53 protein-coding genes and 1 riboswitch (2 of these 54 running past the window's edge) are annotated in these 55502 nt (G+C 64.4%); of the genes, 22 read left to right on the top strand and 31 right to left on the bottom strand.

The genetic code is table 11. The annotated features are described in order from the left end of the window. Positions 1–1017: the 5' portion of a LacI family DNA-binding transcriptional regulator gene (locus tag ISS97_RS07985; RefSeq protein ID WP_379985370.1), read on the bottom strand. Its footprint begins 18 nt before the window's first position; the window shows 1017 of its 1035 coding nt (coding positions 1–1017); it begins with the start codon at positions 1015–1017; its stop codon lies beyond the left edge, outside the window. Positions 1018–1624: 607 nt separating this feature from the next. Beyond that, a complete protein-coding gene (gene polA, locus ISS97_RS07980) occupies positions 1625–4390 on the bottom strand; it encodes a DNA polymerase I (RefSeq protein WP_379985371.1) in 2766 nt (921 codons plus the stop codon). A gap of 168 nt (positions 4391–4558) precedes the next feature. On the opposite strand from polA, the gene ISS97_RS07975 reads away from it, so the two are divergent. Both ISS97_RS07975 and ISS97_RS07970 read left to right on the top strand, forming a co-directional pair. Further along, positions 4559–5041: a DUF2782 domain-containing protein gene (locus ISS97_RS07975; RefSeq protein ID WP_379985372.1), complete on the top strand. Its 483-nt coding sequence runs from the start codon at positions 4559–4561 to the stop codon at positions 5039–5041. Positions 5042–5074: 33 nt separating this feature from the next. Next, on the top strand, positions 5075–5506 hold the full coding sequence (locus ISS97_RS07970; protein ID WP_379985373.1) for an EamA family transporter: 432 nt from the start codon (positions 5075–5077) through the stop codon (positions 5504–5506). Between the two features lie 368 nt (positions 5507–5874). On the opposite strand, the gene ISS97_RS07965 is transcribed toward ISS97_RS07970, so the two are convergent. Both ISS97_RS07965 and ISS97_RS07960 read right to left on the bottom strand, forming a co-directional pair. After that, entirely contained in the window at positions 5875–6585 is a 711-nt protein-coding gene (locus tag ISS97_RS07965) for a glutathione S-transferase (RefSeq protein ID WP_379985374.1), read from the bottom strand. A gap of 63 nt (positions 6586–6648) precedes the next feature. Beyond that, positions 6649–7563: a LysR family transcriptional regulator gene (locus ISS97_RS07960; RefSeq protein ID WP_379985375.1), complete on the bottom strand. Its 915-nt coding sequence runs from the start codon at positions 7561–7563 to the stop codon at positions 6649–6651. Between the two features lie 97 nt (positions 7564–7660). Between ISS97_RS07960 and ISS97_RS07955 the strand changes: the two genes are divergently transcribed. Then, positions 7661–8653, top strand: coding sequence for a bile acid:sodium symporter family protein (locus tag ISS97_RS07955; protein WP_379985376.1), 993 nt, complete (start codon positions 7661–7663; stop codon positions 8651–8653). A 121-nt stretch (positions 8654–8774) separates the two neighbouring features. Here ISS97_RS07955 and purH read toward each other — a convergent pair whose 3' ends face one another. From purH to ISS97_RS07885, 14 genes are all read right to left on the bottom strand, one after another. Then, entirely contained in the window at positions 8775–10385 is a 1611-nt protein-coding gene (purH, locus tag ISS97_RS07950) for a bifunctional phosphoribosylaminoimidazolecarboxamide formyltransferase/IMP cyclohydrolase (protein WP_379985377.1), read from the bottom strand. Positions 10386–10442: 57 nt separating this feature from the next. Then, the gene (locus ISS97_RS07945; RefSeq protein ID WP_379985378.1) at positions 10443–10901 is read right to left on the bottom strand and encodes a GNAT family N-acetyltransferase; all 459 of its coding nucleotides are present in this window, start codon (positions 10899–10901) and stop codon (positions 10443–10445) included. Between the two features lie 70 nt (positions 10902–10971). Beyond that, positions 10972–11259, bottom strand: coding sequence for a helix-turn-helix domain-containing protein (locus tag ISS97_RS07940; protein ID WP_090453289.1), 288 nt, complete (start codon positions 11257–11259; stop codon positions 10972–10974). Between the two features lie 170 nt (positions 11260–11429). Beyond that, positions 11430–12227 carry a zinc-ribbon and DUF3426 domain-containing protein gene (locus ISS97_RS07935; protein ID WP_379985379.1) on the bottom strand — a complete coding sequence of 266 codons (798 nt, stop codon included), beginning with the start codon at positions 12225–12227 and terminating at the stop codon, positions 11430–11432. Positions 12228–12330: 103 nt separating this feature from the next. Beyond that, positions 12331–13227, bottom strand: coding sequence for a 50S ribosomal protein L11 methyltransferase (gene prmA, locus ISS97_RS07930; protein ID WP_379985381.1), 897 nt, complete (start codon positions 13225–13227; stop codon positions 12331–12333). Between the two features lie 48 nt (positions 13228–13275). Beyond that, entirely contained in the window at positions 13276–13638 is a 363-nt protein-coding gene (locus ISS97_RS07925) for a DUF7716 domain-containing protein (protein WP_379985382.1), read from the bottom strand. Between the two features lie 49 nt (positions 13639–13687). After that, positions 13688–15052, bottom strand: a complete 1365-nt coding sequence (accC, locus tag ISS97_RS07920; RefSeq protein WP_379985383.1) for an acetyl-CoA carboxylase biotin carboxylase subunit — start codon at positions 15050–15052, stop codon at positions 13688–13690. A 19-nt stretch (positions 15053–15071) separates the two neighbouring features. Next, positions 15072–15527, bottom strand: coding sequence for an acetyl-CoA carboxylase biotin carboxyl carrier protein (accB, locus tag ISS97_RS07915; protein ID WP_379985384.1), 456 nt, complete (start codon positions 15525–15527; stop codon positions 15072–15074). Positions 15528–15596: 69 nt separating this feature from the next. Further along, complete coding sequence (aroQ, locus tag ISS97_RS07910) at positions 15597–16058, bottom strand: type II 3-dehydroquinate dehydratase (protein ID WP_090453299.1); 462 nt, start codon at positions 16056–16058, stop codon at positions 15597–15599. 152 nt (positions 16059–16210) lie between these two features. Beyond that, a complete protein-coding gene (locus ISS97_RS07905) occupies positions 16211–16756 on the bottom strand; it encodes a TlpA family protein disulfide reductase (RefSeq protein ID WP_379985385.1) in 546 nt (181 codons plus the stop codon). A 157-nt stretch (positions 16757–16913) separates the two neighbouring features. Next, on the bottom strand, positions 16914–19118 hold the full coding sequence (locus ISS97_RS07900) for a protein-disulfide reductase DsbD family protein (RefSeq protein ID WP_379985386.1): 2205 nt from the start codon (positions 19116–19118) through the stop codon (positions 16914–16916). A gap of 90 nt (positions 19119–19208) precedes the next feature. Continuing rightward, positions 19209–20135, bottom strand: a complete 927-nt coding sequence (locus tag ISS97_RS07895) for a DMT family transporter (RefSeq protein ID WP_379985387.1) — start codon at positions 20133–20135, stop codon at positions 19209–19211. Positions 20136–20214: 79 nt separating this feature from the next. Then, the gene (locus ISS97_RS07890; RefSeq protein WP_379985388.1) at positions 20215–20916 is read right to left on the bottom strand and encodes a glutathione S-transferase N-terminal domain-containing protein; all 702 of its coding nucleotides are present in this window, start codon (positions 20914–20916) and stop codon (positions 20215–20217) included. Further along, the gene (locus tag ISS97_RS07885) at positions 20916–21833 is read right to left on the bottom strand and encodes a haloalkane dehalogenase (protein ID WP_379985390.1); all 918 of its coding nucleotides are present in this window, start codon (positions 21831–21833) and stop codon (positions 20916–20918) included. Before ISS97_RS07885 ends, ISS97_RS07890 begins: the two co-directional genes overlap by 1 nt. Before the next feature lie 114 nt (positions 21834–21947). On the opposite strand from ISS97_RS07885, the gene pdxR reads away from it, so the two are divergent. The 3 genes from pdxR to ISS97_RS07870 all read left to right on the top strand — a co-directional run bounded on the left by pdxR (position 21948) and on the right by ISS97_RS07870 (position 24946). Beyond that, positions 21948–23399, top strand: coding sequence for a MocR-like pyridoxine biosynthesis transcription factor PdxR (pdxR, locus tag ISS97_RS07880; protein ID WP_379985392.1), 1452 nt, complete (start codon positions 21948–21950; stop codon positions 23397–23399). A gap of 93 nt (positions 23400–23492) precedes the next feature. Next, on the top strand, positions 23493–24509 hold the full coding sequence (locus ISS97_RS07875) for a TlpA family protein disulfide reductase (protein ID WP_379985394.1): 1017 nt from the start codon (positions 23493–23495) through the stop codon (positions 24507–24509). Positions 24510–24526: 17 nt separating this feature from the next. Further along, entirely contained in the window at positions 24527–24946 is a 420-nt protein-coding gene (locus ISS97_RS07870; protein WP_379985396.1) for a cupin domain-containing protein, read from the top strand. On the opposite strand, the gene cutA is transcribed toward ISS97_RS07870, so the two are convergent. Continuing rightward, positions 24910–25233 (bottom strand): divalent-cation tolerance protein CutA, encoded by a 324-nt coding sequence (gene cutA / locus ISS97_RS07865; RefSeq protein ID WP_379985398.1) that lies wholly within the window; start codon positions 25231–25233, stop codon positions 24910–24912. The genes ISS97_RS07870 and cutA overlap by 37 nt on opposite strands. Positions 25234–25340: 107 nt before the next feature. Here cutA and ISS97_RS07860 point away from each other — a divergent pair, with 107 nt between their 5' ends. The 3 genes from ISS97_RS07860 (at position 25341) to groL (ending at position 28735) form a co-directional block, all read left to right on the top strand. Beyond that, on the top strand, positions 25341–26423 hold the full coding sequence (locus tag ISS97_RS07860) for a serine hydrolase domain-containing protein (RefSeq protein WP_379985400.1): 1083 nt from the start codon (positions 25341–25343) through the stop codon (positions 26421–26423). Positions 26424–26695: 272 nt separating this feature from the next. Then, the gene (gene groES / locus ISS97_RS07855; protein WP_090453316.1) at positions 26696–26989 is read left to right on the top strand and encodes a co-chaperone GroES; all 294 of its coding nucleotides are present in this window, start codon (positions 26696–26698) and stop codon (positions 26987–26989) included. Positions 26990–27088: 99 nt separating this feature from the next. Then, the gene (groL, locus tag ISS97_RS07850; protein WP_379985402.1) at positions 27089–28735 is read left to right on the top strand and encodes a chaperonin GroEL; all 1647 of its coding nucleotides are present in this window, start codon (positions 27089–27091) and stop codon (positions 28733–28735) included. A gap of 137 nt (positions 28736–28872) precedes the next feature. On the opposite strand, the gene ISS97_RS07845 is transcribed toward groL, so the two are convergent. The 3 genes from ISS97_RS07845 to ISS97_RS07835 all read right to left on the bottom strand — a co-directional run bounded on the left by ISS97_RS07845 (position 28873) and on the right by ISS97_RS07835 (position 31858). Beyond that, a complete protein-coding gene (locus ISS97_RS07845; protein ID WP_379985404.1) occupies positions 28873–29154 on the bottom strand; it encodes a hypothetical protein in 282 nt (93 codons plus the stop codon). Positions 29155–29357: 203 nt separating this feature from the next. After that, complete coding sequence (locus ISS97_RS07840) at positions 29358–29759, bottom strand: hypothetical protein (RefSeq protein WP_379985406.1); 402 nt, start codon at positions 29757–29759, stop codon at positions 29358–29360. Positions 29760–29956: 197 nt separating this feature from the next. Further along, positions 29957–31858: an LTA synthase family protein gene (locus ISS97_RS07835; RefSeq protein ID WP_379985408.1), complete on the bottom strand. Its 1902-nt coding sequence runs from the start codon at positions 31856–31858 to the stop codon at positions 29957–29959. A gap of 215 nt (positions 31859–32073) precedes the next feature. Between ISS97_RS07835 and glnE the strand changes: the two genes are divergently transcribed. Next, on the top strand, positions 32074–34935 hold the full coding sequence (glnE, locus tag ISS97_RS07830; protein ID WP_379985410.1) for a bifunctional [glutamate--ammonia ligase]-adenylyl-L-tyrosine phosphorylase/[glutamate--ammonia-ligase] adenylyltransferase: 2862 nt from the start codon (positions 32074–32076) through the stop codon (positions 34933–34935). Here glnE and ISS97_RS07825 read toward each other — a convergent pair. Continuing rightward, entirely contained in the window at positions 34932–35927 is a 996-nt protein-coding gene (locus tag ISS97_RS07825; RefSeq protein ID WP_379985412.1) for a mitochondrial fission ELM1 family protein, read from the bottom strand. The genes glnE and ISS97_RS07825 overlap by 4 nt on opposite strands. Before the next feature lie 125 nt (positions 35928–36052). On the opposite strand from ISS97_RS07825, the gene ISS97_RS07820 reads away from it, so the two are divergent. Further along, positions 36053–36646, top strand: coding sequence for a malonic semialdehyde reductase (locus tag ISS97_RS07820; protein ID WP_379985414.1), 594 nt, complete (start codon positions 36053–36055; stop codon positions 36644–36646). A 57-nt stretch (positions 36647–36703) separates the two neighbouring features. Further along, positions 36704–37297, top strand: coding sequence for a YceI family protein (locus ISS97_RS07815; RefSeq protein WP_379985416.1), 594 nt, complete (start codon positions 36704–36706; stop codon positions 37295–37297). A 75-nt stretch (positions 37298–37372) separates the two neighbouring features. Here the strand turns inward: ISS97_RS07815 and ISS97_RS07810 are convergent, their stop codons facing one another. Continuing rightward, the gene (locus ISS97_RS07810) at positions 37373–38638 is read right to left on the bottom strand and encodes a Yip1 family protein (protein ID WP_379985418.1); all 1266 of its coding nucleotides are present in this window, start codon (positions 38636–38638) and stop codon (positions 37373–37375) included. A gap of 173 nt (positions 38639–38811) precedes the next feature. Here ISS97_RS07810 and ISS97_RS07805 point away from each other — a divergent pair, with 173 nt between their 5' ends. The 4 genes from ISS97_RS07805 (at position 38812) to ISS97_RS07790 (ending at position 42429) form a co-directional block, all read left to right on the top strand. Further along, positions 38812–39018 carry a zinc-finger domain-containing protein gene (locus ISS97_RS07805; protein ID WP_379985420.1) on the top strand — a complete coding sequence of 69 codons (207 nt, stop codon included), beginning with the start codon at positions 38812–38814 and terminating at the stop codon, positions 39016–39018. A 97-nt stretch (positions 39019–39115) separates the two neighbouring features. Further along, complete coding sequence (locus tag ISS97_RS07800) at positions 39116–40243, top strand: glycosyltransferase (protein ID WP_379985422.1); 1128 nt, start codon at positions 39116–39118, stop codon at positions 40241–40243. Between the two features lie 133 nt (positions 40244–40376). After that, positions 40377–41654, top strand: coding sequence for an O-antigen ligase family protein (locus ISS97_RS07795; protein WP_379985424.1), 1278 nt, complete (start codon positions 40377–40379; stop codon positions 41652–41654). After that, a complete protein-coding gene (locus tag ISS97_RS07790) occupies positions 41644–42429 on the top strand; it encodes a glycosyltransferase family 2 protein (RefSeq protein WP_379985426.1) in 786 nt (261 codons plus the stop codon). Before ISS97_RS07795 ends, ISS97_RS07790 begins: the two co-directional genes overlap by 11 nt. Here the strand turns inward: ISS97_RS07790 and ISS97_RS07785 are convergent. Together ISS97_RS07785 and lpxL are read right to left on the bottom strand one after the other, a co-directional pair. Continuing rightward, entirely contained in the window at positions 42426–43340 is a 915-nt protein-coding gene (locus ISS97_RS07785) for a VirK/YbjX family protein (protein WP_379985428.1), read from the bottom strand. The genes ISS97_RS07790 and ISS97_RS07785 overlap by 4 nt on opposite strands. Positions 43341–43409: 69 nt before the next feature. Further along, positions 43410–44336, bottom strand: coding sequence for an LpxL/LpxP family Kdo(2)-lipid IV(A) lauroyl/palmitoleoyl acyltransferase (lpxL, locus tag ISS97_RS07780; protein WP_379985430.1), 927 nt, complete (start codon positions 44334–44336; stop codon positions 43410–43412). Positions 44337–44447: 111 nt separating this feature from the next. Between lpxL and waaA the strand changes: the two genes are divergently transcribed. Continuing rightward, the gene (gene waaA, locus ISS97_RS07775; protein ID WP_379985432.1) at positions 44448–45719 is read left to right on the top strand and encodes a lipid IV(A) 3-deoxy-D-manno-octulosonic acid transferase; all 1272 of its coding nucleotides are present in this window, start codon (positions 44448–44450) and stop codon (positions 45717–45719) included. Positions 45720–45774: 55 nt separating this feature from the next. Here the strand turns inward: waaA and ISS97_RS07770 are convergent, their stop codons facing one another. From ISS97_RS07770 to ISS97_RS07760, 3 genes are all read right to left on the bottom strand, one after another. Continuing rightward, the gene (locus ISS97_RS07770) at positions 45775–47100 is read right to left on the bottom strand and encodes a TolC family outer membrane protein (protein ID WP_379985434.1); all 1326 of its coding nucleotides are present in this window, start codon (positions 47098–47100) and stop codon (positions 45775–45777) included. Positions 47101–47129: 29 nt separating this feature from the next. Then, entirely contained in the window at positions 47130–47789 is a 660-nt protein-coding gene (locus ISS97_RS07765) for a protein-L-isoaspartate O-methyltransferase family protein (protein ID WP_379985436.1), read from the bottom strand. 163 nt (positions 47790–47952) lie between these two features. Further along, positions 47953–48288, bottom strand: a complete 336-nt coding sequence (locus tag ISS97_RS07760; protein WP_379985438.1) for a hypothetical protein — start codon at positions 48286–48288, stop codon at positions 47953–47955. Positions 48289–48372: 84 nt separating this feature from the next. Between ISS97_RS07760 and ISS97_RS07755 the strand changes: the two genes are divergently transcribed. The 3 genes from ISS97_RS07755 (at position 48373) to ISS97_RS07745 (ending at position 52342) form a co-directional block, all read left to right on the top strand. Continuing rightward, positions 48373–49023: a TetR/AcrR family transcriptional regulator gene (locus tag ISS97_RS07755; RefSeq protein ID WP_379985440.1), complete on the top strand. Its 651-nt coding sequence runs from the start codon at positions 48373–48375 to the stop codon at positions 49021–49023. Between the two features lie 59 nt (positions 49024–49082). After that, positions 49083–49177: riboswitch (TPP riboswitch) on the top strand. 61 nt (positions 49178–49238) lie between these two features. Next, positions 49239–51119: a phosphomethylpyrimidine synthase ThiC gene (gene thiC, locus ISS97_RS07750; protein WP_379985442.1), complete on the top strand. Its 1881-nt coding sequence runs from the start codon at positions 49239–49241 to the stop codon at positions 51117–51119. 215 nt (positions 51120–51334) lie between these two features. After that, complete coding sequence (locus tag ISS97_RS07745; RefSeq protein WP_379985444.1) at positions 51335–52342, top strand: DUF2333 family protein; 1008 nt, start codon at positions 51335–51337, stop codon at positions 52340–52342. An 18-nt stretch (positions 52343–52360) separates the two neighbouring features. On the opposite strand, the gene ISS97_RS07740 is transcribed toward ISS97_RS07745, so the two are convergent. Then, entirely contained in the window at positions 52361–53257 is an 897-nt protein-coding gene (locus tag ISS97_RS07740; protein WP_379985446.1) for an SDR family oxidoreductase, read from the bottom strand. A gap of 36 nt (positions 53258–53293) precedes the next feature. Beyond that, on the bottom strand, positions 53294–54031 hold the full coding sequence (locus ISS97_RS07735) for an SDR family oxidoreductase (protein ID WP_379985448.1): 738 nt from the start codon (positions 54029–54031) through the stop codon (positions 53294–53296). A gap of 134 nt (positions 54032–54165) precedes the next feature. Here ISS97_RS07735 and ISS97_RS07730 point away from each other — a divergent pair, with 134 nt between their 5' ends. Then, a complete protein-coding gene (locus tag ISS97_RS07730) occupies positions 54166–55077 on the top strand; it encodes a LysR family transcriptional regulator (RefSeq protein WP_379985450.1) in 912 nt (303 codons plus the stop codon). A gap of 76 nt (positions 55078–55153) precedes the next feature. Beyond that, positions 55154–55502, top strand: partial view of an aldo/keto reductase gene (locus tag ISS97_RS07725; RefSeq protein ID WP_379985452.1) — the start only. It continues 545 nt past the right edge of the window; the window shows 349 of its 894 coding nt (coding positions 1–349); it begins with the start codon at positions 55154–55156; its stop codon lies off the right edge, out of view.

The raw sequence follows: 55502 nt of genomic DNA, 5'->3' as shown, positions 1-55502 counted from the left end.
GGAGCGGCGAACCACCAGTTTCACCGGCAACATGCCGCTTTCCGCTGGCTCCTGACGGATCAGGCGCAACAGATTGTCGACCAGCGCTTCGCCGGCCTGGCGGGTGTCCTGGCGTACCGTGGTCAACGGCGGGTTGACGAAGCTTGCGGTGGGAATGTCGTCGAAGCCGGCGACGGCGATGTCATTGGGAACGGTCATGCCGTGGTCGGCGAGGGCGCGCATGGCGCCGATGGCAATGAGATCGCTGGCGGCGAAGATGGCGTCGAAAGGAGCCTTGCGTTCCAGCAGGGCTTCCAGGGCGGTGTAGCCGGATTGCTCGGTGCTTTCGGCGTTGACCTGCAAAGCGGGGTCGACGCTGAGGCCGGCTTGTTCCAGCACGTCGGCATAGCCGCGGTAGCGTTCGAAGAATTCGGGGTAGTGGCTGGAGGCGTCGCCGAGGAAGGCGATGCGGCGGAAGCCCTGTTCCAGCAGATGAGCGGTGACATCCTGGCCGCCGCGGAAGTTGTCGCAGCCGATGGAGATGTCTGGCTGATCGGGCAGCACCGCGCCCCAGCGCACGCAGTGCGTGCCCTGGCCGACCAGCTTTTCCAGCTTGTCGCGGTAGGCGAGGTAGTCGCCGTAGCCGAGCAGGATGATGCCGTCGGCCTTGCGGGTATCGGCGTAGTCGGCGTGCCAGTCGTGCGAGAGCTGCTGGAAAGAGACCAGCAGGTCGTAGCCGCGCTGGGCGCAGGCACGGGTGATCGAGCCCAGCATGGAAAGGAAGAACGGGTTGATGTGCGAGTCGTCGGCCGTCGGGTCTTCGAACAGCAGCAGCGCCAGGGTGCCCGAGTGGCGGGTGCGCAGGTTGGAGGCGTTCTTGTCGACCTTGTACTTGAGCTCGGCGGCGGCGGCCTGGATGCGCTGACGTGTTTCCTCGCTCACCAAGGGGCTGCCGCGCAGTGCGCGCGATACTGTGGACTGGGAGACCCCTGCCAGATGGGCAATGTCGAACGAGGTGGCTTTGCCTTTCTTCTGCACCGTGATCGCAACCTTTCGCGAATAGCCGGCCGGGCCGGCGCGACCGGAGTGGGCAGCATGCTAGCCGCTTTGACCGTCAGCCGTCTCAGAGCCTGTTCCCTACCTTTTCGTAGCCCGCGCCGGGAGCTGTTTGCGTGCCAGCCAAGGAAGAGTGAGGGAGTGTACGTCCGTACACGACCGAGCGATGACGCCGGCTGGGGCGCAAACAGACCCGGCCCTTCGGGTTGAGTGTCGGCGGGCGCCATGCGGCGGCGCGCGGCTTGGCCTGGCAGCCAGCCAGGCGCTGCGCCACGCTCCACCACCTGGCGCCCGCCGACACTCAACGCGGGCTACGAAAAGGTAGGGAACAGGCTCTTACCCGAAACGTGGGCAAAAAAATGCCCCGAGGGTTAGGGGGGAACCCTCGGGGCGGGGTGGAAGCGGGACCCAGGGGAAGGCCCGCTTACCGGATGGCTCATCCAGGGAGGTGGTGAGCCGCGGACGCCGTTGCGTACGTCCGATCACTTAGAACGTGCTAATTGGGAAAAGTTGCACAAAGCTTGCGAGAAAAATTTAGCGGCGATTCATTTGACGAAAAACGAACGAAAAGGGCGGCCGGGATGGGCGGTCAGTGCGCCTCGTCCCAGTTAGCGCCGACCCCGGCTTCGACCAGCAGGGGCACGCGTAGTTCGGCGGCGCCGGACATGCGAGCGACGACGGCGGCACGAACCTCCTCCACGGCGTCCTTGCGGACCTCGAAGACCAGTTCGTCATGCACCTGCATCAGCATGTGCGCGTCGTCGCGTTCCTTCAGCCAGGCGGCCACGGAAATCATGGCGCGCTTGATGATGTCGGCAGCGCTGCCCTGCATCGGAGCGTTCACCGCGGCGCGCTCGGCGCCGGCGCGCAGTGCCTGGTTGCGTGCCTTGAGGTTCTCCAGATAGAGGCGGCGGCCGAAGATGGTTTCCACGTAGCCGTCGCGATGCGCCTGTTCGCGCGTGGCTTCCATGAAAGCGTGCACGCCTGGATAGCGGGCGAAATAACGCGCCATGTAGTCGCTGGCTTCACCGCGATCCACGCCGAGCTGGCGCGCCAGGCCGAACGCGCTCATGCCGTACATCAGGCCGAAGTTGATCGCCTTGGCGGCGCGGCGCTGGTTGGTGCTGACTTCCTCGGGTTTGAGCCCGAACACTTCCGCGGCGGTGGCACGATGCACGTCGCCACCTTCCCTGAAAGCGCGCATCAGGCCTTCGTCGCCCGAGAGGTGAGCCATGATGCGCAGCTCGATCTGCGAATAGTCGGCGGCCATTACTACCCAGCCTTCCGGCGCGATGAACGCCTGGCGGATACGGCGGCCTTCTTCGGTACGCACCGGGATGTTCTGCAGGTTGGGATCGGACGACGACACGCGCCCGGTCGCGACCGCGCCCTGGTGATAGCTGGTATGTACGCGGCCGGTGCGTGGGTTAACGATCTCGGCCAGTTTCTCGGTATAGGTCGAGCGCAACTTCGCCAGGCCGCGGTAGTCGAGGATCAAGCGCGGCAGCGGATGGTCATCGGCGATCGCTTCCAGCGCTTCCTCGTTGGTGGATGGCTGGCCAGTGGGTGTCTTCAACTTTGCCGGCAGGCCGAGTTCGTCGAACAGTACGGCCTGCAACTGCTTGGGTGAGTCGAGATTGAAATCGTGGCCGGCGGCTTTCCATGCCTGCTGCTGCAATTCCAGCATGCGTTTGCCCAACTGCTGGCTTTGCAGGCGCAGGATGTTGACGTCGATCAGCACGCCGCGCTGTTCCATGCCGGCGAGCACTGGCACCAGCGGGATCTCGATGTTCTCGTACACGCTGCGCAACGTTGGCTCGGTTTGTAGCAGCGGCCACAGCGCATAGTGCAGGCGCAGGGTGATGTCCGCGTCTTCCGCGGCGTAGCGGCAGGCGGTATCCAGATCCACCTGCGAGAAGGAAATCTGCTTGGCACCCTTGCCGGCGACTTCTTCGTATTTGACGGTCTCGTAGCCAAGGTATTTCCTGGCCAGTGAATCCATGTCGTGACGTGTTGCGGTGGCGTTCCACACGTACGACTCCAGCATGGAGTCGTGCTTCAGCCCCTGCAGCGCGATGCCATAGTGCGACAGGATGTTGATGTCGTACTTGGCATGCTGGCCGAGCTTGGCCTTGTTCGGGTCTTCGAAGATCGGCTTGAGTGCGGCGAGCACGTGGTCGCGCGCGAGTTGTGCAGGCACGCCCGGATAGTCGTGTGTCAGCGGGATGTAGCAGGCTTTGCCCGGCTCCACCGACAGGCTGAGGCCAACGATGTCGGCCATCATCGAATCGATGCTGGTGGTTTCGGTATCGAAGGCGATCAGTTCGGCGTTCGAGAGGCGCTGCAGCCAGTCGTCGAGCTGCGCCTGGGTGGTGACCAGTTCGTAGCTGCCTGGTGCGCTGAGATCGAAGCCTTGATGTAGGAGCGCACCCTGTGCGCGATCGGGCGCCGGTATGGCGGCGTGTTCCGCCGGCGTCTGGTCGCGCACAGGGTGCGCTCCTACGGGGGCGTCGTTGGCCTCGAGGTCTTTCAGCGCTGCTTTGAATTCGTAGCGAGTGAACAGTTCGCGCAGCTGCTCGACGTGCTTGTCGCGCAGGGTCAGGTCGGTAACGGTTTGTTCCAGCGGCACGTCCAGCTTGATCGTCACCAGCTGGCGTGACAGCGGCAGTTGCGGAAGCGCGTCGCGCAGACTCTCGCCGATCTTGCCGCCGACCTTGTCCGCGTTGGCGATCACGCCGTCCAGTGAGCCGTATTCGGCCAGCCATTTGGCGGCGGTCTTGGGGCCGCATTTGGGCACGCCTGGCACGTTGTCCACGGTGTCGCCGACCAGGGTGAGGTAGTCGATGATCTGGTCCGGCCGCACGCCGAACTTTTCCATGACGCCGGCGCTGTCCATGGTGGTGTTGGTCATGGTGTTGACCAGGCTCACGCCGGGGCGCACCAGCTGGGCCAGATCCTTGTCGCCGGTGGAGATCACCACCTCGATGCCTTGCGCATGCGCCTGCTCGGCCAGGGTGCCGATCACATCGTCGGCCTCCACCCCCGAAACACGCAGGATGGGAAAGCCCAGCGCGCCGACAATGGCCAGCATCGGATCGACCTGCGCGCGCAGATCGTCGGGCATCGGCGGGCGCTGCGCCTTGTACTTGTCGTAGAGCTCGTCGCGGAACGTGGGGCCGGGTGCGTCGCTGACGAAGGCCAGGTATTCCGGCTTCGCCTTCAGCGTTGCGCGCAGCATGTTGACCACGCCGAACAGCGCCCCGGTAGGCTCGCCCTGCGCATTGCTCAGCGGTGGCAGTGCGTGGAAGGCGCGGTACAGGTACGAGGAGCCGTCGATCAGGATGAGCTTGGACATGGGGGACCGTGGGTCTGTGTGTGGCGGGGACGCCAGCAGGCGCATCCGCGGGCATGGAGAGTGGGGAGTTTATGCCGATACGCCTCATGGCGTGGCGTCATCGTGTCGCGCTTCACGGAGCGTCGCCGGGGCGCTGCTATGCTCGGGTCTTCTGAGGAGGTTGTGATCATGAAACCTATCGCCTTGCTCGCCGCTCTTGGTGCCTTCGTTGCCTTGCCGGCTTTTGCGCAATCCCAATCGCTGCCGCCGGCGCCGCCACCGCCGGGCATGAACGATCCGGGCGTGAAGGCGGTGGAGCCGCCCGCGACCAAGAAGCCGGCCAGCACCCAGGCCATCAACAGCAAGGCGCCGGCCCTGCCGGCCATGCAGGACAAGAGCGGCCCCCGCGATGCGCGCGGCGAGCCACCGCCGCAGGTCACCGTGCGCAAGCAGGGTGACGAGACCATCCAGGAATTTCGCCGCAGCGGCGCGTTGTACATGGTGGTGGTGACGCCGAAGACCGGCATTCCGCAGACCTACATGGTTGACGCCAACGGCAACTATCACGCGCAAAGCGGCCCGCAGGAGCCGGTGAAGCCGGTGATGTACAAGGTGATGGAGTGGGGCAAGAGCAAGCCCGCGGAAGCCGAGTCAACCAGCGACGGCAAGTAAGCCGATCCCTATGCCGATGCTGCGGGCTGTCCGGTGAATCTGCGCGAGAGCTGGCTGCTGTTCGCTCTGGGCTCGGCGTTCTTCGCCGCGCTTACGGCATTGTTCGGCAAGATCGGTGTGGCGGGGATCAATTCCAACCTCGCCACGTTTATTCGCACCATCGTGATTCTGATGGTGACGGCCGGGATTCTCAGTTTGCGCGGCGAGTGGGCCAAGCCTTCCGGGCTGTCGTGGCATAGCTGGGTGTTTCTGGTGTTGTCGGGTGTGGCGACCGGGCTCTCGTGGCTTTGTTATTACCGCGCGTTGCAGTTGGGACCGGTGAGCAAGGTGGCGCCTATCGACAAGCTCAGTGTGGCGTTTGTGATTGTGCTGAGCCTGGTGTTTCTTGGGGAGCAGGCTAGTTGGCCGGTGTTGGTTGGGGGTGGGTTGATTTTGGCGGGGGCGCTGGTTATCGCGATGTTTTAGGTTTTTCTGCCTCTTCCTTCGAGAGAGGATTTGGCTCTTGTGACATCCCCTCCTGCTTCGTCATCCCTGCGCAGGCAGGGATCCAGTAGTGAAGCGCTTCGACCGTCGCGTCTGCGTGCCCTGGCTCGCCTGCCGCGGGCTTCCGACTCGCTGCCGCGAGCCGGGTCACTTTCTCTTTGCTGGCCCACGCACCCGCAGGAGCGGGTGCGAACAGCGCAGCTGGCCCGAAGGGCGGAGGGCATGGATGCCCGGAGTCAAGAGAAAGTAATCAAAGAGAAATGGCCTCAGAGCAGGCGGCGTGCTTTGTAGCTGCGCCTTTTCCAGTGTCAGGCGTCGGGATGTTTCTTTCCTGGCCTGATCGTCTTGTATCAGCGTGCCGCATCCAGCTCGGGGTAGTGGCGGAAGATGCCTTCTTCGTTGAAGGGAATGCGCCGTGGAGATGCCAGGTACGCGGCGAGTCGCGGGCGGGATGCAACGCGCTCGGTGAGGGCGTTGAGGTGGGGGAGTTTGCGGCGCAGGCGGCGCATGGTGTTGGGGAAGGCGTAGTTGAGGCCGCTCATGACCTGGAACAGGGAGAGGTCGATGTAGGAGTGGCGTGTGAGGGGGTGTTTGCCGTTGCTGTGTTCGAGGATGTCTTCGAAGTAGCCGAGGTACTTGGGGATGCGGTATTGGCGAAAGTCGGTGGCGCGTTCTTTGGCGGCGCGGCGCTGGTCTTCGTAGTAGAGGCGGCTGGCGATGGGGTGGTGGGTGTCGTGGATTTCGACGACGAAATCGGAAAGGGTCAGTTGCAGTTGATGCGCGTAGAGCCGCGCGGTTTCGCTCTTCGGTACAAGGTTTAGTCGGGGGCCGAGGTAGAACAGGATCGCGGCGGTTTGCGCGATGACGGCGCGGCCCGCTTTGAGGAAGGGTGGGGCGAAGGGACGCGCACCGGGTTCGCTACCTTGCAGGAAGGGCATGATGGCCTGGTCGCCGGCTTCGCGTGCCACGTCAACGTAGTCGGCGCCGGCGTCTTCCAACGCCAGCCGCACGAATTCGCCGCGGCCCTGGATGCCGGTCCAGTAGTAGAGCTCGTAGCGCATGGCGGTCTCCGGTGTCGAAGTACCGACCGTAGACGCTGAAGGTTCAAGGTAGTGTGGAGGGACTCAGCGCGTCTTGCGCTTGGGTGGCGCCAGGGTGAGCTGCACCGCTGTTTCGCGAATGCGTGTCCACACCAGTTCCGCAACGGGCGACAGCGAGCGGTGCCGGCGCCGGATCAGCGTGATGGCGCGATGGGCGACGGGTGTCAGCGGCCGTACGACCAACGCCTCGGGAACGGGTAGCGAGAGTTGCGGCGTGATGGTGACACCCAGGCCGGCTTCGACCATGCGGAAGGCGGTCAAGGTATGCCCGGTCTGTTGCACGACCGGCGCCTGGATGCGTTGCGCGACGAGTTGGAGATCGATCAGGCGGCGGCTGCCGGAGGCATGATCGAGCAGCACCAGTGGCTGGCCTTTCAGTTTCTTCCACGGCACGTCGGGCAGCGAAGCGAACGCATGGTCGCGCCGGCAGACCAGCATGAAAGGGTCATGCAGGATGGTTTCGCTGTCGAAGGATTCGCGGTCGGCAGGTTCGATCGCGAGGCCGAAATCCACTTCGCCACCGCGCACGCTGTCGAGCACCAGGGTCTGCACCTGATCGTGCAGTTGTACGGTGAGTTCGGGATAGTCGCGGGCGCAGGAGGCGATGCATGTGGGCATCAAGCCGGCAGAGAGTGTCGGCACGGCGGCGACGCGCACCTTGCCGCGCTGGCGTTCGCTTTCCGAATGTACGTGGGCGAGCACGCCTTCCAGTTCATCCAGTACACGTTCCACCGCGCCTTGCAGATAGCGGCCCGCCTCGGTGGGGACCACTTCGCGGGTGTTGCGGTCGAACAGGCGTACTTCGAGCTCGGCTTCCAGTTCGGCGATATGCCGGCTCACCGCGGGCTGGGTCAGGTGCAGGCTTTCGGCCGCGCGCCGGAAATGTCGCAACCGGGCGACAGCCAGGAAGGCGCGAAGCTGGCGCAGGCTGATATTCATGCGCTTATCCTATCAATGAATAAGATAAAACGATTTGATTTATCAATGCCGGCGCGCTGGAATGGCGGCTTCTTCTTGAGTCGCCCGATATCAGGCCATGTCACTGCGCCGCTTTCTGCCCGACCGCTTCACCTGCGCGCTGATCGTCACGGTGGTGACGGCCAGCCTGTTGCCTTGTCGCGGCACGGCGGCTTCGGTGTTCAACGTGCTGACCGATGCGGCGATCGCGCTGCTGTTCTTTCTGCATGGCGCCAAGCTTTCGCGTGAGGCGGTGCTGGCAGGCATGACGCATTGGCGGCTGCACCTGACGGTGCTGGCCAGCACCTTTGTATTGTTCCCGTTGCTGGGCGTGCTGTTGCGACCGTTGCTGGCGCCGCTGGTGACGCCGGACTTGTATCTGGGCGTGCTGTTTCTGTGCGCGCTGCCTTCCACGGTGCAATCGTCGATCGCGTTCACTTCGATGGCGCGCGGCAATATTCCGGCGGCGATCTGCGCGGCCTCGGCGTCCAGCATGCTGGGCATTTTCATTACGCCGCTGCTGGTGGGATTGATGATGGAATCGCACGGGCAGGGCGGGATGTCCTGGGATGCGCTGGGCACCATCGTGTTGCAGTTGCTGGTGCCGTTCGTTGCCGGGCAGGTGGCGCAGCGCTGGATCGGCGGCTGGGTAAACCGTCATCGCGGCATGCTGGCTTATGTGGATCAGGGCTCGATCCTGTTGGTGGTGTACACCGCTTTCAGCGCCGCTGTGCTGCAGGGGCTATGGAAGCAGACGCCGCTGCCGGTGCTAGGCGGTCTGCTGGTGGTGAACGTCGTCTTGCTGGCGCTCGCGCTGCTGGCGACGCGTTATGGATCGCGCGCGCTGGGCTTCCATCGCGAGGATGAGATCACCATCGTGTTCTGCGGCTCGAAGAAGAGCCTCGCCAGTGGTGTGCCGATGGCCAAAGTGCTGTTCGCCGGCCATCCGCTCGGCATGATCGTGTTGCCGATCATGCTGTTTCACCAGATCCAGTTGATGACCTGCGCGGTGCTGGCGCGTCGCTATGCGCGGCCCATCGAGTGGAAGGCCGCGCCCGCCACGACGGACTGACGTAGGAGCGCACCCTGTGCGCGAAAGCCCTGCGCAGCAGGGCTGCTCTGTTCTCATCATGTGGCAAAGGCGGCCCTGCTGCGCAGGGCTTTCGCGCACAGGGTGCGCTCCTACACGAACATCAGTGACGGAAGTGGCGCATGCCGGTGAAGACCATCGCCATGTCGTGCTCGTCAGCGGCCGCGATCACCTCGGCGTCGCGCATCGAGCCGCCAGGCTGGATGACCGCACGGATGCCGGCAGCGGCAGCGGCATCGATGCCGTCGCGGAACGGGAAGAACGCATCGGAAGCCATCACCGATCCGCGCACTTCCAGCTTCTCGTCCGCCGCCTTGATGCCGGCGATACGCGCGCTGTAGACGCGGCTCATCTGGCCGGCGCCAATGCCGATGGTCTGGCGGTCGCGGGCATAGACGATGGCATTGCTCTTGACGTATTTCGCCACTTTCCACGCAAAGATCAGGTCGTGGACTTCCGCTTCGGTCGGCGCACGGCGGGTGACGATCTTCAGATCCTCGGCGGTGACCATGCCGCGGTCGGCGGTCTGGATCAGCAGGCCGGAACCCACGCGGCGCACGTCATTGCCCGGATGCGCGTCGACAAGTGAGCCTTCAGCCGGCAGCGGGATCTCCAGCACACGCACATTGCCCTTCTTGGCGAAAGCCTTGAGGGCGTCTGCCGCATAAGCCGGAGCCAGCACCACTTCCACAAACTGGCGCTCGACGATGGCGCGCGCCGTGGCCGCGTCGACCTCGCGGTTGAACGCGATGATGCCGCCGAAGGCCGAGGTGGGGTCGGTCTGGTAAGCGAGATCATACGCACGGCCGATGCCTTCGAGGCTCACGGCCACACCGCAGGGATTGGCGTGCTTGACGATGACGCAGGCCGGCTTGGTGAAGCTGCGCACGCATTCCCACGCAGCATCGGAGTCGGCGATGTTGTTGAACGACAGCTCCTTGCCCTGCAACTGGCGGAAGGTGGCGAGTGTGCCGGGCGCCGGATACAGGTCGCGATAAAACGCAGCGTGCTGGTGCGGGTTCTCGCCGTAGCGCAGATCCATCAGTTTCACGAAACGGCCGTTGGCCTGACCAGGGAAGCGTTCGTGGCCGGCGATGGCGTCCTGCGTATCGTTGAGCTGCAGACCGGAGAGATAGTCGCTGATGGCGCCGTCGTAGTTCGACACGCGATTGAACGCAGCTACCGCCAGCTTGAAACGCGTGGCACGTGTCAGGCCGCCTTGTTGCTCGATTTCGGCGATGGCCTCTTCGTACTGGTCGGGCGAGGTGAGCACACCCACGTCGTTCCAGTTCTTCGCCGCGGAACGCAGCATGGCCGGGCCGCCGATATCGATGTTCTCGATGGCCTGCTCCAGCGTGCAGTCCGCGCGTGCCACGGTGGCTTCGAACGGATACAGGTTGAGTACCAGCAGGTCGATCGGCGCGATGCCGAGTTCGCCCATCACGGCGTCGTCGGTGCCGCGGCGGCCAAGCAGTCCGCCGTGCACTTTCGGATGCAGCGTCTTGACGCGGCCGTCCATGATTTCCGGAAAGCCGGTGACGTCGCTCACGTCCTTTACCGGAATGCCGGCGTCGCGTAGCGCCTTGGCACTGCCGCCGGTGGAAAGCAGCTCCACGCCCTTGGCGGCCAGCCGGCGGGCCAGGTCGATCAGGCCGGTTTTATCGGAGACGCTGAGCAAGGCACGGCGGACGGGTGCCGGAGTAGCTGCGGACATGACGCGGGTTCCTGCGGGAAAGCTCGCGATTATAAGCCCTGCGCGGGCCGCGGGCGGTCAGCGGCGCAGAACCATATGCAGCAAAGGAAAGGGGCGGCCGCTGGGATCCAGCTCGGAACGCCCGGTCTGCACAAAGCCGTAGTGCTGGTAAAAGCGCGTGGCTTCAGGGTTTTGCTCGTTCACGTCGACCCTCCAGGCAACGCCGGGCGCGGTGGCGATGACGTGGTCGAGCAGGCGTCGGCCAACGCCGCGCCGATGTTGCTCGGGTGCGATGAACAGGGCTTCGATGTGGTGTCCCGAGACGCCGATGAAGCCGACGATGCGTCCGTCATCCTCGGCGACCCAGACGTTTAGCAGTCCAAACGCCGAAGGCAGGCAGCCGCGGAAGAACAGAATGTCTTCTTCGGCGAGAAAATGATGGGTGGCGCGTACGGCGGCTTCCCAGACCCGGATCAGATCGGCATGGTCGGAAGCGGTGGCGAGGCGGAGCGAGACGGAAGGTGCGAGGGCGTTCATGGGGACACATCCTTGTTGTACGGTGCAGATGCCGGACGCCCCTCCGGCGTTGCGGTGATGTCCTTGGCTCTCAGAGCAGGCCGTGTGCGGCCAGCTTCTTGCGCAAGGTGGCGCGGTTGATGCCGAGCACGGCCGCGGCGCGGCTCTGGTTGCCGTCGTGCCAAGCCAGCACTTCGCGCAGCAGCGGGCCTTCGACTTCGCGAATGACCAGCGCGTGCAAGCCTTCGTCGCACTCGGTATCGCCGATGTCGGCGAGATAGCGGCGGACAGTGCGGCTGACACATTCGCTCAACGCGCTCTGCGACGAGGTCTCTTTCGCGGCCTCGGAAGCAGGCAGTCTGACGGCGTTCACAGGCATTTCCCTCACGTTCTACGCAGCGGCTGCATGGGTCGCTGCATGTTGCTTTGGCTGATACCGCGGGCGGCGGCTCGCATGGAACGCCGGGTGCAGCAGGACGAAGGGGCGAGTTTACCCTTGCGTAGGAAGAATTTTAAGTACTGCGTTTCCTAGCCGACTAGGACGGTGTGCTATTCGAAGCTGAACTCGAAGGCCACCGCCTTGTTGCCCGGGTCTTCTACCTCCAGTACCAGTGCGGTGCTGGTGCCGGAGGGCAGGCCGCGTTGCAGGGCGAAGCCGTCACCGAGGTATTCGCTGGGACGCAGGCGGCGCATGGCCACGTGCTTGCCATCGACATCGGAAAGGGTCACCACCACCACCGGCCAGGGCTGGTCGAAGTCGGCATCGTTGCGCACGGTGGCGCTGATCAGCAGCGCGCCAGGAACCGATGGGTGTGCCTGCACATCGCGCGCCAGCAGGCGCAGATGCTGCACGTCCTGCACTAACGGCAAACGGCAGCCAAGACTGTTACAGGCCTGGCGCAACAGCGTGCCAGCGGTCGGGTCGACGACCAGTGCATCGCGTTTGGCCCAGGCGAGCTGTGCGCACAGCAAGAGCAGGAGGACCAGACAGGCCAGCACCCACGGCCAGCGCCGCATCCTGTTCTGGTGCGCAGGCCGTGCGAAGCGCGGCGAAAACACCAGGTGTGAAAAATCTTCGCTTTCAGCCGCGGGCGTGGTCCCAGAATCCGCTGCAAGCGCACTTTCTTGCCGTGGCCGATACACCGCCGATTCCACCTGCGGCGGCCGGCCCGACGACTTATGTTCCGGCAGTTGCTGGAACGGCTCGGGCGGCAGCTGGCTGCTCAGGCTGGCGAGCGCGTCGAATTCAGTCTCGCAATGTCCGCACACGACGTGGCCGCGCGCCTGCGCAAGCGTCTCCGCGTCCATCGAGAACACGGTCAGGCAGTCGGGGCATTGGGCGTACATGCGGCAAGTAGAGTCGGTCGCGGTGCGACCTGTAAAGAGTAAAGGACGAAAGGCGCGCGGATGCGGAACGGCGTCTTGCTTTTTTTCTCTCGCGTTTCGTCGCTCAGCGCCGCTTGCCGCTAATGCGGACCCAGTCCTCGCGTGTGTCGACGCGCAAATCCTCGAACCACTCCGCATAGCGCTGCAGCAATTCGTCTTCCTGGCCCTTGAGGATGCCGGAGATGGCGAAAGGCGCGCCGGGTTTCGCGGCAGCAGCGAAAATGGGCGCCAGTTCACCCAGTGGGCCCGCGAGGATATTGGCAATGAAGACTTCGGCGGGCTCGGCCTCGAGGTCATCGGGCAAGAACAGGGCCAGCCGGTCGGCGACTTCGTTGCGCTCGGCATTGTCGGCGGAGGCAGTGAGTGCCTGCGGGTCGTTGTCCACGCCGACGGCGCTGGAGACGCCCAGCTTCAACGCGGCAATGGCAAGGATGCCGGAGCCGCAGCCGTAGTCGATCAGCGTCTTGCCCGCGAGATCCTGGCCATCCAGCCATTCCAGGCATAGCGCGGTGGTGGGATGTGTGCCGCTGCCGAAAGCCAGGCCCGGATCGAGGCGCACGACGACGCTGTCATCGTCTTGCGGCGGCTCGATGTTCCACGGATAGATCCACAGCCGCCGGCCAAAGGCCATCGGCTTGAACTGGTCCATCCAGGCGCGCTCCCAATCCTCATCGGCCACGTCGTGATAGAGCATCTGATCGGGCTCCAGCCACGGCAGCAGCTCACCCAATGCCTCGCTAAGGCCGCGACGATCTGTCCCGGCATCGAATAGCGCGTTGAGCGTGATGGTGGGCCACAGTGGCAGCTCGCCCACGCCCGGCTCGAAGATCGCCTGCTCGTCGGGCGTTTCCGCATCCGCATCCTGCAGGGTGACCGACAGCGCGCCGAGATCGTCCAGCGCTTCTTCCACGCGTGGCTGCTGCTCGGAGCGGATGGTGAGGGAGAGTTCGAGCCAGGGCATCGGTGTTCCGCGGGAAAGTAGTGATAGTCGTTGATCGTCGGGATGCGATCAGCCGATCGGCGTCGTGCCTAAAAAGACATCGTGCCGATCGTAATGATCGAGCGCGATGGCGAAATCGGCCACATCGGAAAGCGGCTGTTGCTGTCTCTGCGCGCGCAGCACGTCGGCGAAAGCAGTGGCTTCGAGGTAGTGATGCAGCCGATGCTCGGCGGCGAACGGCGGCAGTGCTTCGCCATCCTGGTCGACCAGCAGATCTTCCTCGTCGGCTGCGCTGGAGAGGTAGAGCCGGCACGACGGCTGGGTGATCACGCCGCGGATATAGACCCAGCTGTAGCGATCCCAGCCGTCGCCTTCATCGCAAGCGGCGGTGATGGCCTCGATGGTTTCGTGCAGGGTCAGCAGTTCGGACATAGGGCGATGCCGCGTCGGCGAGCCGTCGAAACGGCTCGCCGATGATGGCTCAGTGCGCGGGCGGGTGCTCTTTCTGCTCAGCCATGCGCTTCTCCAGGTAGTGGATGTTCTGTCCACCGTGCTGGAAGCCGACGTCGGCCATGATGCGCTGCTGCAGCGGGATGTTGCACTTCACACCTTCGATCACCGTTTCGGCGAGTGCCAGGCGCATGCGCGCGATGGCTGTTTCGCGATCCGGGCCGTGCACGATCAGCTTGCCGATCATCGAATCGTAGTTCGGCGGGATCTTGTAGCCGTCGTATAGATGCGTATCCACGCGCACGCCGGGACCACCCGGGGCCTCGAAGCGCTTCACCGTGCCGGGGCTGGGCAGGAAGCTGTCCGGATCCTCGGCGTTGATGCGGCATTCGATGGCGTGGCCGCGCAGCACGATGTCTTCCTGCTTGATCGAGAGCTTCTCGCCGCCGGCGATCAGTAGCTGCTCGCGCACCAGATCGATGCCGGTGATCAGCTCGGTGACCGGATGCTCCACCTGGATGCGGGTGTTCATTTCGATGAAGTAGAAGCGGCCGTTCTCGAACAGGAATTCGAAGGTGCCGGCGCCGCGATAGCCGATGCGCAAGCAGGCGTCGACGCAGACCTTGCCGATTTCCGCGCGCAGTTCGGGCGTGATGCCCGGCGCCGGAGCTTCTTCCACCACCTTCTGATGACGGCGCTGCATGGAGCAGTCGCGCTCGCCCAGATGGATGGCATTGCCCTGGCCGTCGGCCAGCACCTGGATTTCCACGTGGCGCGGGTTCTCCAGGAATTTCTCCATGTACACCTGATCATTGCCGAAGGCCGCCTTGGCCTCCTGCTTGGTCATGGTGATGGCATTGCCCAGATGCGCTTCGGTGCGCACCACGCGCATGCCGCGGCCACCGCCGCCGCCAGCGGCCTTAATGATCACCGGGTAGCCGATCTCGCGGGCGATGCGGATGTTTTCATCCACGTTGTCGCCCAGCGGGCCGCCGGAACCGGGCACACAGGGCACGCCTGCGGCCTTCATGGCGCGGATGGCCTCTACTTTGTCGCCCATCAGGCGGATCACATCCGCGGTCGGGCCGATGAAGATGAAGCCGCTCTGCTCGACTTGTTCGGCGAAGTCGGCGCGCTCGGAGAGAAACCCGTAGCCCGGATGGATCGCCTGGGCGTCGGTGATCTCCGCCGCGGCGATGATGCGCGGGATGTTGAGGTAGCTATCGGCCGACGGCGCCGGGCCGATGCAGATCGCTTCGTCGGCCAGGCCGACATGTTTGAGGTTGCGGTCCGCGGTGGAGTGCACCGCCACCGTCTTGATGCCAAGACTGTGGCAGGCGCGCAACACGCGCAGGGCGATTTCGCCACGGTTGGCGATGACTATTTTTTCGAGCATGGGCATGGTCGCGGGTCGCTCAGGCGATCACGAACATCGGCTGGTCAAATTCCACCGGCTGGCCGTTCTCGATCAGGATGGCCTGCACCGTACCGGCGACGTCGGCCTCGATCTGGTTGAACATCTTCATTGCTTCGATGATGCCCAGCGTTTCGCCGGCCTTGACCTGCTGGCCGACCTTGACGAAAGCCGGGGCGCCCGGGCTGGCCGAGGCGTAATAGGTGCCGACCATCGGCGCCTTGACCACGTGGCCGGCCGGCAGCGCGTTGGCGGCGGGAGCGGCTTCTGCGGCGACGGGGGCGGCGACGGGCGCTGCTACCGGAGCGGGCGCAACGACAGGCGCGGCGGCGACGGTCACGCCGCCCTTCGGTACGCGCGACAGGCGCACGACTTCTTCGCCTTCCTTGATCTCGAGTTCCGCGAGGTTGGATTCCTCAAGCAGGTCGATCAGCTTTTTGATCTTGCGCAGGTCCATCGTTCAAACCTTTTTCGTTGATGCCGCGGTGGCGGCAGGAATGGAAAGTCAGTGGCCGCAGGGCCGGAATCAGGGGGCGATGCCCGGGGCGGGGCGGTCCAGGCGGCTGATCGCCGCCTCCAGCGCCAGCCGGTAACTGTCCGCGCCGAAGCCACAGATCACGCCCACGGCGATGTCCGCCAGATAGGAGTGGCGGCGGAATGGCTCGCGCGCATGCACGTTGGACAGGTGCACCTCGACGAAGGGGATCGCCACCGCCGCCAGGGCGTCGCGCAGGGCGATGCTGGTATGGGTGAAGGCGCCGGGGTTGAACAGGATCAGCGCGGTCTGTTCGTCGCGTGCCTGGTGGATGCGGCCGATCAGTTCGTGCTCGGCATTCGACTGGAACCAGACCAGTTCGTGGCCGGCGGCCTGGGCGCGCGCGGCGAGGGCAGTGTTGATGTCGGCGAGCGTGGTGCGGCCGTAGATGTCCGGTTCGCGCACGCCCAGCAGATTGAGGTTGGGTCCGTGCAGGACCAGGATCTTCGCCACGCCGATACCTTCATCGCGGCCGGGGTGCCCCCGGCGACGGGCGGCAGTGTGCGCGCTGTCGGGAATGTTGTCCAGTTCGGCGCAGTTCGGCGATGTTTGAAGGAGAAGTGCGTGTTAAACCGTGCGGGGGCGTATGTCGAGGCTAGCCCGCATCAGTGCGCGCCCGGCGGCGCCAGCCATTGTTCCAGCGTGGCCGCGTCGAGCGCACCGCGCCGGGTCGCCAGCACGCGGCCCTGCTCATCCAGCAGCACGCTATAGGGCAGCACTTCGCCGGCGTTGCCCAGTCGCAGGGAGGTGCTGGGGCTGTCGAGGCGGCCGATCAAAATGGGGTAGCTCACCGGATGGGCGGCCAGGAAGGGGCGCACGTGTTCGGGATCTTCCATGGCGATACCGACGACGATCGCCTCCTTTTCGCCGAATTTGCCTTGCGCGCGGGCCAGGGCTGGCATCTCGTCCAGGCAGGGGCCGCACCAGCTCGCCCAGAAGTTCAGCAACACGCGCCGGCTGCGGTACTCGGATAGACGGTGTTCCTTGCCATCGAGATCGGGCAGGGCGAGGTCGGGGCGAAGATCGCCGACGTTCGCGACATGGACGCCTTCGGGGACTTTGGCCAGCCGGCTCTGGTGCTGCAGCCAGCCGCCGACGCCTGCAACCAGGATGGCGACGGCGAGGATGGTCCAGTTGCTGCGACTTAGCATGGCGTTTTGCTCCTCCCCCTGCTTGCAGGGGGAGGTTGGGAGGGGATGAGCTCTTGCGACAAGCGTTGCGAGAGGTGAGAGGCTTGACCCCACCCCAGCCCTCCCCTGCTGCATGCAGGGGAGGGAGTTGGCTGTTGCGGGCTAGTGTAGGGATTCGTCACTTCGCTGCCTCTGTGAGTGCCTGCTCCACCAGCGACGAAGTCAGCACCGTGGGCAGCTGGTGGCCTTCGCCGCCGTTCTTCGGGAACACCACATAAAGCGGCACGCCGGGCGTGTGGTACTGCTGCAGGAAGGCCGTGATCGCGGGGTCTTCGTTGGTCCAGTCGCCTTTCATGTACACGGCGCCGGTTTGCTTGAGCAGGGTGCGGAAAGCGTCGGTGCTAAGCACGGTGTGCTCATTGGCCTTACAGGTGATGCACCAGTCGGCCGTCATGTCGACGAACACCGGCGTGCCGGCCTTGCGCAGTTCGGCCAGCTTCTCCGGGGTGAACGCCACCACGCCTTCGGTCGAAGCAGTGGCGTTGGCAACCGCGGCCGGCATCTTGGCGAGGTAATACAGCGGCGCAAGCGCCAGCAAAGCCAAGATCAGCACCATGCCGCGTGCGAAACCGCCGCGCGAACGGCTGCGCTCGAACCACCACAGCGTCATCGCCACCATCACCGCGGCCACCAGCAGCAGACCCACAGCATCGGCGCCGCGCTGGTTCGCCAGCACCCAGGCCAGCCATGCCGCCGCCAGATACATCGGGAAAGCCAGCACCTGCTTGAGCGTTTCCATCCAGCTTCCGGGGCGTGGCAATAGGCGCGCCAGCGCCGGGACGAAGCCGACGGCGAGGAAGGGCAGCGCGAGGCCGAGGCCCAGCGCGACGAAGACCAGCAGTGCGTGCAGGGTCGGTGCGGCAAAGGCATAAGCCAGTGCCGTACCCATGAACGGGGCAGTGCAGGGGCTGGCCACCACCACGGCGAGCACGCCAGTGAAGAAGTCGCCGGCGAGACCCGAACGATTGGCCAGTGCGTTGCCGGTATTGCCCAGTGAGGCGCCGAACTGCACCACACCCGACATCGAGAGGGCGACGGCCAGCATGATCAACGACAGCACCGCCACGACCATCGGTTTCTGCAGCTGCGCACCCCACGCCGCCTTCAACGAGATGATCATCAGGCCCAGCGCGATAAAGCTCAGCAATACACCCGCGGTATAGGCCAGCGCGTGGTTGCGGCGGCGCGTGGGATTCTCGCCACTCTCGATCAGCCCGACCGCCTTGATCGACAGCACCGGCAGCACGCAGGGCATCAGGTTGAGCACGAGGCCGCCGCCCAGCGCGAGCAGCAGTGCGGACCACAGTGTGGCGCCGAGTGCGTTCTTTGCATTGGCCGGAGGCATTTCAGGTGCCGGACCCGCCACAGCTTCGCCGGTCGTAGTGCCGCCACCGACAAGGTCGATGTTCACCGCGCGGGTCATCAGCGGATAGCACACGCCACCGTCCTGACAACCCTGATAGCTCGCTTCTAGTTCGATCTGCTTGCGCTGCCCGACATCACCTTCGATGGCAACCGGCAACTCGACCTGGTCGAAATAAACGATGACGTTGCCGAAATGCGGATCCTGCTTGGCCACGCCTTCCGGCCATTGCGGCTTGCCGAGGGTCAGCCCCTCGGCGTTCTTCAGATGCAGCGCCGTCTGGTCGCGATAGAGGTAGTAACCCTTGGGCATGGTCCAGCGCAGCAGCAGCTGATTCGGCGAACGGGCCAGCGCTTCGAAGCGGAAGGCCTGTTCGGCGGGCAGCGGTGCTGCATCCATGCCGGCACTGGAGGTGCTGGGCGATGACTGTCCGCTCAGCTGGTTGAGCGCGGCGCCCAGGGTCTGTGGTGCTTCGGCGGCCGCCGTAGGCGCGCCAGCCGGCAAAGGCAGGTCGAGCTGCTCGGTATGCGGCGGATAGCAGATCTTCGGCTCTACCTCATGGCAGCCCTGATAACGCACCGCCAGTTTCAGTCGCTGCGTGCCTGGCGCCACGGTATAGGGCACGGTGGCGTCGACGCCGTGGTGATAGGTCTCCACGTCGCCGAGATATTCGTCGTGATGCTTTTCGCCGTCGGGCAGCTTCGCTTCGCCCAGCGTCACGCCTTCGCCGGCCTTGAAGTTCATGCGGCCGCGATAGAGGTAGTAGTCGGGCGCGATAGTCCAGTGCAGCTTCAGCACGCCGGGCGTGGAGGTGTCGGTGCTGAGCTTGTACGCCTCGGTGACTGGCAACAGGCCATCTTCGCCATCGGCGTTCTGAGCGAACGCGGTGGCGCTGCCCAACAGCAGACCGAGCAGGGTCAGCAGCAACACAGCCCAACGGGCAGGTGAGTTCAAACGCATGACAACTCCAGCGTGGGGGCTCACGCCGCGGCGCGAGCATCATCAAGGGATTATGGCGCAGCTTGGGTAGGCGTCCGCGCCGATGCGGCCTTAAGTCTGTTCGCAGGCCACGGCTTTGGCGTTACCTGTGGGTTTGCGCGGGCGGACCAGTCCGGTGGTCAGCGCCACACCGAGCAGGATCACCACGCAGCCACCGGCCATGGCGAGCGTCACCGGCTCGTGCAGGAAGAGCAGCCCCCACAACACGCCGAACACCGGGATCAGGTACAGCACGGCCAAGGTTTGCGTCGAACCGATGCGCGCCATCAGCCGGTAGAACAGCACATAGGCCAGCGATGTGCAGGCCGCCGCAAGGCCGAACATGGCCAGCCACGCCGGCACGCCCGGCATCTTTGCCGGCCACAGCCACACCGTGAAAGGCAGCAGTGCCACGGCGGCCACGATCTGGCTGCCGACCGCCACCGTCAGCGGCGACACGGTGCGCACGCGCCGCTGGCTGTAATGCGCGCCGAAGGTGTAGCAGACATTCGCGCCCACGCAGGCCGCCAGCGCCCAGCCCGTCCCGCCGCCACCGCCGAAACCGGCGCTGCCGGCGATCAGCCACACCACACCGGTCAGGCCGATCAGCAATCCGCTGGCGCGTGTGGCATCGAGTTTCTCGCCCAGCCACATCCAGCCGGAGGCCGCCACCAGCAGGGGCGCGATGGCGTCCGAGATCGCCGAGACACCGGCCGGCAGGCTTTGCGCCGCATACGAGAACAGCGCGAACGGCAGCGCCGAATTGGCAAGGCCGACGACAGTGATCGAGCGCCAGTGTGTGCGCATCTCCGCGAGGCGTTCGCGCGAAGCCAGTAACGGCAGGAAGCAGATCGCCGCGCCGATCGCACGCATACCGGCCAGCGCCATGCTGCCGAACTGGTCCGCGCCCATGCGCATGAACAGGAACGACGCACCCCACAAGGCGCCCAGCAACAGCAGCGAGGCGATGTCGGCGGTCTTCATGGATGAAGGATTCATGGCGATGGACTCATGGGGGATGGCGGTCACGCTAGAACAACCCGGTGACGGAACCTGTCAGCAGTGGCGTCGTCGCCACTCAGGAGGTGGCGGGACTCGTGCCCTGACCGAACAGCACGCGCCGTTCTTCTTCGGACAGGCTCTGCTTGGGCGCATAGGCATTCTCGACGCCTTCATAAGTACGTTGCGTGGCGGGGCGCGCCGCCATCGCCATGAACCAGCGCTCCAGATGCGGGAAATCGGACAGCGTCTGGCCGTGCGCCTGATGCGGCACGATCCACGGGTAACAGGCGATATCGGCAATCGAGAATTCGCCCGCGATGAACTCGCGATCCGCCAGCCGCCGGTCGAGCACGCCGTACAGGCGACTGGTTTCGCGGGTGTAGCGATCGATCGCGTAGGGCACCTTCTCCGGCGCGTAGACGTTGAAGTGACCGATCTGGCCGGCCATCGGTCCCAGCCCGGACATCTGCCAGAACAGCCATTGCAGCACTTCGGTGCGGCCGTGGATTTCCTTCGGGATGAGGCGGCCAATCTTCTCCGCCAGATACAGCAGAATCGCGCCGGACTCGAACATGATCACCGGCTCACCACCGCCAGTCGGCGCATGGTCGACGATGGCCGGGATCTTGTTGTTCGGCGAGATGGCGAGAAATTCAGGCTTGAACTGTTCGCCCTTGCTCAGGCTTACCGGTATCGCGCGGTATGGCAGCTGCGCTTCCTCCAGAAAGAGTTTGGCCTTCAGGCCATTCGGGGTAGTGGAGAAATACAGGTCGATCATCACGCGACTCCCATCATGGTGGTGTGCTCGGCGGTGCGAACCTCGGCGACGAACTGCCGCAGGGCCCGACCGATTTCGAAGGGCGCATCTTCCTGGATGTAATGGATACCGGGAACCGTGACTTCGCGCTGATTCGGCCAAGTGCGACAGAACGCACGGGCGCGGCCGGTAAGGACGGCACCCGGCTCCGCTGAGACAAACAGTTTGGGCAGCGGTGACTGCGCCATCCATTGGCCGTACTGCTCGACGGCCGTCACTACGTCGGCCGGCTCGTCCTCGATCGGCAACTCGCGCGGCCACACCAGCGTAGGCAGGCGCGACTCGGGCGTGGCGAACGGCGCGCGATAAGCGGCCATGTCCTCGTCGTGCATCGGGCGCAGGATGCTTTTGGGCAATACCGTTTCGATAAAGAAGTTCTGTTCCATCACCATCGCATCGCCTGCGGTCGAACGCAGCGCGCGGAACATATGATCGCGGCCGGCCGGAAAATCGCTCCAGCGGCGAGGCTGCACGATGGCTTCCATATAGGCGATGGCCTGGATCTGCTCCGGGAAGCGGCGGGCACGATGGAAACCGAGCGCCGAGCCCCAGTCGTGCAGCACCAGCACTACGTTGCTCTGCAGCCCCAGCGCGTCGAACCAGGCATCCAGATAGCTCGCATGGTCGGCGAAACGGTAGCTGCGGGTCGGCGACGGCGCGGAACGGCCCATGCCAACAAGGTCAGGTGCCAGGCAGCGCCCCAGGCCGGAGAGGGCGGGGATGATGTTCCGCCACAAGTAAGACGAGGTGGGGTTGCCGTGCAGGAACACGATCGGGTCGCCCCTGCCCACGTCGATGTAGCTGATTTCGCTGTCCAGCACGCGCACGCGGCGGCGCGGATGGGGATCGCGGCTCGGGATGGTGGCTGGCTGTGACATGGTGCGGTGCTCGTTCCGTTGGGAATGGGCACAGCCTAGGCATCAGCATGGTCTGGCAAAAGAACCACAATAGGGTAATTATTGGGGTCCACTTATGCGCCGGCGCTGATTGTGATGGAACATCCGTTCGAGTTTCCGCTGGACCTGCCTGCCCGTGGTTCGCGCCAACGCCTGAGTGCCCTGCACGGACAGTTGCGCGCGGCGATTCTCGATGGGCGCCTGAAAGCAGGGCTGCGCCTGCCCGCCACCCGCGAGTTGGCGCAGGCGCTCAAGCTTTCCCGCAATACGGTAGTGGCCGCTTACGACTTGCTGCTGAGCGAGGGTTACGTCGTGGCGCGCCGCGGGGCGGGCAACTTCGTCGCCGATCTGTTGGCGCGGCGCGGTCTGCAACGCACGAGCGCGACGGAGCAGGATGGGGATCGCCGGCTGGCACCTTACTGGCGTTCGGCGAAGTTGCCATCGGCCCCGATGCCGGCGGGATCGTATATACATGATTTCCGTGTCGGCGTGCCGGACAACACACAGTTTCCCTTTGAGGTGTGGCGACGCTTGTCGGCCCGTGCACTGCGCGGCGTGTCCAAGTCGCCGCCGCTTTATGGTCAATCGCAGGGACGACCGGCATTGCGCGAGGCGATCGCCCGGCATGTGTCATTCGCCCGTGCGGTGGCGTGCGAACCGGATGATGTTGTCGTCACCAGCGGTGCGCAGCAGGCGTTTGACTTGCTGGCGCGCGTGCTGGTGACGCCTGGCAAGACGGTGGTCGCCGTGGAAGATCCAGGTTATCCGCCGCTGCGCGCGGCCTTTGCCGCGGCTGGCGCCAAAGTGGTGCCGGTGCCGGTCGACGCTGAAGGTCTGGTGGTGGAGCAGCTCCCGGCGGATGCGCGGGTGATCTACGTAACGCCGTCGCACCAGTTTCCGCTGGGTATGTCGATGTCGCCCCGCCGACGCGCGGAGCTGCTGTCATTCGCTGCCGCCAGGCACGCCGTGGTGATTGAGGACGACTATGACGGTGAATTCCGCTACGGCGGACGGCCGTTGGATGCCTTGCAGACGCTCGATCGTGACGGTTCGGTCTGCTATGTGGGCACCTTCTCCAAATGTCTGTTTCCGTCGCTGCGGCTCGGCTATCTGGTGACGCCGCCCTGGCTGCGCGCGGCACTGGCCTCCGCCAAGGAGCTGACTGACTGGCATTGCGACGTGCCGGCGCAGGACACGCTCGCGGCCTTCATCGCCGAGGGCCATCTGGCCCGTCACGTGCGCAAAATGCGCAAGGTGTATGCGGATCGGCGCGATGCACTGTTGGGGGCGTTGGCCCGGCATGGCGAAGGCCGCCTGCTGCCCTGGTCATCCGATGCCGGCCTGCACTTGGCGGCAAAACTGCCGCGCACAGTGAAGGAGGGCGCATTGATCGCACGTGCGTCCGAGCAACGCATCCGCCTGGAGGGATTGGCTGGCTATTCGCTGCGCCGTCCTGCGCTAACTGGCCTGGTGTTTGGCTACGGCATGATCGAGGCCGACCGAATCGATGAGGCGATACGACGGGCGATGAAGCTATGGGAGCCCTGAGCCGTGGTTCCATCACTTTGATGGAAAGTGGCACTTAAAGCCGCGGAACATCTGCGTAAGCATGGCTGCATCTCCCAAGACATCGAGTTCGCCATGCGTCGCCTTGCTTTGTTGTGTGTGTTCCTGCTGATGTTGTTTGCGGCGCCCCTGTGGGCACAGTCTGGTCAGCAACGCGCGGAGGCGGCCGGCCACAGCCTGATCGGTACGCAGGCACCGCGACTGACGCTCAAGACCATCGATGGCCAGACCATTGATCTGGCCAACCTGTATGGCAAGAAGGCGGTCTATCTGAAGTTCTGGGCCACCTGGTGCGTGCCGTGCCGCGAGCAGATGCCGCACTTGGAACGCACCTTTGAGGAGGCAGGTCCGGATCTCGCCGTGATCGCGATCGACGTCGGCTTCGACGACAGCGTGGAAGAAGTGCGCAAATACCAGCGCGCGGTAGGACTGGGCATGCCGATTGTTTTCGACGGCGACGGCTCGCTGGGCGAAGCATTTCATTTGCGCGTGACGCCGCAGCATGTGGTGATCGGACGCGACGGACGCATTCTGTACATCGGGCACGAAGCGAACGCCAAACTCGATGCGGCGTTGCTGGCAGCGCGCAGTGCGTCATCGACGGCCATCGCGCAGGTCACGACACCGCCGAAGGATGAGCCGCATTACGACGTCGGCGACCGCGTGCCGGGTTTCTCTGCGAAGACGCTCGATGGCAAAGCCTTCCCGTTGCTGGATGCCAAGCGACCGACCGTGCTGGCCTTCCTGTCGCCGTGGTGCGAGTCGTATCTCGCCACCAGCCGGCCGGGTCTGGCGCAGAGTTGCCGGGCGATGCGTGAGCAGGTCGCGGCGGTGTCGGGCGACAAGCGCGTGCGCTGGTTAGGTGTTGCCTCGGGCCTGTGGGCCAGCCGGGAAGATCTGGCGAAGTACCGTGATGAGCACCACGTCGGCATCCCGTTGACCTTGGATGAATCCGGTGCGCTGTTCCGCCGCTTTCGCGTCACCCACGTGCCCACGCTACTGCTGATCGACGCGCAGGGACGCATCGTGCGCCGCCTGGAAGACGCGAATCAGCCCTTGGATGAGGCATTGAAATCGTTGTCGTCGCGCTGAGTCTACGGAGGCACGCCATGAATCGACGCATACTTCTTCCGATCCTGCTGATGCTGTGCAGTGCGAGCGCAGCGAGCCTGGCCGCCGAGGAACATGATCTCCTGAGCGCAGCGTTGACCCAGGCGCCTGGTCGCCAGCTCACGGCGCTGACCGTGAGTTATGCACCTGGCCAGTCCACGCGGCCGCACCATCATGAAGCCGATGCTTTCGTTTACGTGCTCTCGGGCCATATCCGCAGTCAAGTGGGGGGCGGCCCGGAGCGCGTCTACGGGCCTGGCGAAAGCTGGTTCGAGCCCGCGGGCGCCCATCATGCAGTCAGTGGCAATGCGAGTGCGCAGCTGCCAGCCACCATGCTGGTGGTGTTCGTGGCCAAGCCGGATGCGGGCCTGACCGTGATGGATCAGCCGCTCACGCCGTCGCGTACCCAGTCCAGATAAGCGGAGTGGCCGTGCTCGACCGGCACGGCTATCAGCTCAGGCAATTTATAGGGGTGCAGCTCCAGGAGTCGTGCCTTCAGCGCCTCGAAACGTTCGGCTGTGGTTTTGATCAGCAACAACTCTTCGCTGTCGGTGGTGATCCGGTCTTGCCAGCGATAAGTCGAGGTGACACCGGAGATGCGGTTCACGCAGGCGGCAAAGCGCTCGCTCACCAGGGTTTCGGCAAGCATCGCCGCACTGCCGGCATCGGGGCAGGTGCAATAGCAGAGAAGGACGGTATCGGGCATGCACAGAGCGTAGCGCGGGCCTGCATGGAGCGAAACGCAGGCGGCCATTAAACCCGGGGAAGCCCTCTTGCATCAGAGGTACGGTTATCCCGGAGCCTTGGTGCCCTATGCAGAAGCTAGTCCGCCTTCATTACTACCTTGCGCTCTTGGCGCTGGTTTTCTCCAGAGCGGCGATGGCCGATTGCGGCGACTGTGCCGCCATCGCGCAGCGCTTTGCGCAGAAAGAGCAGTTCAACGGCGTCGTCCTGGTGGGGCAGGGCGCCCAGGTGGACTATGTGGAAAGCTTTGGCGTGGCAGACGCCGAGACGAAGCGTCCAATCACCGCAGATACACGTTTTGAAACAGGCTCCATTTCCAAGTGGATCGCTTCGATCGTGGTGATGCGACTGGTGCAGCAAGGACAGCTTTCACTGGACGAACCGGTCGCTACCTATCTGCCCGATTACCGCAAAGACACCGGTAGCAAACTCACACTGCGCACGCTGCTGAGTCATTCCAGCGGCGTGCCGAACCAGGTCGACGCGGCGGTGAAGAACGACCCGACCGTCCGCGATCTCACGCTGGACAATGCGGAGGCCGTGCGGCGCTTCGCCAGTGGCGACTTGGCATTCGAGCCGGGCACGGACTGGGATTACTCACACGCCAACTGGCTGATCGTGAAAGCGGTGCTTGAGAAGGTTACGGGGAACTCCTATCCGGCCCTGGTCGACGGCTATGTGTCCAAACCCCTGGGTTTGCGGGACAGCGGCGTCTTCATCGGCGACTCGGCCAAGGTGGCGGGCATGGCGCGAGGCTATGCTGGATTGACGCCGCAAGCCGAGCCGCTCAGCAAGCCGATACCTAATTTCATGATGCTGGCAGGCGGTTACTACACCAGCGCCAACGACATGCTGCGCCTGCTGGATGGCCTCTTCGAGGGCAAAGTCCTGTCGCCGGACAGGGCCGCCGAGTTGATGGCCGTGCTTCGCCCCGACCAGCACTACGCCCTGGGCGGCCGCACCAAGATGCTGATGCTGGGCAGGCAAGAGCGGTCCGTGGCGTGGGAATACGGCTCCAATGGCGCCTTCCGCGTCCTGGCCTGGCGCACGCTCAAGGATGGCCATAGCGTGATCGTCATGAACAACACCAGCTTCGATCACCAGAAGATCGGGGATTTGGCGACTCGGCTGCTCGAAGCGAGTTACCGCTGAGGTTGGCCGAGCCGGGACAGAGGCCGTCTGGGGAGGGCTTCGGCCCCCTTTTGGGGGCGCCGGGTTACCGCAAGGCAGATGTCCTGGCCCCTTGAAAGGCCCCCGCCGCTCCCCCACTAGCACTTTCAGCCAATGGACGGCCCTCTTGCGGGGGAAGCTTGCGTCGCTAGAATTGGCACTCACCTTCCGTGAGTGCTAGCAAAGCGCCCCCAGGCGCCGCTCCGGGGTCCATTTTTTTGTCCACCCATCCCAAACCAAGCTGGAGCCAACCCATGAGCAAACTGCGTCCGCTGCACGATCGCGTCATCGTCAAGCGTCTCGAAGAAGAGCGCGTCTCCGCTGGCGGCATCGTCATCCCCGACAGCGCCACCGAAAAGCCGACCCGCGGCAAGGTCATCGCTGCCGGCAACGGCCGCATCCAGGAAGACGGCAAGGTTCGTCCGATGTCGGTGAAGGAAGGCGACATCGTGCTGTTCGGCAAGTACGCCGGCCAGGAAATCAAGATCGACGGCGAAGAGCTGGTCTTCCTGAAGGAAGACGACATCGTGGCGGTGATCGAAGGCTGATCCGGTTTGGCGGGGTGCTAGCGCGATAGCCGCGCTCTGTAGCTACCCCGTCGCGAACGTTCCCATTCCTAATTTCAAAATTTTTGAGGCAAAAATTTTATGGCAGCTAAAGAAGTCCGCTTCGGCGAAGACGTCCGCGCACGCATGCTCAAGGGTGTGAACACCCTGGCCAATGCCGTGAAGGTGACCCTGGGCCCGAAGGGCCGCAACGTTGTGCTCGAGAAGAGCTTCGGCGCTCCGACCGTGACCAAGGACGGCGTCTCCGTCGCCAAGGAAATCGAACTGGCCGACAAGTACGAGAACATCGGCGCGCAGATCGTCAAGGAAGCCGCTTCCAAGACTTCCGACGTGGCCGGTGACGGCACCACCACCGCTACGGTGCTGGCGCAGGCGTTCATCCAGGAAGGCCTCAAGGCTGTGGCCGCCGGCATGAACCCGATGGATCTGAAGCGCGGTATCGACCACGCGGTGTCCACCGCCGTGGCCGAGCTGAAGAAGCTCTCCAACCCGACCGCTGACGACAAGGCGATTGCCCAGGTCGGCACGATCTCTGCCAACTCCGATGCCAACATCGGCGACATCATCGCCACCGCGATGAAGAAGGTCGGCAAGGAAGGCGTGATCACGGTCGAGGAAGGTTCGGGTCTCGAGAACGAGCTCGACGTGGTCGAAGGTATGCAGTTCGACCGCGGCTACCTGTCGCCGTACTTCATCAATAACCAGCAGAGCCAGCAGGTCGAGCTGGACGACCCCTTCATCCTGATCCACGACAAGAAGGTGTCGAACGTTCGCGAACTGCTGCCGGTGCTCGAAGCCGTCGCCAAGGCCGGCAAACCGCTGCTGATCGTTGCCGAGGAAGTCGAGGGCGAAGCTCTGGCCACCCTCGTGGTCAACACCATCCGTGGCATCGTGAAGGTCGCCGCCGTGAAGGCGCCGGGCTTCGGTGACCGTCGCAAGGCCATTCTGGAAGATATCGCCATCCTGACCAACGGCCAGGTGATCTCCGAGGAAGTGGGTCTGCAGCTTGAGAAGGCCACGATCAATGATCTGGGCCGCGCCAAGCGCATCGTCATCACCAAGGAAAACACCACCATCATCGACGGTGCCGGCGAAGCCGAGCGTATCAAGGCCCGCATCGGCCAGATCAAGGCGCAGATCGAAGAGACCTCTTCGGACTACGACCGCGAGAAGCTGCAGGAGCGCGTGGCCAAGCTGGCTGGCGGCGTCGCCGTCATCAAGGTCGGTGCTGCTACCGAAGTCGAGATGAAGGAAAAGAAGGCTCGTGTCGAAGACGCCCTGCACGCGACTCGCGCTGCGGTGGAAGAAGGCGTGGTGCCGGGCGGTGGCGTGGCGCTGATCCGCTCGCTGAAGGCTCTCGAGGGTCTGAAGGGTCACAACGCTGACCAGGATCTGGGCATTGCCATCACCCGTCGCGCCCTGGAAGCTCCGCTGCGCGCCATCGTTGCCAATGCTGGCGACGAGCCGTCCGTCATCCTCAACAAGGTGAAGGAAGGCAACGGTAATTTCGGTTACAACGCGGCTACCGGCGAGTTCGGCGACATGATCGCCTTCGGCATCCTGGATCCGACCAAGGTGACCCGTTCGGCCCTGCAGTTCGCTGCCTCGGTGGCGGGCTCGATCATCACGACCGAAGCGGCCGTGACCGAAGTGCCGAAGAAGGACGAAGGCCATTCGCACGGTGGTCAGGGCGGTGGCATGGGCGGCATGGGCGGCATGGACTTCTAAGTCCGGCCTTCCACGCTGTATCGAAGAAAACCCCGCCTGGTGCGGGGTTTTCTTTTGGGGGGTAACGCCGTGTCTCTCTACAAAAGGCTCCGGGATCGCTCTCGAGGCCTTTTCGTCGATGGGTGAGGCGATTCGACTCAGTCTTCGCCCGGGACGTCGTCGCTGGTCTTTTTCATGTGGGCTCCGGTTTTCTTCGCTGGCTCGACCTTTTTCCAATCCAGATGGCTTTTCTGGCTCGCGTTGGGGTTGTGGGAGGTGATGGTGTGTCCATCTGTGCGTGGCGTGCTGGCGGCAGCCTCGATGGTCTTCGATGGATCCTGCTGTGCCGTCGTTTCTGCTTTGGTTGCATCCTGTGCCTGTGCAGAAAGAGCCAGTATCGAAGTGGCGCCGACGAGCGCGGCGAACATGATGTTGCGCATGATCGAATCTCCTAAGAAGGAAGCCATGGACGCCGTTGTCCACGGCTGATCGAACCTAGTCGGCTGCGGCGCGCCGAGTACTGAATAAATCGGCTTCCGGCTGATTTTCAGAAAATCCGCATCAGCGGTGCGCGTCGAATGCACAACAAAAAAAGCCCCGGGAGTTTCCTCCCGGGGCTTTCATCACTGCCTGAAACGAGAGCTTAGTGGCCCTTGGTGGCATCGAGCTTGGCGTCGGCCTTCGTGTCGACCTTGGCGCCCGCGGCACCGGCATCGACCTTGGCACCGGCGCTCACGCCGGCGGAGCCATCAACCGCGCCCGTGGCGGCACTGGCGGCATCGCTCGTCGTGGCTTCGGTCTTGTCCACAATCTTCTTGCCGGCGTGCTTCGCCTTGTGGGCGGCCTTGTGCACCACATCGCCAGCCGTGCTGGTGGTCTGGTCGACGGTCTTGGTGGCGTCCTGCACCACGGCGCCGGCATTCACGCCAGCCTTGACGCTGGCGTCCGCCTTGGTGGTGGCGCCGGCAGCGGCGTCCTGGGCGAAGACGGGGGCGGTCAGCACGGTGGCCGAAACGATGAGAGCAGCAAGCAGGGTCTTACGCATGGGTAAACCTCCGATGGGGGATGTCGCGACGCAACGTGTCGCGGCGGAGATCACGCTAGAGGCTGTTTGCCTGCTGCTTCCTGAATTTTCCTAAGCGCCTTTAACCGGCGGACATGTCGATGAACCGCGAGTATTTGGACGTCTAAAGTTTTCGTTGGACGTACTTGTATTCCGCGAAATGCGGGTCGTTCGAGCACTTACTGCGGTACGCCTGCCGCTATATCCGTGGCGGGATGCGATTCGCCGTTGGCGAAGCTGCCCGTGCCGGACGAAGCATTAGATCGAGGCAATAGACGATCCAGCTTGCCCTTCATACGCAGCAGGGCGACGCTGGCCATGGCTTCGTCGGTGTGCTGCTCGGCGTGATCTTCGGCCTGCGGCGGCGCGCCCGGTGCGCGGGTCAGGCTGGCGAGTTGCGGTGCCAGCACCTGCGTGAGCGCGAAATAGGCGTCGTCGTGGATGCCGGCACGCTCAAGCAACCTGCCCGGAAGCATCCACGAGGCGAGGTCCTCGTGCACCGGCGCCGTGCCGTTGCGTGGATCGACCAACAGCCAGGTGCCGGCCTGGCTGAGCATGTCCTTGCCGTCGACGAAGCCTAGCGTTTCATACGCGCCGGCGAGTGCGGGTAGGTGATCGCCGTAGAACAGCAGCAGGGCGGGGCGGTCGCGCTTGGCCAGCAGTTCCGCGAGACGGCCAAGCTCTTCGTCGGCGTGTTGCATGTGATAGAGGTAGTTCTGCAACTCGCGCTTGTCTTCGTCAGCGACGCCGTCCGGCACCGGTATCGCATCGCGCGCGGCGGCGTCGGCGGGATTCACGTCATAGGGGCCGTGCGCCTCGATGCTGATGGCGAACAGGAATTGCGGCGGCCCGGCTTCCTTCAGTTGAGCCATGATCTCGTCGGTCATCGCGCGGTCGGCCATGTATTGGCCATCCATGCCGGCATTCTTGGGGAAGGCATTCTGCGATACGAAGCGATCGAAGCCGATCGCCTTGAAGGCGGTATTGCGATTCCAGAAGGCGGGGTTGTTGCCGTGGATGGCCACGGTTTCATAGCCGTGCGCGCGCAAGGTGCGCACCATGCCGGGCACCACCTTGGTATTGAGCTGCAGGTAGGGAAACTGCAGATCGTCGAAGTAGCGCAGCGACAGGCCTGTCAGTACTTCGAACTCGGTGCGGATGGTGCCGCCGCCGAAGGTGGGCACATGCAGCGGGCCGCTGCTGCCCTGGGCGGCGAGCCGGCGCAGATTTGGAGTCAGGTCGTTGTGCTCGAAGCCTTTCATGATGGCGGGATCGAAGAACGACTCGCTCTGCACCACCACGATGTCCGGCATCGCCCCTGTATCTTCCGGCGGCGTCTGCATGCGCTGACGCAGTGCGCTGTCGGCCTGGCCGATCAGTTGCATGGCGGCATTCGGGTCGGCCTTCTTGCGTTCCTGGCCGTAGTGCAGATGGAACATCAACAACGAACTGACCAGGCCGGAATGCTGTGCGGTGGACGTTGCCGACCACGGCTCCATCCATAGCGTTTCGCCATCGTAGAAGCGAGCCCACGCCGGCATGCCGCCCAACAGTGAGCCAAGTACCAGCAACACAGTCGCCCCCGCCAATAGACGCTTGCCGTGCGTGCGGCGCCGGAACAAGGTCGGCTCCAGCCGCCAGGCCAGCGCTACCAGGGCAAGGCCCACCAGCAATGCGAGATAAGGCCAGGGCGTGGCTGGCAGATAGCTACCCAGCAAATGCATGCCGCCTTTGCGAAGCTGGCCGACCATGCGGAAATCCGCCGGCATCAACGGTGTACTGAGCTGTTTCAGCTTGAGCGCATTGATGCCGTACAGCAGCGCCTGCAGCAGGAAGGCCAGGCCATAGGAAAGCAGCGGACGCCGGCTGGCCACCAGAAACAGCAACGCCAGCAGCAAACCAGGCAAGGCATTGGCCAGCAGGAACAGCGGCTGGGTGAACAACTGGTCGGGGGATACCCCTTCCCCACCATCGACCCACCCCGTCAACAAGACGAAGGCGAGGTTCAGCGCCAGCAATAACACGGCGTGACGCGCGAACTGGTGCGGGCGCTGGGCGGGTGGCGTGGACGACAGGGTCATGGCAGTTCCTGTTGCGCTGTCATGGCACAGACATCGAAATGTAACGATGTCGGCATGAACTATTTGTTGGCCGTGGCCACCGAATGGCGGACATTGGTCACAGAAGCAACGCCATAGCGGGGAATCCGGTGCACCACGCCGATGCGGGATGCGGCACTGCACCGTCATCTGGCAGTCATGTTCGGCCGGCGTGCCGTCTGCGGCACAATGGACTGATGTCCAAAGAATCCCCGGCGCTGCGCGCCCTGATCGACGACCGCTACGCCGAACTGGCCGCCCGCTGCCGTGCGGCCGGCATTCCGCTCCACGACGATGCCGGCGTGGCCGAACGCATTCGCCGTACCCTGTTGGCCAGTGACTTCGCGTACGACACCTGGTTTCGCCAGCCGCAATTGCTGGCGCCGCAAGGTCTGGAGCGACTGCGCGCGGGCAGTGATGCCAGTGCGCGCATCGATGCTTTGAAGCTGGACCAGGACGAGGCCGTCTGCATGACGGCGCTGCGCCGCTTCCGTCATGCCGAGGCGTTGCGTCTGGTGTTTCGCGATGTCAACGGATTGGATGAGCTGCCGGATACGTTGTCCGCGACCAGCGTGCTCTATGAAGTGCTACTGGCCGCGGCGCTCGGTTGGTCAGAACAGGCGCTGGCCGCACGCTACGGACACAGTCGCGGGCACGACGGCGTGCTGCAGCGCATGGTGGTGGTGGGTTTCGGCAAGCTGGGCGGCAGCGAGCTGAATTTCTCTTCCGATATCGATCTGGTGCTGGCGTATCCGAGTGGCGGACAGAGCGACGGCGCTCGCTCGCTCGATAACAGCGAGTACTTCGTGCGCATGGGGCGGCAGCTTGTGCGCTTGCTCCATGAGCCCACGGTGGATGGCATCTGCGCGCGCGTGGACCTGCGTCTGCGTCCGTTCGGCAACGCGGGGCGTCTCGCCTTGCCGTTCAGCGCGATGGAGCAGTACTACCAGAGCGAAGGCCGCGACTGGGAGCGCTACGCCTGGATCAAGGCGCGGCCCGTGGCCGGCGATCGCAATGCTGGCAAGCAGCTGCAGGAACTGTTGCGGCCGTTTGTGTATCGCAAATACCTCGACTACACCGCGTTTGCCGGTTTGCGCGAGATGAAAGCGTTGATCGATGCGGAAGTGGCGCGCAAGGATCTTGCGGACAATCTGAAGCTCGGTCCCGGCGGTATCCGCGAAATCGAATTCGTGGTGCAGCTGACCCAGCTCATCCGCGGCGGCCGCGAACCCAGCATGCGCGTACGCGGCCTGCTGCCGGCATTGACTGCCTGCGAAGCGCGCGGGCACATCAGTGCCGCGCGTGCCCGTGCGCTGCGTGAGGCTTATATTTATCTGCGCCGGGTGGAGAACCGCGTGCAAATGCTGCGCGACGCACAGACCCACGACATTCCCGACGATGCACTCAGCCGCGAGCGCATCGCACTGGGCTTGGGTAAGGCATCCTGGGAAGCCTTGTCGGCGGAGCTGGCGCATCACCGTGCCATCGTCAGCGAAGAATTCGCGGAAGTGCTGATGCCGCAGGGCGGCCGCACGGCCAGTGCGCCGGTGGAAGACGTGGCGCTATGGCAAAAGGTGTGCGCGGAGTCGCTCGATCCCAGCACGATGGAAGCTTCCGGCTTCGTGCCGGGCGCAGAAGCTGCCGAAGCGCTGCTCAAGCTCCCGCAGGCCGCCGCGGTGCGCGCCATGCCGGCACGTTCGCGCGAGCAGCTCGATCGCCTGATGCCGCAGTTGCTGGCGCTGGCGCGTGAGAGCGCGGCGCCAGTGCCGTGTCTGTTGCGTCTGTGCCGGCTGGTGCAGGCGGTGGCGCGACGTTCGTCGTATCTGGCGCTGCTTGAAGAGCAGCCGGCGGCGCGCCGGAGACTGGCGAGCCTGTTCGCGGCCAGCGCTTTCCTCGCCGAGCGCGTGATCGCCCAGCCCTTGCTGTTGGACGACGTGCTCGATCCTCGCATTGACCAGCTGCCGCTGAAGCGCGCCGATATCAGTGCGGAGATCAGCCGCGTGCTTGGTACGCTGGATGAGCGCGAGGCCGAGGCCGAGCTGGAGCGCATCAATGAATTCAAGGCGAGCACGGCGTTCCGCCTTGGCCTGGCCTTCAACGACGGGCGTGCGGATGCGGTGGCTACAGCGCGTCGTCTGGCCGCGCTGGCTGAATCGGTGGTGCTGGCGGTGACCGCGATGGCCGAGCGCGAACTGATGACGCAGCACGGTCGTTTGCCGGGCGAAGGTTCGGGGTTCGCGGTGCTCGGCTATGGCAGCCTGGGTGGCGAGGAGCTTGGTTTCGCTTCCGATCTCGATCTGGTTTTTGTCTACGACACCCGTCGCGCGCATGAGATGAGCGATGGTCCGCGCCCCATCGAGGGCTCCCGCTGGTATCAGCGTCTGGCGCAGCGCGTGATGAACTGGCTCACCGTGCTTACCCGTGCGGGGCGTCTGTATGAAGTGGATACGCGGCTGCGCCCGGATGGCTCCAAAGGTCTATTGGTCAGCAGCCTCTATGCGTTCACTGAGTACCAGAAAAGCCGCGCGTGGACCTGGGAGCATCAGGCGCTGCTGCGCGCGCGGCCGGTCGCTGGCGATGCGGCATTGAATGCCGAGTTGGCGGAGGTACGCCGCGGCATCCTGGCCGTACCACGCGACAGTGCCGCCGTGATGTTGGAAGTCAGCACCATGCGTCAGCGCTGGCGCGCCGAGCGCGACCGTTCCGACGAGCGCCAGTTCGATCTGAAACAGGGGCACGGTGGCCTGTTGGATATCGAGTTCGCCCTTCAGGGACTAGTACTGGCTCATGCCGCCGACTATCCCGGCTTGCTCCTGCCAACGGCCAATGCCGCGCTGATCGAAGCCTGCCGCGAAGCGGGCCTGCTCGATACGGCGCAGGCCGAGGTGCTGACGCGGGCACATGGCGAGATGCTGCGTCGCGCACTCGCCTGCACCCTGGACCTGCGTTCGCGCATTGCGCCAAGGGACGAGGTGCTGGAGCGGCTAGCCGCTGAGGTTGAGCAGGTGACGCGGGCGCTGGGTTTCGATTTCCACGTGAAGCCCAAGGACAACGGCTAGCGTTTTCGTTCCCATGGCGCTTGGTGCTCGGCGATGCGTAGGCGCAGGGTGCTCGTCAGCGCGGCGGTTTCGCGCAGAGGCAGCTGACGTTGCCGCGACAGCGGCTCGTCGACGTCGTGGAGCAGGCCGGCATCACGCAGTGCGCGGTGGAAGCGCGCGACCTTTGCCGGCAACGGCCTGGCGACATAGGTCTGTACCGGACAGCCGACAGCGCAGGCCTCGGAGAGCATGTTCACCGAGTCCGGCGTGACTACGAGGCTGTCGGCCCAGCCAAGTACGCCGGGATAGGGGTTCGTGCCGTCCTCGCGATTGTTCCAGATCAGGCCGGGAACGCCCGCCAGGCGTCGGCGCATCACTTCCATCACCGCATCTGGCGTGCGCCGCGAAGCCAGCACCAGCAGACTGCCGCCTTCGTGCCGATGCTGGGTGAGCAGGCGGTCGGCAAGCTGCTCCGCATAGGTGGCATCCATCGGCATGCCCTTGCGCGGTCCGCCCAGCAGCACACCCACGCGTGGCTGCGGCAGTTCGCCGAAGCTCGGGCAGATATCGCGGCCATCTGCCAGCCAGTGGTCATCCACCTGATTGAGCGAACCCAGGGGATGCAGCACGTTCGGGCCGCTCAACTGATCATGCAGCGGGGCGATTACCGTGTCCCAGTGCAGGGAATCCATACGCGGGTCGAGGATCTGCACGGTATAGGTGTGTTCCTCCGAAAGCCTGCGCAGCAGCCGGGTGTACAAGGCTGCCGCGCGCCCACAGCCGATCGCCACGCTGGGCCACGGCGGCACCAGGGTGCCACGGCGCTGCTCCGCGGGCAGGGCGAGCCGACCACCCAGCATCAGGCGGGGCGCGAACCAGGACCATGGCGCACGCATGCCCAGCACCAGATGGCGGAAGGGCAGGCCGAGCTGTTCGGCGAGCGCCAGCGCCTGGCGGTCGTTGCCGGCACGGCCGTCGGTGATGACCCAGCAGTCGCCATGCAGTTTCAGCATGCGGCCACGATTGTTTCGATTCTCGCCACAGTACGTTCCATCCGACGGGGTCCTGCTCGCCTGCGCGCGCCCTTACACTTGCAGACTGTTGCGCCACCCAAGGCGCGTTTCCCTGAAGGATACCCATGAGCGAGTTGCTTTCCGAGACCGCCCTCGACCAGCTGTTCCGCGAGGCCCGCACGTTCAATGCGTGGCTGCCGAAGCCGGTGAGCGACGAGCAGCTGCACCAGCTCTACGGCCTGGCCAAGTTCGGCCCGACCAGCGCCAACTCCTCGCCGATGCGCGTGGTGTTCGTGAAGTCGAAGGAAGCCAAGGAGAAGCTGTCGCCGTTCCTGTCCGAAGGCAACCGTGCCAAGACCATGGCCGCGCCGGTCACCGCCATCGTCGCCACCGACCACGAATTCTACGAAAAGCTGCCGCAGCTGTTCCCGCATGCCGACGCGCGGAGCTGGTTTGCCGGCAATCAGCCACATATCGACACCACCGCCTTCCGCAACGGCAGCCTGCAGGGTGCTTACTTGATCATGGCGGCACGTGCGATCGGCCTGGACTGCGGCCCGATGTCTGGTTTCGACAACGCTGGCGTGGACGCGGCGTTTTTCGCCGGTACGGCGGTGAAGTCCAATTTCCTGATCAATATCGGTTACGGCGACGCCAGCCGCGACCTGTTCCCGCGCAGTCCGCGCCTGTCGTTCGACGAGGCTTGCCGTATTGCCTGACCGGGCACTGCGCTTTCCTCGCCTTTTCCGCATTTCCCTTTCACTGGAGGCATATCCATGCGTGCACTTCGTTATCTCGTTCTCGCCGGTCTGATCGGCGCAGCCTTTACCGCCCAGGCGGAGCCGGTCACCTATAAGCTCGACCCCGGCCACACCAACGTGCTGTTCAGCTGGAGCCACTTCGGTTTCTCCAACCCCACCGCCAACCTCGGCCTGAGCGATGGCACCCTGGTGTTCGACGAGAAGAACCCGGCCAAGTCCTCGGTGGAAGTCACTCTGCCGCTGGCCAACCTCGACACGCACGTCGCCAAGCTCGACGAGCATCTGAAGAAGCCGGACTTCTTCGACGCCGATAAGTACCCCACCGCGACCTTCAAGAGCACCAAGGTGCAGGCTGTCGGCGGCAATAAGTACAAGGTCGCCGGTGACCTGACCGTGCATGGCGTGACCAAGCCGGTGGTGCTCGACGCCACGCTCAACAAGAGCGGCGTGCATCCGATGATGAAGGTGCAGACCGTCGGTTTCGACGCCACCACCACAGTGAAGCGTTCGGACTTCGGTATGGGCGCCTACGTGCCGAACGTCAGCGATGACATCAAGATCCGCATCACCACCGAGGCCTCGGTGCCAAAGGCCGACGGCGCGCAGTAAGCGCGATCGTTGCAGCAAAAAGCCCGCGTCGTCACCGGCGCGGGCTTTTTTTGTTGGCGGATGGCTGGCCGCGCTTCAGTGCTTGGTCACACCCTCGTTTTTTAGTGATTCCAGCTTGTCCAGATCCACGCCGTTCACGAGGCCCTTGAGCTGATCGATGCTGTCGGCCGGGCCGGATGCCTTGACCGAGAAACGCTGGCCGACGATGACGCCGTATTCGCCGCTCTTGCTGGTGTTGTCCCAGGCTTCGTGGATCAGGCGGTTGTTCTGTGTGTAAGTCTTCTGGTAGCCGTGGTCGGTCTGTTGCTCGCTTTCCGGCGCCATCGCACTGGCCATCGCCATCATGCCTTTCATGCTGCCGGTGTCGCCGACTTCCAGCTCCACGTTGTGTCCATTGCCGTCGCCATACTGGCCGCGCGCGGTGGTGACCTGCATGCCCATGGTGTTGCTGCGTTCGGCCGACAGGCTCTCGCGCTTCAGCCCGGCCACGCTGTCAGGCAGGAACGTTTTCACCTGGTCGGCGGACAGCGACTGCACGTTGCTGTCATTGCCCATGGCGGCGCCCATCATCTTGCCCATGGCGGCCTGTTGCGCGGTCGCGTCACCGGATTTCTGCGCGGCTTCGAGTTCCTTGCTGGCTTGGTCGGCGCGCTCGCCCATAGCGGCGAGCTTGCCCAGGGCGCTGTCTTTGTCCACCGTGACCGTGCTGCCGTCGGAGCTGGTGATCGTTGCCGTATGCATGGCGCCGCCGACCATGATGCCGCTCAGGAAGATGGCACCCACGATGGCACCCACGATCAGTGACAGCACTACGCCGATGATCACGCTCACCGCGGCATAGCCGCCGGCCTTCTCTTCCGGGCATTTCATGGTGTGCGGCAAGCCGAGGAAGAGCAGATAGATGGCGTAGACCAGGCCGGCAATGCAGATCAGCCAGCCGATCCACGGCAGGATGACCGCAATGCTCGCCACCCAGTAGGCGGTCCATGCGTAGGCCACCGCCTTGAGTGCCTGCACCGTGCTTTTTTGCCCGCCGAAGCTGGGGGCGAGCGCGCTCACGATTAGCGCGAGCAGGTAGAGCATCACAAGGCTCAACACGTAACTCAGCACCATCGCGCCGAGGCCGGCGCCCACCGGTATACGCACCGTTACGCCGAACGCACCAGAGCCGAACAGGCTGTCCTTGATGAAGCGCGCGATGGCCGGCAAGGCAGCGAGGATGAAGATGTAGCCGGTATACAGGCTCTGCGTGGTGGCCGGCTCGGCCGCGACTACCGGCCACTCAGTTTTAGGCGTGGTCAGAATGGCCTTGACACGCGCAACGATCTTTCCGAAATCCATGGTGATCCCTCAAGGATGGATGGCCTGACAACTGCAGGCGAATGGTGAAGCTGCCGCGTGACAATCTGAATTGACCGTTGGGCTTATATCTTTCGCCGGCGCGAGTTCCCCGCAGCGCCCGGGCGACGCAGCCTGCTACCATTGGCGGCCCGATGTCCAGTGTGGAGTTCCCCATGTCGCAACCCTCCGCGACGGTGAAGTCGATCCCGGCCAATGCCGAAAATCGTTATGAAGTGACGCGCAAGGACCTCCCGCTGTCCTGTCCGATGCCTGGCATGGCGCTGTGGAACTCCCATCCCAAGGTGTATCTGCCCATCGTCGACGATGGCGGGGAGTCCACCTGCCCTTACTGCGGCGCGCATTACGTCCTGAGTGACTGACTTACCATCGGGCCGCACCGGCCTTAATGTGACGTAGCGCAGCTTTCGGCACGATTGCTGCTTGTCTCCAAGGATGAAGGCACTCATAGAACCGACCATGTCCGCCGTTGCCGCACCTGCCCGGTCGCTGACCGTTGTCCAGCTGATCCCGGCCTTGCAGTCGGGTGGAGCGGAGCGGTCGGCATTGGAGGTGGGGCGCGCGCTGGTACAGGCGGGCCACCGGTCGGTGGTGATTTCCGCCGGCGGGCGTCTAGTCGGGCAGTTGCAGGCCGAGGGCAGTGAGCACATCACGCTGGATATCGGCAGCAAGTCGTTGCGTACCCTGACCCGGGCCGGCGCGCTGCGCCGCATCCTGGCCGAGATCCAGCCGGACATCGTGCATGCCCGCTCGCGCCTGCCGGCCTGGCTGGGCTGGTGGGCGCTGAAGGGGCTGAAGACCAAGCCGCATTTCGTGACTACCGTGCACGGCCTCAACTCGCCGGGGCGCTACAGCGGCATCTTGCTGCGTGGCGAGCGGGTGATCGCGGTCTCGCAGACCCTGCGCGACTACGTGCTCAGCCACTATCGCTGGCTGGAGCCGGCGCGTGTGCGGGTGATCCCGCGCGGCATCGATCCGGAGGCGTTTCCTTATGGGCACCGTCCGGACGACGCCTGGCAGAAGGCATTCTTCGCCGAGTTTCCCCGTCTGGCCGGCGCTCCGCTGTTGACCCTGCCAGGTCGCGGTACGCGGCTGAAAGGTCATCACGATGCCGTCGAACTGGTTGCCGAACTGAAGCGCCGCGGCATTGATGCACGCCTGCTGTTGCTCGGGGTGATCGAGCCGGGCCGCGAAGCTTACGTGGCCGAGTTGCGCGAGCTGATCCAGGCGCGTGGGGTGGAGTCGCAGGTGGTGCTCACGCCGCCGCGCAATGACGTGCGCGATATCTACGCGATTTCCGCGCTGATCCTGCAGCTGTCCAACAAGCCCGAGTCGTTCGGCCGCACCGTGGTCGAGGCCTTGTCGCTGTGCCGGCCGGTGCTTGGCTATGCGCACGGCGGTGTCGGTGAGCTGTTGGCTGAGCTGTATCCCGCGGGCCGCGTGCCGGTGGGCGATCGCGAGCGATTGGTGGAGCGCGCGGCCGAACTGCTGCGTGTGGCGCCGCCGATCCCGATGCTGCAGAGCTATCGCCTGTCCGACATGCAGCAGGCCACGCTGGCGCTGTACGACGAAGTCACGGCCGCGTAGGAGCGCACTTTGTGCGCGAAACGGCCCGTTAGGGCCGCGCTTTTATCTTGTAAAACAGCGGCCCTAACGGGCCGTTTCGCGCACAGGGTGCGCTCCTACATACAATGCCCGGGCCTCTTCACAGGTTTCGTGCATGCACCCGATGGTTTCCTTATTGAAGGCCGCGCTGCGTTCGCCGCTGTTGCCGTTCTGGCTGGTGATCGCTCTGCTGCCGTTCGGGCGCAGCTCGGAACTGGGTACTTTCCTGTGCCTGCTGGGCAGTCTGATGCTGTTTCTGCGCCGGCCACACGCCTTGAGCGAACACGCCGGAGCGCGATTGCTGCTCTGGCTACTGGCGGCCTACATCGGCGCAGCCCTGTTCTCCGCGGTCGACGCGATCATGCCCGGCAAGAGCTGGTCCACAGTGGCCGCGCTACTGCGCTATATCCCGCTGGGTTTGTATGCCTGCTACTCGATGCGCTGGGATGCGAAGCTGCGCACCATGTATATGGCCGTGGCCGCCGTGCTGGCCGTATGGGTGCTGGATGCGTGGGTGCAGGCGCTGACCGGCTGGAGTCTGGGCGGGCATGCCGAAGCGGAACGTTTGTCCGGCATTTTCGGCGCGGGAAACTTGAAGCTGGGGCCGAGCCTGGCAGTGCTGTCGCCGTTCGCACTGTGGACGGCGCGACAGCGTTGGGGTCTGCGTGGCCTGGTGTTCGCGGGCCTGCTGCTGCTCGGTCCGATCCTGTTGGCGGGTTCGCGCGCGGCCTGGTTGAGTTATGCGTTGGTGGTGCTGGCCTTTGCCTGGCACGAAGCCAGTTTGACGCGGCGCTTCCTGCTTGCATGCGGTGCCGGCGTACTGGTCGTCGCAGTGGCGGGCGGCATCGCGTGGAAGACCTCCGAGCGATTCCATGCGCGCATGGAGCACACCCTGGTAGCGCTGAACGGTTCGGATCAAGCGGTCGATGCCGCGCTCAGCGGTCGCCTGGATATCTGGCGTACCAGCCTGAAGATGTTCGCCGCGCATCCGTTCAATGGCGTTGGAGTGCGCGGCTTCCGCTATGCCTATCCACAAGTTGCGCCGGCCAACGATCACTTCGTGGTTTCGGATGAAGCCTGTGGTGCGGGTGAGGGTGCCTGCCACGCGCACCAGCTGGTGCTGGAAGTGATGACGGAGACCGGTTCGATCGGTCTGGTGATGTGGCTGGCCGCTGCCGGACTGGCGCTGTGGCACGCGTGGCGAGTGGGGCCGGCGGCGCGAAAGCGGGCATTTCCCGCCAGTGTCGCGCTGGGCGTGATGGTGTTTCCGTTGAACACGCATCTGGCCTTTTATTCGGCCTGGTGGGGGTTGTTGTTCGCCTGGGTGCTCGGGCTGTGGTGCGCGGCGCTGTATGTGCTGCCCGACAGCAAGGGAGCAGCGCATGGCGCGTGAACCCTTGTCGGTGGTGGTCACCACCTACAACAGCGCCGCCACGCTGGACGCCTGCCTGGCCAGTGTGCGTTGGGCTGACGAGATCGTGGTGCTCGATTCTGGCTCCACCGATGCCACAGTGGCCATCGCCACTCACTACGGCGCGCGCGTGTCGACTCAGCCGTTCGCAGGCTATAGCGCGCAGAAGCAGGCCGCGATCGATCTGGCCAGCCATGACTGGGTGCTGCTGCTGGATTCGGACGAGGCTTTGCCGGATGGCGCTGCGGACACGCTGGGTCAGGTGCTCGATGCGCCAGAGCATGCGGGATATCAGGTCTGGCGCCGCGAATGGATTTTCTGGCAGTGGCAGTCGCCGCGCAGTCGCCTCAACCATTACGTGCGCCTGTTCGATCGCCGCCGCGCGCGTATGAGCGCGCATCAGGTCCATGAGGAAGTGCAAGCCGAGGGTTCGATCGGCGTGCTCGACCTGGTGCTCGACCATTACGGCGAGCGCGATATCGCTGGACGTGTGGACAAGGCCAATCGCTACTCCAGCCTGCAGCTCGCCGACCTGACGGAGCGTCGAAGCACGGGGCTGCGCCTGCGCATGCTGACCAACTCCATCGCCGCCTTCTTCCGCTACTACGTGCTGCGCGGACACTACCGCTCAGGCTGGGCGGGCTTTATCGCGGCGCGCATCCACGCGTTCTACGCGTTCCTGAAATACGCCAAGCTGTATGAGGCGACCCGTGTGATCCGGCGGGGTGAACGGCTGCCCGGGCAGAGGGACAGCTAAGCGGCTTTTTCGAGCGGCAGTTCACTGCCGCGCAGAGCGCTCATCAGCAGCTCGCAAGCTTCGCGGCGCAGGGCTTCACGCTTGCGGAAGGCTGAGCGGTGCTTACTCTCCACCTGCATTTCGTCGCGCATCGGCTCGCGTGCCGGCAAGGCATAGAACCCGTCGGAAAGTGGTTCGCCCTGGCATTCCTGCCAGAAGCTGTCGTAGTCGGCCTTGATCTTGTCGGCCTCGCCGGCGAAGGGATGCGCCAGATTGCTCACGCCGCGCACTTGTTTGCACTGCGCTACTTCGGCGAAGGCCAGCAGGAGCGAGAACAGCAGGTTCTTCGGGCGCAGACCATGGCATTGCTTGGTCAGGTCGCGCACCGCGTCGCGGCCCAGGTCCGCTGCGGCACCCTGCAGGCAGCCGATCAGCAGGCTGTGTCCTTCGTCGGCGATACTGAAGATCACCGAGGACAACAGCTGTCCCTGGGCATTGGCCAAGCAAAGCGACAGTTCGCCCTCGCGGCTGCGGCCGGTGGGCCGGCGCAGTTCGATCAACAACTCGCTGCCGTCCTTGAGGACCAGCGAGCCGAGTTGATGGCGTCCTTGCAGGTACACCGCATTCACCATGGCCGCCGGCAGTTGCGAGAACACGAAGCGGTAGTGCGCGCTGATCACCGCCATGCGCCGCGCGCGCCCCATCTGGCGATTGATGTAATGGTGGTGCCAGCGCTCCAGCAGGCGCGGGTCGTGCCCAAGCACCGCGGTGAGCCGCGGCGAACCGTACAGTTCGCGCAGCCATGCCGATTGGCGCCGCGCCATGCGGGCGCTGCGTGCGACGTACTTCAGGGCACTGGCGAGACGCTTCGGGGAAGCACCGCGCCAGTCATGACGGTAGCGCAGCGAGCGCAGGAACAGCCGGATGGACATAGCAGACAGGTGTCGGGGATGGCACGACATGCCTTGTACGTGAGCTGTCTGTCGTCTGGCTGTCGCGGCCTAGTAGATGTCCGGGCTGCCTGGCGGTCTGGTTTTGAACCGTTTATGTACCCACAGATATTGCTCGGGCGCTTCACGCACCATCTGTTCGATGCAGGCATTGATGCGGGCGGTATCGTCAAGTGCGTCCTGGCTCGGGAAATCCGCCAGCGGCGCGCCAAGTCGCAGTGCATAACCGTCACCGTTGGGCAGGCGCCGGTGGAAGAACGGAATGACCAATGCGCCGGACATGCGCGCCAGGTGATGGGTGGCGGTAATCGTGGCCGCCGGGACGCCGAAGAACGGCACGAATACGTTGTCCTTGCTGCGCATGTCCTGGTCCGGCGCATACCAAAGGGTGCCGCCGTTGCGCAGGTACTTCACCGTGCCGCGAATATCGTCCTTGTCGAACATCGCGTCGGCGTAGTCCAGGCGCGCGCGCAGTACCGCCCATTCGAATACGGGAGCATCCATGCGCCGATACATGCCGGCGATGCGGATGTGCTGCGACACCAGCCGCGCGCATAGTTCCAGATGCGAGAAGTGGCCGCCGACCAGCAGCACACCCTTGCCCTGCGCACGCGCGGCCTCGAGGTGCTCGATGCCTTCGAGCGTGATGGGTGTGCGCGCAATGGCGCGATTGCTGCCCATCCAGCCGAGTGCGAACTCCACCATCATCAGGCCGATATCGCGCAGATGCGCATTCACCAGTTCGGCCTGTTCCTGCTTGGACAGCTCGGGAAAGCACAGTCCGATATTCACCTCGGCGACGCGCCTGCGTTGCGAGGGAAAGTGCTGGATCAGCACACCAAGTCCGCGGCCCACCGCCATTAGCAGGCCGCGCGGCAAACGCGCGATCAGCCGCAACAGGCCCACGCCGATCCACGCCGGCCAATGGCTTGGAGCGAGCAGAGAGCGCTGAAAAGAAGGGCGGGGTGCACCGGGCATGGGGTGCGGATTGTACAAGGGCTTCCCTCGGAGAGCCTATTCAAGGCCTCCGCGTGGCCCGCGCTCTGGCCCCACTGGCTATACTGCCGCGCCTGACTGAAGGGTCCGCCGTTGCGCTATCTCTACACCCTTGCCATGTACCTGGTGACGCCGCTGATCGTGCTGCGCCTGCTCGCGCGTGGCGTGCGCTATCGCGACTATCACCGGCGCTGGCGCGAACGCTTCGGCTTCTATCAGGGGCCGCTGCCGCTTGTGCGCGGGAGCCTGTGGGTACATGCGGTATCGGTGGGCGAGGTGAATGCCGCCGAGCCGCTGATCAAGGCGTTGCGCGAGGCCTATCCCAACGCGCCACTGGTAGTCACCACGGTGACGCCCACTGGATCGGAGCGAGTGCGCCAACTGTTCGGCGACAGCGTGTTCCACGTCTACCTGCCTTACGACCTGCCGTTCGCGGTGTCGCGCTTCATGAAGCGGGTGCGGCCGCAGCTGGCGATCATTGTCGAAACCGAGATCTGGCCGAATCTCTATTTCGCCTGCAAGCGCCGCGGCATTCCCTTGATGATCGTCAATGCGCGGCTGTCCGAACGCTCCCTGCGCGGTTACCGTCCGCTGCAGGGCATGGTGCGTTCGGCGCTGGGTTGCGTGCGGCAGATCGCCGCGCAATCGCGCACCGACGCGGCACGCTACCGGCTGCTCGGTGTCGATCCGGCACGCATCGTGGTCAGTGGCAATCTGAAATTCGATATGCCGGTGCCCTATGACGCGGTTCCCGCTGGCGAGGAGCTGCGCAAGCAATGGGGGCACCTGCGTCCGGTGTGGATCGCGGGCAGCACGCATGAGGGCGAAGAGCTGCCGGTGCTGGAGGCGCACCTGCAAGTGCTCAAGCGCTTGCCTGATGCGCTGCTGCTGATCGCGCCGCGCCATCCGGAGCGCTTCAAGATGGTGGAGAGCTCCGTGCGCAGCCTCGGCTTCTCCGCCGCCACGCGCAGTGCGGACCGTGTGCCATCCGCAGCGCATCAGGTGTTCGTGATCGATGCCATGGGCGAGCTGATGCAGTTTTATGCGGCCGCCGATCTGGCTTTCGTCGGCGGCAGCCTCGTGCCTATCGGTGGGCACAACGTGCTGGAGCCGGCGGCGCTATCCAAGCCGGTGCTGGTGGGGCCGCATACTTTCAATTTCGAAGAGATCACCCTGACCCTGATTCGCGAAGGCGGTGGCGTACGCCTGGCCGGTGTCGAGGATCTCGGCAACGACGTGCTGCGGTTGCTGCGCGACAAGCCACAGCGCGAAGCCATGGGCGCGAGAGCCCGGTTTGTGTTCGACAGCGAGCGCGGCGCCGTACAACGAGTGATGTCGCTGATCGATAAGCAGCTGCAGGAATGACGTAAAGCAAAAGGCCGGGCGATGCCCGGCCTTTCTTGATGCTTGATGCTGCGCTTTACTGCAGCAGTGCGTTCACCGATTCCAGATCCTTCAGGTCGATGGTGCCCGAGGACTGCTTCAGCTGCAGCTTGTTCAGAATGAAAGTGTGGCGTGCCTGCGAGTAGCTGCTCTCGGCCTGGGTCAGCGTCTGAATCGAGTTCAGCACATTGAGCATGGTCTGTGTGCCCACGTCGAAACCGGCGCGGGTCGCTTCCAGCGCCTTCTGGCCCGAATCCACCGAAGCCTTGGCTGCCTGCACCTGCAGGATGCCGGCGCCGACCGAGCGGTAGAAGTTGAGCGTGTCGCGGGCAACCTGGCGGCGCTGTGCCTCCAGCGAATCCTGTGCCGCATCGCGCTGGTAGATCGACTGGCGCACACGCGATTGCGTGGCACCGCCAGCAAAGATCGGCACCGACAGGGTCAGGCCGGCGGTGGTACCCAGTCGGCCGTTGCCCGGACGGTTGTAGCTGCCGTTCTCCAGCCAGCTGGTGGTTTCGCCTCGGGTCACCGTGGCGTTGATGGTCGGCAGATGGCCGGCGCGGGCGGCACTGATGCTGTGCTCGGCGGCTTCCACGGTGTACTGCTGCGAGAGCACGTTGGGGTTGTTCTTCAGCGCTTCCTGCACCCAGGTGTTCGGATCGTCCGGAGACGGCGCATCCATCGGCAGATCTTCGCGCAACTTCTTCAGCTCGCCAGTCGGCTTGCCGGTGATCTGGGTCAGTGCTTCACGGGAATCGTTGAGCGTGTTCTGCGCGGCGATGGTCTGCGCTTTGGCCAGCTCGTAGTACGACTTGGCCTGGTACACGTCGGTGACCGCGGAAAGGCCGACCTTGAAGCGCTGGTCCGCCTGCTCGTAGGACTGCTTGTACGCGTCCTCGTTGGCCTTGGCATAGGTCAGCGAATCCTGCGCGGTGAGCACGCCGAAGTAGGCCTGGGTCACGCGCACGTACAGCGCCTGCAGCGCGGCCTGGTACAGCTCGTTCTCCGCATCCGACTGCGAACGGGCGGTCTTGAGGCTGGCCCATTTGCTCAGGTCCAGCACGCTCTGGTTGAGCGTGGCGGACACGTCGCGGCTGCGCGAATGGCCGCTGCCACCCGCCGTGCCCGCGAGGCTGTTGTTGCCACTCGCCTGACTGAAGGTCAGTCCGGCATTCAACTGCGGCAGCAGCAGCGCACGCGCCTGAGTCACGCCTTCACCGGTGGACAGACGACTGGCGTCCGCCTGCGACAGCACTGGATCGTTGGCGCGTGCTTCTCGGTATGCATCCAGCAAATCCTCGCTGTGGCCGGACAGCGGAAGTACCGTCAGGGCCAGGGCAAGGGTCAGAAGCTTCAAACGCATGGGTTGCCTCTTGGGGTATGAATCGGGGATCAAAAAACGAATTGGCGTGGCGGCTCGGCATGCACCAGATAGGGCAGGTCGGTCTCGAGGAGGCTCTCCTCGCGATAGCGGCCCGCACCTTCCTGGGTCAACAGCACCAGCTGCTGCACCGGCGACTGGCCGCGCACCGCCAGGAGGCGGCCGCCCGGCTTGAGCCAGCCAAAGAAACGCTGGGGAATCTCATACACGGCACCGGTCACCACCAGCACGTCGAACGTGCCGGCCGGCTGCCATGCGTTGACGGCTTCGCCTGCTTCCAACTTGACGTTGCCGATACCGGCTTGCGCCAGGCGCTGCCCTGCTGCAGCAACGAAATCGGCGTGGATGTCCACGCTGGTGACGTGTGCCGAAAGGCTGGCCAGGCAGGCGGTGAGGAAACCCGAGCCGGTGCCGATCTCCAGCACCTGTTCGGTACCGGCGAGTTCTAGCGCCTGCAGCACGCGGCCTTCGATCACCGGCTTCAGCATCACTTCGCCATGGCCGAGCGGCAGGCTCAGGTCGGCAAAAGCCAGCTGGCGGTGCTCAGGGGCGACGAAATCCTCGCGACGCACGCGGCTGAGTACATCGAGGACGCGGCTGTCCAGCACCTCCCAGGGGCGTACCTGGTTTTCCACCATGTTTTGCCGCGCCTGTTCGAAGTTCATCGCCATCTCAGCCTACGTCCCGTGCAAATCGAAAAAGGTCAAAAAGGATAAGCGCTTAGGCCTGTTCCGACAATGTGCAAAGCCTGCGGGTTGCCTGCCTGCCTACGAAGTGCCGGAAGTCACCGCGCCGAGCTGACGGAAGTCATGCGTGGCGCGGTGTCCGCGGACACTACGCAGTCAAACGTCGAGTCCGCGTCTGCGCGCCAGTCATGCCCGCAGGCAGGCGCGCGAGCGCATCTTCCACAGCCTGATGCAACGAGGCATCGAGGCGCAGGATGCGGCTCTGCGGCGTGACCTTGCCTCGGCTATTCGCCGCTACCGCCAGCCAGGCCAGCCAGCGTGCCAGCTGGTGGCGCTCCGGCGCATTCAATGCGGCCAGCGCGATGCGGGCGGCGAACGTGCGCCGGCGTGCGGCGGCGTGCCCCTGTTCCAACCACGCGGCCAGCGTGCGCTGGGCATGGCGATAGGGGCCGCTGAGGGTGAGTTCTGCGATAGTAGAGGTCATGGGTAGCCGTTCAGCACGGCGGTGGAAAATAAGTAAACCGGCTCGTATAATAAACCCCGGTTATTCCTTTGTGAAGGTGTAGGCATGAACACGATCCCGCAAACCAAGCCTCAGGGTCCCGGTCGCCCGAAGGACATGGAGAAGCGTGCGGCGATCCTGGAAGCGGCCAAGGCCCTGTTCATCCGCAACGCCTTCGCCGGCACCAGCATGGACGCCGTGGCGGCCGAGGCGGGTGTCTCCAAGCTCACCGTCTACAGCCATTTCGGCGACAAGGACAACCTGTTCCGCGAGGTCATCCGCGCGCGCATCCAGGACCTGCTGCCGGAAGAGACCTACCACTACGAGCCCCAGGCGAACATCAGCGACGTGCTGATGAATATCGCCATGATCCATGCCCACATCGACTGCGATCCGCAGAATGTCGGCACCTTCCGCGCCATTCTCAGCGACTGCCGCCAGGGCAATCCCCGCTACGGCAAGCTGCTGTGGGAGGAAGGCCCCACCCGGACGCACAGGCTGCTGGAACGCCTGCTGCAACAGGCGGTTGACCATGGCCAGCTGGACATCGAGAACGTGCCGCAGGCCAGCGTGCAGTTCTTTGCCCTGATCAAGGGCGATCTCGTACTGCGCCGCATGTTCGGCTGCGACGGCTGCCAGGACGCCTTCGCCAACGAGATGGAAGCCAACGCCCGCGCCGGCGTGGCTACTTTCCTGCGCGCTTATCTGCCGCGCTAAAGACCGGTCTTTGGGCTGGCGTACTCGCCCGTATCCCGCTTTCGTGCTTGAATAGACGCTTCTGGAAGCGGGGGTGCCGACCACAGTCGGCTGAGAGAGTCCCTTCGAACCTGATCCGGTTAGCACCGGTGTAGGGAGCTTCGCCGCACGAACCCAGCCCTTCGTGCGTCCGGCGCCATCGCTTCGTCCCCTGCCTCTCGAAGGACGTAATGCCGATGAATGCCCAGCCCTCCGATCTCGCGCGCGCCGCGCAGGAACTCTCCGAGGCCGTGACCCGGCCGATCCCCGGTTCGCACAAGATCTACGTGCAGGGCAGTCGCCCCGATATGAAAGTGCCGCTGCGCGAAATTGCGCAGGCGCAGACACCGACCCTGTTCGGCGGCGAGACCAATCCGTCGATTACCGTCTACGACACCTCCGGCCCGTATACCGATCCGAACTACCGCGTCGATCTCGCCGCCGGCTTGCCCGCCCTGCGCGCAAACTGGATCGCCGAGCGCGGCGATGTGGAGCGTCTGTCGGATCTCAGCTCGCGCTTCGGTCGCGAACGCGCCTCTGACGCCAAGCTCGACCCCATCCGCTTCAGCCATCACCTGCGCGCGCCGCTGCGCGCCAAGGCTGGCGCCAACGTCACCCAGATGCACTACGCACGCCGCGGCATCGTGACGCCGGAGATGGAATACATCGCCATCCGCGAGAACCAGCGCGTCGAAGCCCTCGCCGGCAGTGCGCTGTGCAACCAGCATCCGGGCCAGTCGTTCGGTGCGGCCTTGCCGAAGCTGATCACGCCGGAATTCGTGCGCGATGAAGTCGCACGCGGCCGCGCCATCATCCCGGCCAACATCAACCATCCGGAAAGCGAGCCGATGATCATCGGTCGCAACTTCCTCACCAAGATCAACGCCAACATCGGCAACAGCGCCGTGTCGTCGGGCATCGCCGAGGAAGTGGAAAAGCTGGTGTGGTCGATCCGCTGGGGCGCAGACAATGTGATGGACCTGTCCACCGGCAAGCACATCCACGAGACGCGCGAGTGGATCATCCGCAACTCGCCGGTGCCGATCGGCACCGTGCCGATCTACCAGGCGCTGGAGAAAGTCGGCGGCGTGGCGGAAGACCTCACCTGGGAGTTGTACCGTGACACGCTGATCGAGCAGGCCGAGCAGGGCGTGGACTACTTCACCATCCACGCGGGTGTGCTGCTGCGCTTCGTGCCGCTCACCGCCAAGCGTGTGACGGGCATCGTTTCGCGCGGCGGCTCGATCATGGCCAAGTGGTGCCTGGCGCATCACAAGGAAAATTTCCTCTACACGCACTTCGAAGACATCTGCGAAATCATGAAGGCATACGACGTGTCCTTCAGTCTCGGCGATGGCCTGCGTCCGGGCTGTATCGCGGATGCGAACGACGCCGCGCAGTTCGGCGAGCTGGATACGCTGGGTGAGCTGACGCAGATCGCGTGGAAGCACGATGTGCAGACCATGATCGAAGGCCCCGGCCATGTGCCCATGCATCTCATCAAGGAGAACATGGAGCGCCAGCTGGAGAAGTGCCACGAGGCGCCGTTCTACACCCTCGGGCCGCTGACCACCGATATCGCGCCGGGTTACGACCACATCACCAGCGCTATCGGCGCCGCGATGATCGGCTGGTTCGGCACCGCCATGCTCTGCTACGTCACGCCGAAGGAGCATCTCGGCCTGCCCAACAAGCAGGACGTGCGCGACGGCATCATTGCCTACAAGATCGCCGCGCATGCCGCCGATCTCGCCAAAGGCCATCCCGGTGCGCAGGTGCGTGACAACGCCCTCAGCAAGGCGCGTTTCGAATTCCGCTGGGACGATCAGTTCAACCTCGGCCTAGATCCGGAGAAGGCCAAGGAATTCCACGACGAGACCTTGCCCAAGGATGCGCACAAGTCGGCGCATTTCTGCTCCATGTGCGGCCCCAAGTTCTGCTCGATGAAAATCACCCAGGACGTGCGCGACTACGCCGCTGAGCACGGCACGGACGAAATCACCGCGCTGGACGAAGGCATGGCCGAAAAGGCCGCCGAGTTCCGCGAGCAGGGGGCCGAGGTCTACCACCGGGCGTGAGCCAGATCTGGCGACAAAACCGCGCGTGGCAGCACGCGCGGTTTTTTTGTTGCCGCCATCCATGGCAGCAACCCGGTGGGCCGTCGCTGCGCGACGTCAATTGAGCTCCAGGCAATTTTTGTATTCGACGCAAGCTCCGCGCAAGCTATCTAGTCATTGTCATCCCGCGCTACCTTTAGCGCGTTGTCACCGGATCGATGCCCAAGGAATCGCGCATGCCAGTCACCGAGTCCAGCGCCAGACCGAGCCACGCCCTGTTGCGTGTGGTGCTGGTGTTGCTGGCGGTGCCGCTGCTGCTGGCCTGCATCGCCATATGGTGGTGGGACCGGGAGCCCGACCTGCTCGATCCCGCCGCGCCACCGCGCACCGAACTCACCGCTATGCGGCGTCCGGTAACGCCCGGTGCGGCCACCACCATCAGCGTGATCCGCTCGGTGCAGGCGCTGGTGAACAAACACGAAGGGCATGCCAAGGGGCACAAACATCCTTCGGTGCTTGCGATGGAAGAGTCGCCCGCGTGGGAGCGCGGCTCGCTCATTGCCTCGCGGGATCTGTTGCATGCCCTGCGCAGCGACTTCGCCCGCCCCGAGGCCCCGCTGCTCGAAGACAAGGATCTGGCCGATGCCGATAGCCTGCTGGCCGGTCGGGGCGGGCGCTGGCCGTTGCGTAACGCCCAGAGCCAGTACCGCAAGGTCGGCGACCATTTGCAGGCCTATCTGGACCGGCTGACCGATGACGATCCGGACAACGCCTTCTTCAGTGCCAGCGCCGACCACCTGGCCGACTATCTGGAAGTGGCTTCGGACCGGCTCGATGCGTTCGAGCGACGTCTCGCCTCTGGCGTTATGCCGCCGCGCCCCGGCGAGTTCTCGCCGCCGCATTGGCCGGTGGTGGTGTCGGCCATGGCCATGCGCAAAGGCAGCGCGCCGTGGCGACGCGGCGACGACACCTTCTACGAAGCGCGCGGGTACACCACGGCCCTGCTGATGCAGATGAAAGCTTTTCAGCACGACTTTGCGCCGGTGCTCAAAGATCCGGCGGCGCAGGCCGACCTGCAGGAAGCCATCCATGAGTTGGAGGCGGTGCAGGCACCCAATAGCCCACTGGCGCTCAATGGCGGTCCGTCGCCGCAGTTCGCCAACCACTCGCTTGCGCTGGCGGATTACGTCTCGCGCATCAACGCCGCGGTGACCGACCTGCGCGATCAGCTGCGCCACGGCTGATCGCAACCGGCGGAAGCTTCAGATCACCCGTGGCGACAACAGGTCGCCCACGCCGACCCGCCGCAGAAACTCCGCGCGAATCCGGTCCGCCACTGCAGCAACAACCGCAGCACCGTCATCGGACGGATCGATATGCACGCGAAACGGTCGCTGTCCGTGCGGACGGTTCACGATATCGACCATCGCATCCGCCACTGTCGCTACATCCGCATCCGCCGGTTCACACGCTGCCAGTCCGCGCAGGATGTCGTCCTCGAACCCCGCATACGGACCCTTGGCATATTCCTCTGCGCGCGCGGTGTCGGCGGGTTTGCCTGAATGAGTGAAATGATTGGTGCCTTTGGTGAAGGCGCCCGGCACCACGATGGATGTCTCGATACCCCAGCGCGCCAGCTCACCGGCATAACTCACCGCTACCGAATCCATCGCCGCTTTCGCAGCGAAATAGGGCGCGAGATAAGGCGGTGTACCGCCACGCGTGCTGCTGCTCGACACCCATAGCACCAGGCCCTTCCGCTGCCGGCGCAGCTGCGGCAAGGCGGCCCGATTCACGCGTTGCGTGCCCAGTACATTCACGTCATAGAGCTGTGCGAACTGTTCCGGCGTGAACGCCTCCGCCGGGCCGAACACCATATGGCCCGCATTGTGGACCACCACGTCCAACCGGCCATGCGCGGCCACAACCTGCGCTACCGCGGTGTCGGCGGAGTCTTGCGAAAGCACATCCAGTTCGATCGCGCGCAGATCCACCGCATGTTCCCTGGCATAGCTTTCCAGGGCCTCGACCTGTGGCGCATTGCGCCCCTTTGTTTCGCGCATGCTGGCGTAGACGGTATGGCCGGCCTGCGCCAGCGCGCGGGCGGCGAGTGCGCCGAAACCACTGGACGCGCCGGTGATCAGGATGATCTGTTTCATTGGACTATCTCCGAAGAAAAAGAGGGCGGTGGCGTCTTACGCCATGCCGCCGTTGACGCGGACGACCTGCCCATTCACCCAGCCGCCGTCCGGGCCGGTGAGGAAGGACACGGCCCTGGCAATGTCATCGGGTGTACCGATGCGCTCGAGCGGCGCGAGCTTGCTGATCTGTGCGATCTGCTCGTCCGACTTGCCGTTGAAGAACAGCTCCGTGCCCACTGGACCAGGCGCCACCGCATTCACCGTGATGTCGCGTCCGCGCAGCTCATTGGCGAGCACATGCACGAGTCCTTCCACACCGGCCTTGGAGGCCACGTAGGCGCCGTAGGTGGGAAAGGCCTTGGCGATCACACTGGTGGACAGCGCGATGATGCGGCCGCCGCGTTGCAGGGTTTCCGCCGCCTTGCCCAGCACCAGGAAACTGCCGCGCAGGTTGGTGCGGATGATGCGATCGAACGCATCGACGTCGCCGCCCGCGATCGGGAAGTTGGCCATGATGCCGGCGCTGTGCACGACGACATCCACGCTGCCGGAAAGCTGGTCAGCCGCGTCGAACAGACGCGTCACATCCTGCGCATCGGCGATATCGCCCTGCACGGCGAGCGCGCGGCCGCCGGCCTGTTCAATCTCGGCGACCACCTCGTTCGCCTTCGTCGGATTGCCGGCGTAATGCACGGCGATGGCAAAGCCGTCGCTGGCCAGGCGCAGGGCGATAGCCCGGCCGATACCGCCCGAGGCGCCCGTCACCAGGGCGGTCTTGATCTGCTCGTTCATGGGGAATGCTCCAGTCGTTGGGGAGGCCCTTGGTAGGCCGGTCTTTACGTGGGAGGCATTCTTTCCGTTGAGGCTGTCTGGATAAATCGCCTCAAACTGGCATATCAATTCGCTCTCATTGAATAATGGGCGCCATGGATCGCCTGGATGCCCTGCGCCTGTTCACCCGCATCGTCGAGCTCGGCAGCTTCTCCCGTGCCGCCGGCGAGCTGGATATCCCGCGCGCCACGGCTACCTATGCCATCAAGGAACTGGAAGCCCGGCTAGGCGCGCGCCTGCTCGAACGCACTACCCGTCAGGTGCGCACGACTCTCGATGGACGCGCTTATTACGAGCGTTGCGTGCACGTGCTGGCCGAGCTAGAGGACGCCGAGTCTGCGCTGGGCACCGCCGCCGCCAATCCGCGCGGCACGCTGCGGCTGGATCTGCACGGCACCCATGCCACCACCATCGTGCTGCCGCGGATCAACGACTTCCGCGGCCGCTATCCGCACATCGACCTGATCGTCAGCAGTGGCGACCGCCTGGTGGACCTGGTGCGCGAAGGCATCGACTGCGTGATCCGTGCCGGTACGCCCAGGGATTCCTCACTGGTCGCGCGCCGCCTGGCGGTGATGCCGGAGATCATCTGCGCCAGCCCTGAGTATCTCGGCCGCTTTGGTACGCCAACGCATCCCGACGAACTCGCCAACCATCAGTCCGTCGGCTTCTTCGCCAGCAGCCGCGATATCGCCTATCCCTTTGAACTCATCGTGGACGGCCAGACGCGGGAATACAGCTTGAGCAACTGGATCTCTGTCAACGACGCCGGCAGCTATCTGGTCGCGGCGCTGCAAGGTTGCGGACTGGTGCAGCTGCCGCGCTATCACGTCGAGCAACTGCTCCGCGATGGGCGCCTGGTGGAGGTGCTCGGTGATTGGGCCTCGCCGGGGCTGCCGGTATCCGTGATGTATCCCTACCATCGGCAGCTGTCGCCAAGAGTGCGAGCGTTTATCGACTGGGTGACCGAGCTTTATGCCGAACGGTTCGGCGTGACGACGGGATAGCTTCGCAAGTCGATGCTTCATTCAAACGTGCCTCTGCTTAAAGGCAGACCCGGTAATTTCATTCCAAGATTTCTACATGACGCCCCAAACCAACACCACGCAAACCCTCGAGCTCTCGCCGATTGTCGCGGGCCTTTGGCGCATCACCGACTGGAATCTCAGCGTGCAGGAGCGCGTGCGCTGGATCGAGCAGGCGCTAGAGCTTGGCATCACTTCGTTCGATCACGCCGACATCTATGGCGACTACCGGGCGGAAGCGCTGTTCGGCGAAGCGCTGAAAGCGATGCCGGCGTTGCGCGAGCGCATGCAACTGGTCACCAAATGCGGCATCCGGCTGCGTTCCGCCCAGCGCAACTATCAGGTCAACTACTACGACACCTCGGCAGCGTATGTGCGAGCGCAAGTGGAGCAGTCCCTGCGCAACC

Origin of the sequence: Dyella koreensis (genome assembly GCF_044904565.1) — a bacterium.
GTDB lineage: Bacteria > Pseudomonadota > Gammaproteobacteria > Xanthomonadales > Rhodanobacteraceae > Dyella_D > Dyella_D koreensis.
This window is presented reverse-complemented; position numbering and strand designations above follow the sequence as displayed.

What these genes read in the sequence shown, in the direction of transcription:
- polA (WP_379985371.1), bottom strand. Translation starts at nt 4,390, where the DNA reads ATGTCCAAGCTCATCCTGATCGACGGCTCCTCGTACCTGTACCGCGCC.
- ISS97_RS07975 (WP_379985372.1), top strand. Translation starts at nt 4,559, where the DNA reads ATGAAACCTATCGCCTTGCTCGCCGCTCTTGGTGCCTTCGTTGCCTTG.
- ISS97_RS07965 (WP_379985374.1), bottom strand. Translation starts at nt 6,585, where the DNA reads ATGCGCTACGAGCTCTACTACTGGACCGGCATCCAGGGCCGCGGCGAA.
- ISS97_RS07960 (WP_379985375.1), bottom strand. Translation starts at nt 7,563, where the DNA reads ATGAATATCAGCCTGCGCCAGCTTCGCGCCTTCCTGGCTGTCGCCCGG.
- ISS97_RS07955 (WP_379985376.1), top strand. Translation starts at nt 7,661, where the DNA reads ATGTCACTGCGCCGCTTTCTGCCCGACCGCTTCACCTGCGCGCTGATC.
- purH (WP_379985377.1), bottom strand. Translation starts at nt 10,385, where the DNA reads ATGTCCGCAGCTACTCCGGCACCCGTCCGCCGTGCCTTGCTCAGCGTC.
- ISS97_RS07945 (WP_379985378.1), bottom strand. Translation starts at nt 10,901, where the DNA reads ATGAACGCCCTCGCACCTTCCGTCTCGCTCCGCCTCGCCACCGCTTCC.
- ISS97_RS07940 (WP_090453289.1), bottom strand. Translation starts at nt 11,259, where the DNA reads ATGCCTGTGAACGCCGTCAGACTGCCTGCTTCCGAGGCCGCGAAAGAG.
- ISS97_RS07935 (WP_379985379.1), bottom strand. Translation starts at nt 12,227, where the DNA reads ATGTACGCCCAATGCCCCGACTGCCTGACCGTGTTCTCGATGGACGCG.
- prmA (WP_379985381.1), bottom strand. Translation starts at nt 13,227, where the DNA reads ATGCCCTGGCTCGAACTCTCCCTCACCATCCGCTCCGAGCAGCAGCCA.
- ISS97_RS07925 (WP_379985382.1), bottom strand. Translation starts at nt 13,638, where the DNA reads ATGTCCGAACTGCTGACCCTGCACGAAACCATCGAGGCCATCACCGCC.
- accC (WP_379985383.1), bottom strand. Translation starts at nt 15,052, where the DNA reads ATGCTCGAAAAAATAGTCATCGCCAACCGTGGCGAAATCGCCCTGCGC.
- accB (WP_379985384.1), bottom strand. Translation starts at nt 15,527, where the DNA reads ATGGACCTGCGCAAGATCAAAAAGCTGATCGACCTGCTTGAGGAATCC.
- ISS97_RS07905 (WP_379985385.1), bottom strand. Translation starts at nt 16,756, where the DNA reads ATGCTAAGTCGCAGCAACTGGACCATCCTCGCCGTCGCCATCCTGGTT.
- ISS97_RS07900 (WP_379985386.1), bottom strand. Translation starts at nt 19,118, where the DNA reads ATGCGTTTGAACTCACCTGCCCGTTGGGCTGTGTTGCTGCTGACCCTG.
- ISS97_RS07895 (WP_379985387.1), bottom strand. Translation starts at nt 20,135, where the DNA reads ATGAATCCTTCATCCATGAAGACCGCCGACATCGCCTCGCTGCTGTTG.
- ISS97_RS07890 (WP_379985388.1), bottom strand. Translation starts at nt 20,916, where the DNA reads ATGATCGACCTGTATTTCTCCACTACCCCGAATGGCCTGAAGGCCAAA.
- ISS97_RS07885 (WP_379985390.1), bottom strand. Translation starts at nt 21,833, where the DNA reads ATGTCACAGCCAGCCACCATCCCGAGCCGCGATCCCCATCCGCGCCGC.
- pdxR (WP_379985392.1), top strand. Translation starts at nt 21,948, where the DNA reads ATGGAACATCCGTTCGAGTTTCCGCTGGACCTGCCTGCCCGTGGTTCG.
- ISS97_RS07875 (WP_379985394.1), top strand. Translation starts at nt 23,493, where the DNA reads ATGCGTCGCCTTGCTTTGTTGTGTGTGTTCCTGCTGATGTTGTTTGCG.
- ISS97_RS07870 (WP_379985396.1), top strand. Translation starts at nt 24,527, where the DNA reads ATGAATCGACGCATACTTCTTCCGATCCTGCTGATGCTGTGCAGTGCG.
- cutA (WP_379985398.1), bottom strand. Translation starts at nt 25,233, where the DNA reads ATGCCCGATACCGTCCTTCTCTGCTATTGCACCTGCCCCGATGCCGGC.
- ISS97_RS07860 (WP_379985400.1), top strand. Translation starts at nt 25,341, where the DNA reads ATGCAGAAGCTAGTCCGCCTTCATTACTACCTTGCGCTCTTGGCGCTG.
- groES (WP_090453316.1), top strand. Translation starts at nt 26,696, where the DNA reads ATGAGCAAACTGCGTCCGCTGCACGATCGCGTCATCGTCAAGCGTCTC.
- groL (WP_379985402.1), top strand. Translation starts at nt 27,089, where the DNA reads ATGGCAGCTAAAGAAGTCCGCTTCGGCGAAGACGTCCGCGCACGCATG.
- ISS97_RS07845 (WP_379985404.1), bottom strand. Translation starts at nt 29,154, where the DNA reads ATGCGCAACATCATGTTCGCCGCGCTCGTCGGCGCCACTTCGATACTG.
- ISS97_RS07840 (WP_379985406.1), bottom strand. Translation starts at nt 29,759, where the DNA reads ATGCGTAAGACCCTGCTTGCTGCTCTCATCGTTTCGGCCACCGTGCTG.
- ISS97_RS07835 (WP_379985408.1), bottom strand. Translation starts at nt 31,858, where the DNA reads ATGACCCTGTCGTCCACGCCACCCGCCCAGCGCCCGCACCAGTTCGCG.
- glnE (WP_379985410.1), top strand. Translation starts at nt 32,074, where the DNA reads ATGTCCAAAGAATCCCCGGCGCTGCGCGCCCTGATCGACGACCGCTAC.
- ISS97_RS07825 (WP_379985412.1), bottom strand. Translation starts at nt 35,927, where the DNA reads ATGCTGAAACTGCATGGCGACTGCTGGGTCATCACCGACGGCCGTGCC.
- ISS97_RS07820 (WP_379985414.1), top strand. Translation starts at nt 36,053, where the DNA reads ATGAGCGAGTTGCTTTCCGAGACCGCCCTCGACCAGCTGTTCCGCGAG.
- ISS97_RS07815 (WP_379985416.1), top strand. Translation starts at nt 36,704, where the DNA reads ATGCGTGCACTTCGTTATCTCGTTCTCGCCGGTCTGATCGGCGCAGCC.
- ISS97_RS07810 (WP_379985418.1), bottom strand. Translation starts at nt 38,638, where the DNA reads ATGGATTTCGGAAAGATCGTTGCGCGTGTCAAGGCCATTCTGACCACG.
- ISS97_RS07805 (WP_379985420.1), top strand. Translation starts at nt 38,812, where the DNA reads ATGTCGCAACCCTCCGCGACGGTGAAGTCGATCCCGGCCAATGCCGAA.
- ISS97_RS07800 (WP_379985422.1), top strand. Translation starts at nt 39,116, where the DNA reads ATGTCCGCCGTTGCCGCACCTGCCCGGTCGCTGACCGTTGTCCAGCTG.
- ISS97_RS07795 (WP_379985424.1), top strand. Translation starts at nt 40,377, where the DNA reads ATGCACCCGATGGTTTCCTTATTGAAGGCCGCGCTGCGTTCGCCGCTG.
- ISS97_RS07790 (WP_379985426.1), top strand. Translation starts at nt 41,644, where the DNA reads ATGGCGCGTGAACCCTTGTCGGTGGTGGTCACCACCTACAACAGCGCC.
- ISS97_RS07785 (WP_379985428.1), bottom strand. Translation starts at nt 43,340, where the DNA reads ATGTCCATCCGGCTGTTCCTGCGCTCGCTGCGCTACCGTCATGACTGG.
- lpxL (WP_379985430.1), bottom strand. Translation starts at nt 44,336, where the DNA reads ATGCCCGGTGCACCCCGCCCTTCTTTTCAGCGCTCTCTGCTCGCTCCA.
- ISS97_RS07770 (WP_379985434.1), bottom strand. Translation starts at nt 47,100, where the DNA reads ATGCGTTTGAAGCTTCTGACCCTTGCCCTGGCCCTGACGGTACTTCCG.
- ISS97_RS07765 (WP_379985436.1), bottom strand. Translation starts at nt 47,789, where the DNA reads ATGGCGATGAACTTCGAACAGGCGCGGCAAAACATGGTGGAAAACCAG.
- ISS97_RS07760 (WP_379985438.1), bottom strand. Translation starts at nt 48,288, where the DNA reads ATGACCTCTACTATCGCAGAACTCACCCTCAGCGGCCCCTATCGCCAT.
- ISS97_RS07755 (WP_379985440.1), top strand. Translation starts at nt 48,373, where the DNA reads ATGAACACGATCCCGCAAACCAAGCCTCAGGGTCCCGGTCGCCCGAAG.
- thiC (WP_379985442.1), top strand. Translation starts at nt 49,239, where the DNA reads ATGAATGCCCAGCCCTCCGATCTCGCGCGCGCCGCGCAGGAACTCTCC.
- ISS97_RS07745 (WP_379985444.1), top strand. Translation starts at nt 51,335, where the DNA reads ATGCCAGTCACCGAGTCCAGCGCCAGACCGAGCCACGCCCTGTTGCGT.
- ISS97_RS07740 (WP_379985446.1), bottom strand. Translation starts at nt 53,257, where the DNA reads ATGAAACAGATCATCCTGATCACCGGCGCGTCCAGTGGTTTCGGCGCA.
- ISS97_RS07735 (WP_379985448.1), bottom strand. Translation starts at nt 54,031, where the DNA reads ATGAACGAGCAGATCAAGACCGCCCTGGTGACGGGCGCCTCGGGCGGT.
- ISS97_RS07730 (WP_379985450.1), top strand. Translation starts at nt 54,166, where the DNA reads ATGGATCGCCTGGATGCCCTGCGCCTGTTCACCCGCATCGTCGAGCTC.